Source organism: Burkholderia sp. BE17 (genome assembly GCF_009362305.1).
Classification (GTDB): Bacteria; Pseudomonadota; Gammaproteobacteria; order Burkholderiales; family Burkholderiaceae; genus Burkholderia; species Burkholderia pyrrocinia_C.
The window spans coordinates 57672-115342 of record NZ_WHNU01000011.1; the positions used below are offsets into that span (position 1 = coordinate 57672).

Genomic DNA, 57671 nt, shown 5'->3' on the forward strand with positions numbered 1-57671 from the left:
GGCCTTTACCAGCAGACGCAGATGCTCGAGGCCGCTTAACGCAAGCGCAACGCGCCGACACCACGCGGAATGCACTCATTCCGCTTTTATTCGGCCATTTATATCATATTGTGATATATTTATCGTTTCCGAAACCGCCTGCCCGACCGACCGACCTCGATGAACGATACCAGACGCGCGCTGAACAAAAGCGATTTCCAGCAACTGTCCGAGTTCCGCTACCAGATGCGCCGCTTCGAGCGCTTCTCCGAGCGCGCCGCGCAAAGCGAAGGCGTGACGCCGCTGCAATACCTGCTGCTGCTGCACATCAAGGGTTATCCGCATCGCGAATGGGCAACCATCGGCGAGCTCGCGGAACGCCTGCAGGCGCAGCATCACGGCGTCGTTGCGCTGGTGACGCGCTGCGAAGCCCTCGGGCTCGTGAAGCGCAAGACGAGCGAAGCGGACCGCCGGCAGGTCGAGGTCCACCTCGAGCAAGCCGGCGAGAAGCTGCTCACCCGCCTCGCGGCGATGCATCGTGCCGAGCTGAAGTCGCTCAAGGGCACGTTCCAGGTTCCCCAGATCGATTACTGACCCTTGCTTTCGCCACTCCGATGAACGCACCGCACAAACGCGATTTCTCGACCAACGAACGCCTGCCCAGGATTGCGTTGCTTGCCGCCGGGATCGGCCTGCTCAGCACGCTTGCGGCATTCGTGCTGTTGAGCCTGATCCACCTGTTCACGAACCTGTTCTTCTTCCAGCAGTTCTCGTTCGCCGACCGCTCTCCGGCGAACAACACGCTCGGCGCATGGGTGATCGTCGTGCCGGTGATCGGCGGGTTGATCGTCGGGATGATGGCGCGCTTCGGTTCGGAAAAGATTCGCGGCCACGGCATTCCGGAAGCGATCGAGGCGATCCTATTCGGCAAGAGCCGCATGTCGCCGAAGGTCGCGATCCTCAAGCCGCTGTCGTCCGGCGTCGTGATCGGCAGCGGCGGCCCGTTCGGCGCCGAAGGCCCGATCATCATGACGGGCGGCGCGCTCGGCTCGCTGATCGCGCAGTGCGTGCACGTGACCGCCGCCGAGCGCAAGACGCTGCTCGTCGCCGGCGCGGCCGCCGGCATGACGGCCGTGTTCGGCACGCCGGTCGCCGCCGTGCTGCTCGCGGTCGAGCTACTGCTGTTCGAATGGCGTCCGCGCAGTTTCCTGCCGGTCGCGCTCGCGTGCGCGGTGGCCGGTTTCGCCCGCGCGCTGTTCTTCGGCGTCGATCCGCTGTTTCCGCTCGCCACGGCCGCGCCGACGCCGGTCGCGCTGCTGTCGTGCATCGTCGCGGGCCTGCTGTCGGGCATGCTCGCCTGCGGCCTGTCGGCCGCGCTGTACCGTGTCGAGGACAGCTTCGCGAAGCTGCCCGTGCACTGGATGTGGTGGCCCGCGCTCGGCGCGATCGTGATCGGCATCGGCGGCTGGCTCGAACCGCGCGCGCTCGGCGTCGGCTACGACGTGATCGGCGATCTCCTCCACCAGCACATCGCGCTGAAGATCGCGCTCGCGCTGCTGATCGTGAAGGCCGTGATGTGGGTGATCGCGCTCGGTTCGGGTACGTCGGGCGGTGTGCTCGCCCCGCTGCTGATGCTCGGCGCCGGCCTCGGCACCGTGCTGTCGCCGGTGCTGCCCGGCGGCGATCCGGCACTGTGGCCGCTCGTGTGCATGGCCGCGACGCTCGGCGCAACGCTCGGCGCCCCGCTGACCGCGATCGTGTTCGCGTTCGGCCTCACGCACGACGCCAACGCGCTGCTGCCACTGCTCGCGGCGACGCTCGTCGCGCACGGCTTCGCGACCGTCGTGATGAAGCGCTCGATCATGACGGAAAAGATCGCACGCCGCGGCTATCACATCTACCGCGAATACGGCGTCGATCCGCTCGAGCGGCATGACATCGGCGAAGTGATGACGTCCGCCGACCGGCTCGTCGCGATCGACAGCGCGGCGACGCTCGATGCCGTCGAAACGCAGTACTTCGGCGCGAAGCAGACGCACCGCGCGTACCCGGTCGTGCAGAACGGCCGCCTGCTCGGTCTCGTCGATCGCGCAACACTCGACGCGCAGCGCGCGCACGCCGCCGCCGACACGCCGATCTCGGGCGCGTTCGCCCACCGCGCGCCCGCCGTCGCGCTTGCGCACGAAACGTGCCGCGTCGTCGCATCGCGCCTCGCGATGCTCGGCCTCGAACGCCTGCCGGTTGTAGACGACGAGCAATCGCTGCGCATCACCGGCATCGTGTCGCGCAGCGACCTGATCAAGCCCGCGCTCCAGCACTTCGATGACGAACAGAAGCGCGAGCGCTTCCGTCCGATCGTCCCGGTCAACCTGCGCGACATCGGCACGCGCAAGGCCGGCTGACACATCCCGCATGCGCGGGCGTGCAACGCGCCCTCGCCTCACCTCGCTGCACGATGCGGCGCGCGCGCCTCGCGCACCGCATCGTTTTCCGCTGCTTCCCGCGTTTAAAGTTGGTTAACAATCCGACCGACGAAAGTTTGTCATCATGGTCCTCATGCGACGGGGCCACCCAATCAAGCCATTCCATTTCGCGATCAGATAAAGAGTCGCGGCACGGCATGCGGACACATGCCGCTCGCCGCGACCGTCACCTCACCACACGACCGGGCAGCGCGCCGACCAGGCAACGCATGACGTCGTTGCCGCGCCCCCGTCCACCGACGGGCCGCACGCGACGCATGCCGCGCCGCAGCAGAGTGCACAGCATCGCAGCAGCCGTTTGGCAAGCGCGTTAACAACTTGTTTCGGAATAGCCGGAACCGTGCTTGTCCGGTGCGATCTCATTAGCACGCAGTACTGCTGCGCATCCCACTCAATCAATCACGACTCGAGGGAGATAACGTGAACGTGAAATACTTACCGCTCATCGCATTGACCGTGGCATTTTCTGCTCATGCAGCCGATTCTGCCCTGCAGAACGTGGGACAAAGTCAGAAACCCGCAGACCAGGTGGCGCAGTGCATCGCGAAGACCTGGGCCGACAAGTCGCAGCAACAGGTAACGTCGCAGTATGAACTGGCGAACGGCCTCGCGATGGCAGTTTATGCACCGGGCCAGCAGCCGCCGAACGGCGCCGCTGCCGTGGTGCGCCCGGCCAACGCCGCAAACGCGAAGACCTGGGTCGGTTTCCGCGGCGGCGATGCGTCGTCGGCCGGCGACATCAACGCCTGCCTGTAACGACAACAGGCGCTCCGGATGGCCTTGCGCCATCCGCTTGCGACAAGCCCCGCTTCGGCGGGGCTTTTCTTTTGCTGCCGCCCGCGCTTACAGGTAGCTGCAGACGTAGTCGAGCGTCTCGAGCACTTCGATGTCGAAGCGGCTCTTGCCCGGCACGGAGAACGATTCACCGGCGCCGTAGGTCTGCCATTCGCTGCTGCCGTCGAGCTTCACCCGGCACTTGCCGGCCTGCACTTCCATCAATTCGGGCGCGTCCGTGCCGAAGTTGAGCGCGCACGGCAGGATCACGCCGAGCGTCTTGCGCGTGCCGTCCGGGAAGAGCACGGTATGCGACACGCACTTGCCGTCGAAATAGACGTTCGCGCGCTTGACGACCGATACGTTGTCGAATTGGGTTGCACTGGTCATGTGATGCCTCTGCTTGCTGGATGCCGGATGGCGATGTTGTTGGAGGCCGGCCGGAGCGGCGGGCCGGCCGCTATGATACCGGCTCGCGACGCATGCGCCGGAATGGCGTGCCCGCCGAGCGAGTGTCGTGTGCGTCGAATGACGGCAGCGCCGCACGCCAAATCGTCAGGATCACTATGCGATGACGGTCGCTGCCCGCAGGTAGCGATTCACCGCAACCCCTTGCGCCGTGCGGAATCGCGCAGGCAATCGAGCAACATCGCCGCGGCCGGCGTCAGCGGGCTGTCGCGGCGCGTGACGACCTGCACCGACACCGCCGGCAAACGCTCGCGAATCGGCAGCACCGTCAACTGATCGCGTGCCCACTCGCCCTGAAGCAGTTGCTCGGGCATCGACGCGATCAGGTCGCACCCCGTCATCAGGCTGTGTGCAAGCCCGAAGCTCGGGCATTCGACGACGCGCGCCGGCACCGGCAGCCCGTGCGCGACGAACGAGTTGAACAACACCTGCGTCGAGCTTTCCGGCGACGGATTCATCAACCAGTCGGCCTCGACGAGATCGGCGAGCGACGTGGCCGACGCGAGCGGATGCTCCTTGCGCGCGACGATCAGCGAACGGCTCGCATAGAGCTCGGCATGATCGAACTCGGCCGCCAGCAGTTCGGGCACGACGACGATCACCGCGAAATCGAGCGAGCCGTCGTGCAAGCGAGGCAGCGCGACGCCCGGAAACCCTTCGATCAGGTTGACGCGCGCCACCGGAAAGCGGCGCCGGAACGCGCGAAACGCATCGGGCAGGATCGTCACCGCGGCGGCCGGCGTGATCGCCGCCGCGACGGAGCCCGTCATCGCGCCCTGCGCCTGCTCGATGTCGTCGCGTGCGCGCTGCATCTCGGCGACGATCAGACGCGCGCGCACCTGCAGTTGCTGCCCGAACGCTGTGAGCTGCACACCGCGCGCGGTGCGCACGACGAGCGACACGCCGAGCGCGATCTCCAGTTCCTTGACCGCCTTCGTCAACGCAGCCGGCGACACGTTCAGGCGGCGCGCGGCCGCGCGAATGCTCCCCTCTTCCGCGACGGTGACGAACGCTTTCAGCTGATGGTATTTCATGGCGGCGATGCGTGATCCGTGGAAACCCGGTACCCGGCCGGGCGTGCCGGTTCAGGGTATTCCCGAGCGGCAACCGGTGGTGTGCACCAAAGCAATTTATCAGCTTCTGGTAAGCAAAAGATATTTATATGCTTCCACGTCATATGCGCGTCAAACGCCCCATCGGCCCCACAGGAGACACCATGCTGCAAGCCGTGAACCCCGTCATCCCAGGCATCGCCGCGATCGCCCCCGAGCTGGTCGCGGTGCGCCGCCGCATCCATGCGCATCCCGAACTCGCGTTCGAAGAGACGCTCACGAGCGATCTCGTCGCCGAGCTGCTCGCCGGCTGGGGTTACGAAGTGCATCGCCGCATCGGCAAGACGGGCGTCGTCGGCATGTTGCGCGAAGGGCAAGGCACGCGCACGGTCGGGCTGCGCGCCGACATGGACGCGCTGCCGCTCGCGGAAGCCACCGGCCTGCCGTACGCGAGCCGCCACGCGAACAAGATGCACGCATGCGGCCACGACGGCCACACCGCGATGCTGCTGTGCGCGGCGCGCCACCTCGCGGCGACGCGCCAGTTCTCCGGCACGCTGAACCTGATCTTCCAGCCGGCCGAGGAAAACTTCGGCGGCGCGAAGGCGATGATGGACGACGGCCTGTTCAACCGCTTCCCGTGCGACGCGATCTTCGCGATCCACAACATGCCGGGCCGCGCGGCCGGCGACATGGCGTTCCGCACCGGTGCCGCGATGGCGTCGGCCGACCGCGTGACGATCACGCTGCGCGGCGTCGGCGGCCACGGCGCGATGCCGCATTTCGCGCGCGATCCGATGTCGGCCGCGGGCAGCATCATGGTCGCGCTGCAGACGATCGTCGCGCGCGAGGTCGACGCGCAGCATGCGGCCGTGATCACGGTCGGCAGCGTGCAGGCCGGCGAGACGTTCAACATCATTCCCGAAACCGTCGTGATGAAGCTGTCGGTGCGCGCGCTGAACGCCGACGTGCGCGCGCTGCTCGCGCGCCGCATCGAAGCGCTCGTGAAAGGCCAGGCGGAAAGCTTCGGCGTCACCGCGGAAGTCGACTACGACTACGGCTACCCGGTGCTCGTCAATCACGCGGAGCCGACCGCGTTCGCGGCCGACATCGCGCGCCGGATGCTCGGCGACGAGCGGGTCGAGACCGAAGCCGCGCCGCTGATGGGCAGCGAGGATTTCGCGTTCATGCTCGAAGCACGCCCCGGCTGCTACGCGTTCATCGGCAACGGGATCGGCAGCAAGGGCGGCTGCATGGTGCACAACCCCGGCTACGACTTCAACGACGACATTCTCGCGATCGGCGCGAGCTACTGGGTTCGCGTCGCCGAAGCCTGGCTCGCGGCCTGACGGCCCTTCATCACGCAGTTTCGCGCTTACCGGGGGAACCCCATGGAAACGTCTGCCCTTTCGTTCGCCGGCACGCCGGCCGATGCACGCGCCGCCGCGAAGAAACGCCGGCTGATCGCGGCCGCCGCCGTCGGCAACGCGCTCGAGTTCTACGACTTCACGGTCTACAGCTTCTTCGCGATCCTGATCGGCAAGCTGTTCTTCCCGGTGCATTCGCCGTTCGGGCAGTTGATGCTCGCGGTCGCGAGCTTCGGCGTCGGCTTCGTCACGCGGCCGCTCGGCGGGCTCGTGATCGGCATGTATGCCGACCGCGCCGGCCGCAAGAAGGCGATGATCCTCACGCTGCTGCTGATGGCGCTCGGCACCGCGACGATCGCGGTCGCACCGACCTTCGCGCAGATCGGCCTCGCGGCGCCGCTGCTGCTCGTGCTCGCGCGCCTGCTGCAGGGGTTCGCGTCGGGTGGCGAAGTCGGTGCGTCGACGACGCTGCTGCTCGAACAGGCGCCGCAGCATCGGCGCGGCTTCTACGCATCGTTCCAGTTCTCGAGCCAGGGGCTCGCCGCGCTCGCGGGCGCGCTCACCGGCGTCGCGCTGACGTCGACACTGAGCGCCGCGCAGCTCGAAAGCTGGGGCTGGCGCGTGCCGTTCATCATCGGCACGCTGTTCGTGCCGCTCGGCTACTGGCTGCGCCGCACCGTCGAGGAAGTACCAGCTGCCATTCCTGCCGCCGCGCACGACGAACCGGTCGCGTCGCTGCCGCTCGCCGACGTGCTGCGCCATCACGGCAAGGCCGTGTTCGCGGGCCTCGGCGTGACGATCGGCGGCACGTCGATCCACTACATCATCGTGTTCTACATGGCGATCTACGGCGTGCAGGTTCTGCACCTGCCGACCTGGCTGTCGATGACGGCCGGCTGCGTCGCCGGCGCGATCCTGATGCTCGTGACGCCGATCGGCGGCCACCTGTCCGACGTCTACGGGCGCAACCGGATCGTCTGGTGGACGCGCATCGTGCTGATGGCCGCGATCTACCCGGCGTTCATCGCGCTGAACCGCTGGCCGGGCGCCGCGTCGCTGCTGTCGATCATCGCGGCGCTGTCAATCGTGCATGCGATCAACATCGGCGCGACCGGTGCGATGCTCGGCGAACTGTTCCCGCGTGCGGTGCGTGCAACGGGTGGCGCGCTCGTGTACAGCGTCGGCGTCGCGATCTTCGGCGGCTTCGCGCAGTTCTTCGTTACCTGGCTGATCGCGGCGACCGGCAATCCGAACGCACCCGCGTGGTATGCGATCGGCTGTGGCGTGTTCACGCTGCTCGCGATACGCTGCATGGACGAAAAGGCCGGGAAGTCGCTCGACTGAGCGGCGGGCGGTGCGCAGCACGCGATTGACGCAGTGCGCGCGCATCGGGCATGATCGCTCCATGCGCCACACCACGACCACTTCTTTGACCACGACGCGCACGACCGCCTTCGGCGGGCTCGTGCGGCGAGTGCGCGCAAGGTCGTAGCGCCACCGATTTCCCACAGGCCCCGCCGGTTCCGGACGGGGTCTTGTCGCTTCTCCGTCCGTGCCCGTCACTCAGGAGAATGCGATGTCCGAAGCCCCTTCCCCCAAACGAGCGCTGCTCGTCGTCGACATGCAGGTCGGGCTGTTTCATGGCCCCGATCGTCCGCACGACGGCGACCGTGTGCTCGCGAACATCAACCGGTTGATTGGCCGCGCGCACGACACCGGCACGCCCGTGTTCGCGGTGCGCCATACCGGTCCCGCCGGCACGCCGATTGCGCCCGACTCGCCACTCACAGCGCTGCTGCCGGAACTCGCGATTGATCCCGCGCACGACACCGTGTTCGACAAGACCCGGCCAAGCTGCTTCGCGGGCACGCGGCTCGCCGAATGGCTGCGCGCGGCCAACATCGGCGAACTCGTCGTCACCGGGATGAAGACGCAGTACTGCATCGATACGACTTGTCGCGCCGCCGCCGACCTCGGCTTTCGCGCGGTGCTCGTGACCGACGCGCACACCTGCATGGACACGCCGGCACTGCCGGCCGCGCGAATCGTCGCGCATCACAATGCGACGCTTGATGGCCCGTTTGCGACGCTGACGACGACCGAGACGTGTGTGTTCTGACCGGCACCAACTGCACGCCGTAAACGCAACAACGCACGGACGACTACCGCCCGTGCGTTGCTTGGTCGCTGCCCCGCTCAGAACGTATGCATCATCCCCACATACGCCCCCGTCTGCGACTCGCCCGTCAGCGGGCTCGTGCCCGACGTCGCGTCGCGCGGCGACGCGAGCAGCGAAAAGTTCGAGTTGCCGCCGTTGCGCGCATACGCGACCGTACCGTACAGGAACGTGCGTTTCGACAGGTTGTACGTGGTGCCGAGCACGTACATGATCGCGTGACCCGACGGATCGTGCGACGCATCGCCGCCGCCGTCGCCGACCTTCACGTAGTACCCGCCGCCCGTCACCGCCCACTGCGGCGTCGCGGTGTAGGTCGCGCCGAGCCAGTAGTGATCCGCGCGATCGGCTACGCCGGCCGGGCTGTCCGGTGCCTGGTAGTGCGTATACGCGCCCTGGATCTTGAACTTCGACACCTTCACGTTCGCGCCGACGAAATACTCGCGCGACGCGGTGAAGATGTTGCTGAACTTGCCGTTGTTGTCGCGCAGTTCGTCATAGATGCCGCGCACGTCGAGCACCGGCGAGTGGTACGAGATCATGATCCCGTCCGAGCGGCCGAAATCGTCGGCCGCGCCGTAGTTGAAGCCACGCGACTGATTGCCGAACGCATATTGCGCCTGCACGTCGAAGCCGCCGATCACCGGGCTGTGATATTCGATGTTGTTGCTGGTCTGCTGCCAGTTGCGGCCGCGCACGAGCGATGCCGACGAAAACGCCTGCTGCACGAACGGATCGAATTCCCACACGCCGTCGCTGTCGATGAACAGGTTGCGGCCGGCCTGCAACTGGCCCCACGTGTCGCTCTTCAGCCCGACATACGCGCGCCGCGACCACATGCGGCCGCCGCCCGTCTGGCCGTTCATCACCTGGAACGCGGTTTCGAGGTTGAAGACCGTCGACAGCCCGCCGCCCAGATCCTCGATGCCCTTCAGGCCGAACATGCTGGTGCCCCAGTCGCCGCTTTCCGCGCTCCAGCGCGACTTGCTGCCGTTCGGCGTCGCGATGTGGTTCAGGTATTCGATACCGCCGTCGACACGGCCGTACAACGTCACGCTCGTTTGTGCGAAAGCGGCCGCCGGCGTGGCGGCCGCGATCAGCCATGCGAAATGTTTGAGTCGCAAAATGATGCCCCCTCGGAGTCTCGACCTTCCAGCGCGCGCCCCATGCGCGCGCCACGGGCCCGGTTATCCGCGATCGATCGAAAAACGTCCGGGGCCCGCCGCGCAGAGCGCGAGCAGGCCGCCCGAGATCGCGATGTTCTTGTAGAAATGAATCATGTTGTTGATCTGCTCGCCGCCCGTCATCGTCCAGTAGTGGTGGCCGATGATGCCGGTGCCGATCGTATACAGCGCAAGCAATAGCGCGAGCGGCCGCGTCTGGAAGCCGACCAGGATCGCGATGCCGGCGAACAGCTCCATCACGACGGAGATCGCGGCGGACACGATCGGCGCGGGCGCGCCTTCCGAACCCATGAACGCGATGGTGCCCGGGAAGTCGACGATCTTCTTCCAGCCGAACATCACGAACAGGATCACGAGCAGGATCCGGGAAAGCAGCAGCAGCACATCGCGCTGGGACGCGAGAAACGGTTGATTCGGTGTCATGGTATCGATCAACGAAAACGATGCGCGGCACGCGCACCGGATTGCCAATGAACCGGGACGGGCGGCCGCCTGCGCCGCCCGCCCCGCTCTGCAACAACCGGCATCGGGGTCCGCCCGATGTGCTGTGCTCCTCCTCTGGTTCGATGCCGCTCCTCTTCGGTGTTGCGGCTACTGCTTCGTCGCGCGCCGCGTCAACGCAGCTTCGCGACGTCCTGCTCGGTCACCTTCGCGGCCGGATTGCCGAACTGCCCGGTCAGGTAGTTCGTCAGCGCGGCGATCTGCGCATCCGACAGCTCGTGGCGGAACGCCGGCATGCCGACATCCTCGCTGCCGGCCTTGCGCTGCACGCCGTTCAGGATCACCTGCACGAGGTTGGTCGGATTCGGTGCGCCGACCGTCGAGTTGTGGAACAGCGGCGGGTAATAACCGTCCGGCGTGCCCTTGCCCTGCATCTGGTGGCAAGTCGCGCAGTTGCCGAGATACAGCCGCGCCGGGTCGATGCCCGACGACGCGAGCGCGACGCCGCGCAGCTTCAGGCCGTCCTCGGCCGGCTTGCCCCACGACGAGCGCGACTGCTTCGCGTCGCCGCTGGCGACGGCCGGCACCGTGCGGATGTACGTCGAGATCGCGCCGATGTCGGATTCCGTCATCTTCGAGAAGCTGTGCTCGATCGCCTCGGCCATCGGGCCGGCCGCCTGCGCGACGCCCGGCACGCTGCCGGTGCGCAGGTATTGCACGAGCTGCTGCTGCGTCCAGCCGCCGATCCCCGCGTTCGGGTCGGACGTGATGTTGTAGCCGTCCCAACCCGCGAGCACCGAGCCCGACAGGAAGCTGCCGCCCGCCTCGTCGAGCGACTTCTCCTGCATCGCGATGCCGCGCGGCGTGTGGCACGTGCTGCAGTGCGCGAGGCCCTGCACGAGATACGCGCCACGGTTCCACTCGGCGCTCTGCGCCGGCTTCGGCTCGTACGCGCCATCCTTCAGGAACAGCCAGTTCCAGATCTTCAGCGGCCAGCGCATGCTCAGCAGCCCGGGGATCTCGTTCTTCGGCGGCGTCTGCTTGACCGGTTCGACGCCGTGCATGAAGTACGCATACAGCGCCTGCACGTCGTCGTCGTTGATCTTCGCGTACGACACGTACGGCATCGCCGGGTACAGGTTGTCGCCGTTCTTCGCGACGCCGTGGCGCACCGCGCGCTCGAAATCGTCGAACGTCCAGTTGCCGATGCCCGTGTCGGGATCCGGCGTGATGTTGCTCGTGTAGATCTTGCCGAGCAGCGGCACCGGCATCCCGAGGCCGCCCGCGAACGGCTTGCCGCCCTTCGCGGTGTGGCACGCCATGCAGTCGCCCGCGATCGCGAGGTATTGGCCGCGCTTGACCTGCGCCGGATCGGCCGCGTCGGACGCGCGCGCGAGCCCCGGCAGCGCGATGCAGCCGGCGACGAGGAAGGTGAGAGTAGATTTCCGCACGGTCAGACTTCCTTCTTCAGCGTGTCCGACATCCGCAGCGCGAGCGCCGCGATCGTCAGCGTCACGTTCACCGTACCGACGGTCGGCATCGTCGAACTGCTCGAGATGAACAGGTTCGGATGGTCGAACGTGCGGCAGTCCTTGTCGACGACCGAGTCGCGTGCGTCCGCGCCCATGATCGTCGCGCCCGTGATGTGGTTGTTCGGCGCGAACTCGTCGTTGAAGACGACTTCGGTGCCGCCCAGCACCTTCGCGGCCGTCGCATAGACCTCGCGCGTGTGCACGGCGCCGCGCTTCACGTAGTCGTCGATCGCATACGTGATCTCGGGGCGCGGGATGCCGATCGCGTCGGTGGCCGTCTTGCTCGGCACGATGCGGTTCTCGGGTTGCGGCAGGATTTCGTGGAAGCAGTCGAACTGCACGTAGCGCGCGGAACGGTCGCGGATCTGCGCATCGAGCTCCTCGGGCTTCATCAGCTTGCCGCCCTTGAAGATCTTCTGCGTTTCCTGGTTGATGCGCGACATGTTCGACAGGTGGATCTTCTTCGCGGCTTCGGTCGCGCGGAACGGGCCGTCGCGGAAACCGATCAGCGATGTCATCTCCTGCGGGCCGCGGCCCGGCCACAGCTTCTCGTTCGCATAGAACGACACGCCGGTGCCCGGGTGGTCCATCAGGTTGCGGCCGACCATGTCGGAGCTGTTCGCGACGCCGTTCGGGAAATCGCGGTTCGCGGACATCAGCAGGATCTTCGGCGTCTCGATGCCGTTCGCGGCCACCACGAAGTACTTGCCTTCGACGCGATGGTCGGCGCCCGACTTGTCCTTGTAGACCGCCGCGACGATGCGCTTGTTCGGGCCGGTTTCCAGCTTGTAGACGACCGCGTTCTCGATCAGCTTCGCGCCGGCCTGCTCGGCCTTCTCGACGTGCACGATCCCGTTGTACATTGCGCCAATCGGGCAGATCGGCATGCAATTGTTGTTCCCGCAACAGGTTGGCCGGCCGTCGTACGGGCGACTGTTGCGCGCGACCGGCTCGGTCACCACGTGGAACTTCGGGTCATGACCGTTGAGCGCGCTCTTGATCGTCTGCTCGTTGAACGACAACGGCAGCGGCGGCATCGGGTACGGCTGCTTGCGCGGCGAGTACAGGTCTTCCTCGGGGCCCGGGCCCCATACGCCGAGTTCTTCCTCCGCGCGCTGGTAGTAATGCTCGAGGTCGTCGTACTGGATCGGCCAGTCGCGGCCGACGCCGTACACCGTCTTCATCTTGAAGTCGTTCGGGATGAAGCGCCACGCGGACGCGGCCCAGTGCCACGTCGTGCCGCCCACCGCGCGGATGTACTGCGAGTTGAACTTGTGCTCGCCCTTCAGGACCAGGTAGTCGTTCGGCGGGCCGTATTCCGGATGCGGCGCCCACGAACTCGACGGGTACGGCGCCATGAAATCGGTCTTGTCGGTCTGATTCCGAAAGCGCTCGACGATTTCCCAGCGCGGCATGCGCGGGCCGGCTTCCAGCAGGATCACCGACTTGCCCGCCATCGCGAGCTGGTGTGCAACGATCGCGCCTGCGACACCCGAACCGACGACGACGACGTCGGCCTTTTGCGTATCGGTATCGGCCATCAGGCTTGCCTCTCGATCGGTTTTTCGGCCCAGAAGCCGGGTTTGTTGGGGCAATACGAAGGGATCACGAGCGTATCGGATACGACGCTGAACATTAATGCTTCTTCGTAGGTAATCACGACGTTGTCGACGATGCCGAGATACCACGCTTCAAGAATCTTCAGCGCGAGCGCTTCCTGATCGGGATTCAGCGAGCCGGACGCGAGTGCGCCGGCGAGTTGCGGCAGGCTGTCGGCCGTCTTGAACGAGCCCTGCTGCAATGCCAGCAGGAAGCGCTGGCCGAGCACGCGGCTCAGCCCCTTCTTGCCGGTCAATGCTTCGGAGAGCGTCATGAACGTATCGAGCGGCGCGGTGCCGGGTGCATCGGCCAGGGCCCGCAACGCCAGCGAGCCCGTGAGGCCCGCCGCCGTCAGCGCCAGCGCGCCCTGCAGCCATTGACGCCGCGTGATGCCGGTTGCGGCTGCGTCGCCGTCGCGACGCGAATGGGGAGTGTTGTCGTTGTGCATATTTCCTTCTCTCGAACGCCGGATTCGGGAAAACCACGCTTGATATTTCTCAAACTTCGGCGCGGACCTGAAATGTACGCGCACAAATCGGATCGAACAATCTTTTTATAGTCCATTAAATGTTCCGCAATCCGAGACAATCGATATTTCGCTGCATTTTTGTGTCGTCGACGCGACAAATCTGCGACGGACGCGCCGGTGTCGCATGCCGGCGACACACTGCGGCTGCGCGCGACGATGCGTGTGCATGGCGGTCGGTTAGAATCGCGTGCAATCAAACAGAAAGCTTCCCTCCGAGGGCAATCGAGCGATGAAGCAGCACGACAAACAGAACAACACGATTCGAACCAACCACACCACACGGCTGCTCTGGCGCATCGGCGCCGTCGCGGCGCTCGGCGGTGCCGCGGCCCTGTCGCTGCATGCGCTCGCGGCGCGCACGGTGAGCGTGTCGCCGCAAGGCACCGTCACCGAAGTCCGGCAGACCGTCGTCAAGTTCGACGAACCGATGGTCGCGTTCGGCTCGGCATCCGCGCCGAATCCCGCGCGCGTGACCTGCAACGATTCGACCGCCGCGCGCGGCCAGGGCCACTGGCTCGACGACAAGACCTGGGTTTACGACTTCGAAAACGACCTGCCGCCCGGCGTGCGCTGCTCGGTCGCGCTCAACGATACGCTGCGTTCGGTCGCCGGCAATGCGGCCAGCGGCCCGCGCCGCTTCACGTTCCAGACGGGCGGCCCGTTCCCGGTGAACGTGCGCCCCGGCTCGCGCGAGATCGAGGAACGGCAGGTCTTCGTGATGAAGCTGAACGGCCCGGCCGAACCGCGCTCGGCGCTCGCGAACATCTGGTGCGAAGCGGCCGGCATCGGCAACCGCATTCCCGTCACGGCCGCCGACGACGATACGCGCAACGCGCTGCTCGACCATTTCGGGCTGAAGAAGGACGCCGCGCGCGTGCTGACGCTGTCGTGCGCGCAGGCGCTGCCGGCAAGCGCGAAGATGCAGCTCGTATACGGCAAGGGCGTCGCGAGCCCGAGCGGCATCGCGAACGAAACCGAACGACGCTTCGATTTCACCGTGCGCGCGCCGTTTGCCGCGAGCTTCTCGTGCGAACGCGAAAACGCGAAGGCGCCCTGCACGCCGCTGCGCCCGCTCACGCTGTCGTTCAACGCGCCGATCTCGCGCAAGAACGCCGAGGCGATCAAGCTGCGCGGCTCCGACGGTTCGCTGTCGCCGACCTTCGCGGCCGACGACCGCAGCGAGGAAGTGACGACCGTCACGTTCAACCCGCCCTTGCCCGCGCAGGCCGCACTGACGGTCGAACTGCCGTCGGGCCTGCGCGACGTGACCGACCGCTCGCTGTCCAACGCCGACCTGTTCCCGCTGGCGACGCGCACCGCGCCGATGCCGCCGCTCGCGAAATTCTCGTCGGGCACCTTCGGGATCGTCGAGCGCTTCGCCGAACCCGATACGCCCGCGCTCGTGCCCGTCACGCTGCGCAACGTCGAGGCCGACCTGCATATCGCCGGCCTCAACGCGGGCGGCGCGCAATTCGCGAACCTGAAGGTCGAGAACGACACCGCGATCCGCCAGTGGATGCGCACCGTCGACCGCTTCGACAACTGGTCGATGACGGCAGGCTCGATCGACAGCCAGATTCCGGGCCTGCTCCAACGCAAGGGCCAGCACCCCGTCTACGTGCCGCTCCAGGCCGGCGAAAAGCAGCCCGCGCCGAAGGACCGCCGCATCGACGTGCGCTCGCTGTCGCTGCTCAAGGGCGAGCCCGGCGCGCAGGCGCTGACGCTGCCGCAGGCCGACCCGAAGACGCTGCGCCCGTTCGAGATCGTCGGTGTGCCGATCGACAAGCCCGGCTTCTACGTGCTCGAACTCGCGTCGCCCGCGCTCGGCCGCTCGCTGCTCGCGAAGCCGTCGAGCATGTACGTGCGCACCACCGTGCTCGTCACGAACCTCGGCGTGCACCTGAAACAGGGCCGCGAGAACAACCTCGTGTGGGTCACGACGCTCGACAAGGGCAAGCCCGTGCCGAACGCGCAGATCCGCGTGTCGGACTGCAACGGCGATGAAATCGCCGCCGGCAAGACCGATGCGCAGGGCCTGCTGAAGATCGACGGGCAGTTCGAGCCGAAGCACGAATGCCGCTCGTCCGAGCGTTTCGACGACTACTTCGTGTCGGCGCGCGTCGACGATCCGAAGACGGGCCCCGACATGGCGTTCGTCAGCTCGGGCTGGAACCGCGGGATCGAATCCTGGCGCTTCAACGTGCCGACCGACACCGACAGCGCGCCGACCGTGCGCGCGCATACGGTGTTCGACCGCACGCTGCTGCGCGCGGGCGAAACCGTGTCGATGAAGCATTTCATCCGTACCGAGACGCTGCAGAGCCTCGCGTTCCCGTCGCAATACCCGACGCGCGTGACGATCCGCCATCTCGGCACGGGTCAGACGTACAAGCTGCCGCTCACGTGGGCCGCCGATCACAGCGCGGACACGCAGTTCACGCTGCCGCCGGCCGCGAAGCTCGGCGAATACGGCGTCGAGCTCGCAGCCGGCCCGGAAGACGCGCCGACCGCCACCTATTACAGCGGCAGCTTCCGCGTCGAGGCATTCCGCCTGCCGGTGCTGAAAGGATCGATCGGCGCGCGCGATGCGCAGAAGAGCCCGCTCGTCGCGGTGAAGGAAGCGCCGCTCGCGGTGCAGATCGACTACGTATCGGGCGGCGGCGCATCGAACCTGCCGGTGCAGGTGTCGGCGCTGATGAAGTGGGCGTCGCCGCCGTTCGCGGATCGCTTCGAGGACTTCAGCTTCACGCCGTATCGCCCCGACAAGAGCGACGGCAACGCCGACGACGATTCGCAGGACGGCGACAACGCGTCGTCGTCGAACAACGATCCCGATGCGACGAAGCTGATCGCCGACAAGCTGCCGCTGACGCTCGACCGCAACGGCGCGGGCTCGGTCACGCTCAAGAGCCTGCCCGACGTCGACGCGCCGAAGCGCATCGCGCTCGAAGCGACGTTCGCCGACCCGAACGGCGAAGTGCAGACGATTCGCGGCGACACGATCCTGTGGCCGGCCGCGGTGGTGGCCGGCATCAAGGCCGGCCGCTGGGTGTCGGTCGGCCAGCGCGTGCCGGTGCAGGCGCTCGCAGTCGACCTGCAGGGCAAGCCGCGCGCATCGGTGCCGATCGAGATCAAGGGCGTCGCGCACATCACGACGTCGTCGCGCAAGCGGATGGTCGGCGGCTTCTATGCGTACGACAACAAGAGCGACACGCGCGACCTCGGCGTGCTGTGTTCGGGCAAGACCGACGACAAGGGCCGCATGGCCTGCGACGCGACGCTCGAACAGGCCGGCAACGTGCAGTTGATCGCGGTCGCGAAGGACGGCGACGGCCGCACGTCGAACGCATCGACGTCGGTCTGGGTCACGCGCGAGGACGAACTCTGGTTCGGCGGCGACAACACCGACCGGATCGACGTGATCCCGGAGAAAACCTCGTACGAACCGGGCGAAACGGCCCGCTTCCAGGTTCGCATGCCGTTCCGCTACGCGACCGCGCTCGTCGCGGTCGAGCGCGGCGGCGTGATGGAAACGCACATCGTCGAGCTGAACGGCAAGAACCCGACCGTCGACCTGAAGGTCGGCGAATCGTGGGGGCCGAACGTCTACGTGTCGGTGCTCGCGCTGCGCGGCCGGATTCGCGAAGTGCCGTGGTACTCGTTCTTCACGTGGGGCTGGAAAGCGCCGGTCGAATGGGCGCGCGCGTTCTGGCGCGAAGGCCGCCACTATGAAGCGCCGACCGCGTTCGTCGACCTGTCGAAGCCCGCGTTCCGCTACGGCCTCGGCGAGATCAAGGTCGGCACGGGCGTCCACCGTCTCGGCGTGACCGTCACGACCGACGCGACGCGCTACACGGTGCGAAGCAAGGCGCAGGCGCACGTGAAGGTCACGCTGCCGAACGGCCAGCCCGCGCCGGCCGGCACGCAGATCGCGGTCGCGGCCGTCGACGAGGCGCTGCTCGAACTGATGCCGAACAACAGCTGGGACCTGCTCGACGCGATGCTGCGGCGACGCGCCTACGGCGTCGAGACGGCCACCGCGCAGATGGAAATCGTCGGCCGCCGCCACTTCGGCCGCAAGGCCGTGCCGGCCGGCGGCGGCGGCGGCGGCGCACCGACGCGCGAGCTGTTCGACACGCTGCTGCTGTGGAATCCGCGCGTGACGCTCGACGCGAACGGCAGCGCGACCGTCGACGTGCCGCTGAACGACGCGCTCACGCGCTTCCGGATCGTCGCGATCGCGGCGGTCGGCCCCGACCGTTTCGGCACCGGCAGCACGTCGATCCGCAGCACGCAGGATCTGCAGCTGATCTCCGGCCTGGCGCCGCTCGTGCGCGAAGGCGACGCGTTCCGCGCGCAGGTCACGCTGCGCAACACGACCGACCGCGCGATGCAGGTCGTCGTGACGCCGCGCGTGACGGGCCTCGACGTCGCGCCGCAAACCGTGTCGCTCGCGGCCAATACGGCGACCGAGGTCGCGTGGACGATCACCGTGCCCGAGCAGGCGCTCGACGCGGCCGGCGCGCTGAACTGGCGCATCGAAGCGGCCGAGCAAGGCGGCAAGCGCGCGTCCGACGCGCTGGCGGTCGCGCAAAAGGTCGTGCCCGCACTGCCGGTAACCGTGCAGCAAGCGACGCTCGCGCAGGTCGACGGCACGCTGACGGTGCCCGTGTCGGCACCGGCCGGCGCCGTGAGCAACGCACAGGGCGCGCCGCGCGGCGGCATCGCCGTGTCGCTGCAGTCGAAGCTGGCCGACGGCCTGCCCGGCGTGCGCCGCTGGTTCGAGCGCTATCCGTACCGCTGCCTCGAACAGCAGGCGTCGCGCGCGATCGGCCTGCGCGACCCCGCGCAATGGCAGGCGCTGGTCGCACGCATGCCTGTCTATCTCGACAGCGACGGGCTCGCGAGCTACTTCCCGCCGTCGTCCGACGATTCGCACCACGGCAGCCCGACGCTGTCGTCGTACCTGCTCGTGCTGTCCGACGAGGCGAGCCGAGCCGACCCGCGCTTCGCGCTGCCGGAAGACCTGCGCACGCAGCTCGAAGCCGGGCTCGCGCGCTTCGTCGACGGCCGCCTCGAGCGCAACGCGTGGGCGCCGCGCCAGGATCGCGACCTGCGCAAGCTCGCCGCGATCGAGGCGCTGTCGCGCTACGGCGCCGCACAAGGTCGCATGCTCGGCTCGATCGAGATCGCGCCGAACCAGTGGCCGACGTCGGCGGTGATCGACTATCACGCGATCCTGGTGCGCGTGAAGGACATCCCCCAGCGCGACGAGAAACGCGCGCAGGTCGAACAGATCCTGCGCGCGCGCCTCACGTACCAGGGCACGCAGCTCGTGTTCTCGACCGCGCGCGACGACGACCTGTGGTGGCTGATGACGAGCAACGAGACCAACGCCGCGCGTCTCGCGATGGAATTCGCGGGCGATCCGGCGTGGAAGGACGAGATGCCGCGTGTCACGGCCGGCCTGCTCGCGCTGCAACGCCAGGGCGCGTGGCAGACGACGACGTCGAACGCGCTCGGCCTGCTCGCGGTCGAGCGCTTCTCGCGCACCTACGAGAGCACGCCCGTCGCCGGCGCGACGAAGGTCGCGCTCGGCGGCAACGAGCGCGCGATCTCGTGGTCGCAGGCGCCGGCTCCCGTCGACACGCCTGCGTCGGCCACCGCCGCGACCCGCGCCGCCGCCGCGCGCAGCGTGCTGATGCCGTGGCCACGCGCGTCGCAGGCGCCGGCCACGCTGTCCGTCACGCAGGAAGGCACGGGCCGCCCGTGGGCGACGGTCGAGAGCCTCGCGGCCGTGCCGCTGCGCTCGCCGTTCGCGGCCGGCTACCGGATCACGAAGACCGTTACGCCGGTGTCGCCCGCCGTCAAGGGCGTGCTGACGCGCGGCGACGTCGTGCGCGTGCATCTCGACATCGATGCGCAGAGCGACATGACGTGGGTCGTCGTCAACGATCCGATCCCGTCCGGCGCGACGATCCTCGGTTCGGGCCTCGGCCGCGATTCCGAAGCGGCGACGCAGGGCGAGAAAACGCCCGACGGCGCGTGGCCGTCGTTCATCGAACGCGATTTCGACGGCTACCGCGCGTACTACGACTATCTGCCGAAGGGCAAATTCTCGGTCGAGTACACGGTGCGGCTGAACAACGTCGGCACGTTCGGATTGCCGCCGACGCGCGTCGAGGCGCTGTACGCGCCGTCCGTATACGGCCTGTGGCCGAACCCGCCGATGACCGTCAAGCCGGCCGACGCGGGCAAGCAGTGAGCGCGTGATGATCGATCGGGTCTTGCCGCGGCCGGCGCGTTTCGCCGGCCGCGTATTCGTCGCCGTCGTGCTGGCCGCACCGCTCGTCGCGCATGCGCTGCCGGGCTACGACGACGTGCGCCGCAACTGGCGCAGTTCCGACTGGGTGCTGCTCGCGCGCGACGGCGCGCCGCTGCAGCGCACGCGCGTCGACCTCGCCGAACGGCGCGGCGACTGGGTGTCGCTCGCGGACGTATCGCCCGCGTTCCGCGAGGCGATCGTCGTCTCCGAGGACAAGCGCTTCTACGAACACAGCGGCGTCGACTGGCGCGGGATCGCCGGCGCCGCATGGGGCAACCTGTGGAACGAGCGCACGCGCGGCGCGTCGACCGTGACGATGCAGCTCGCCGGGCTGCTCAGCGATTCGCCGCGCCGCTCGGGCCAGCGCTCGCTGCCGCAGAAGGCCACGCAGGCGATGAACGCGCTGCTGCTCGAACGCGGCTGGCGCAAGGACCAGATCCTCGAGGCGTACCTGAATCTCGTGCCGTTCCGCGGCGAGACGGTCGGGCTCGGCGCACTGTCGCAGGTGCTGTTCGGCAAGGCGCCGTCGGGCCTCGACGCGCGCGAGGCCGCGATCGCGGCCGCACTCGTGCGCGCACCCAACGCGACGCCCGCGAAGGTCGCCGAGCGCGCATGCCGGATCCTGCGCGACATGCATGCCGAGCAGGCGTGCGCGTCGCTCGACGGCTACGTGCAGTTCGTCACCGCTCGCCCGGCCAATGCCATACGCGACGACGGTGCCGCCCTCGCCCCGCACTTCGCGCGGCGCATCGCCGCCGAGGTCAGGCCGGCGGCCGGCGCGCAGGTCCGCACGACGCTCGATGCCTCGTTGCAGCGCTTTGCACGCGACACGCTGATGCGCGCGCTGACCGAACTCAACGCGCCCGCGCACCGGCGCAACGTGCAGGACGGCGCCGTCGTCGTGATCGACAACGCAACCGGTGAAATTCGCGCGTGGGTCGGTTCGTCGGGCGCGTTGTCGAGCGCGCGCGACGTCGATGCCGTGCTCGCGCCGCGCCAGGCCGGCTCGACGCTCAAGCCGTTCCTCTACGCGCAGGCAATCGACGAAAAGCGGCTGACCGCCGCTTCACTGCTCGACGATGCGCCGATCAACCTCGCCGCCGGCGGCGGCCTGTACATTCCGCAGAACTACGACAAGGATTTCAAGGGCTGGGTGAGCGTGCGCAGCGCGCTCGGCGGCTCGCTGAACGTGCCGGCCGTGCGCACGCTCGTGCTCGTCACGCCGCACCGCTTCGCGCGCACGCTGACCGCGCTCGGCCTGCCGCTCGCGCAGGAAGGCGACTACTACGGCTTCAGCCTCGCGCTCGGGAGTGCCGACGTCACGCTGCTGTCGCTGACCAACGCGTATCGCGCGCTCGCGAACGGCGGCGTCGCGCGCAAGGTCGTCGACCTGCCTGCGCCTGCGCCTGCGCCAGGCGCGTCGGCGCCCGCGCATGCGGACGGCGGCACGCGCGTGTTCAGCGAAGCGGCCAGCTTCGTCGTTACCGACATCCTCTCCGACAACAATGCGCGCGTACGCACGTTCGGCTTCGACAACCCGCTTGCGACGCGCTTTTTCTCGGCGGTCAAGACCGGCACGAGCAAGGACATGCGCGACAACTGGACCGTCGGCTTCACGTCGCGCTATACGGTCGGCGTGTGGGTCGGCAATGCGGATGGCTCGCCGATGTGGGACGTGTCGGGTGTCACGGGCGCGTCGCCCGTGTGGTCGGCCGTTGTCGGCTACCTGCACCGCGACCTGCCGAGCCGCGCGCCGCGTGCGCCGGCCGGCGTCGAGACGCGCCGCATCACGTTCGAGCGCGACATCGAACCGGCGCGCAGCGAGTGGTTCATCGCGGGAACGGCGGTCGACACGATCCGGCTCGCCGCGCCCGTCACGCCGGGCAAGGACGGTGCGCGCGCGCCGCTGACGATAGGCGCGCCGACCGACGGCACGATCTTCGCGATCGACCCGGACATTCCGCCGAAGAACCAGCGAATCTGGTTCGAGCGCTCGGCCGGACGCGCCGCGCGGTTCGCGTGGCGGCTCGACGACAAGGTGATCGGGCATGCCGACCGCGTCGCATGGATGCCGTGGCCGGGCCGGCACCGGCTCGAACTCGTCGACGCGCGCGGCAACGTCGCGGATGCGATCAGCTTCGAGGTGCGCGGCGCGTTTGCTAAAACGGCCGCGCGCAAGCCTTGAGCGCGTGAGCCGGCTGCTTACTGGCCGGCCGTGTTGCGGCAAGACTCGCGCCGCTGAAAGGCACGCCCGCCCCGTCGGGAACGGCGCGTTCTCTCGTCGTTTTCTGTCGTCGCCCGATATGGCCCATTACGAAGGAAACTGAAAGGTTTCCGGCTGGACGGGCAAACGGCCAAGCAGCCCGCGGATCGGGAACCTAGAATATGAGCAGCGCTGCTTCTCCGGGCGCACCGGTTGCTCCCTTCTCCCGGACACCCGCGACCATGAACATTCGCCATACGCGCTTCACCCGCCCCGCGCTCGGCGCGCTCTGCGTCGCAACGCTCGCGACGCTCCAGGCCTGCAACGGCGACGCCTGCTTCGGCGTGGATGTCTGCTTCAACGACAACACGCAAACCGTCTCGCTGTCGGGCACGGCCGCCACCGGCGGCGCGCTCGCGAGCGCGCCGGTGGCGGTCAGTTGCGCGGCGGGCTCGGCGACGACGCTGACGGACGGCGGCGGCAACTATCAGGTGACGGTCAACGCCACGCTGCCGTGCGTCATCACCGTGACGTCGGGCGGCACGAGCCTGCATTCGCTCGCATACGCGGGCGGCACCTTCAACACGACGCCCGAGACCGAACTGATGCTGGTCTATCTCGCGGCGCAACTCGGCACGAATACGGCCGGGCTGATCGGCAATTTCCAGGGCAATCTGCACTTCCAGCAGGTGATGGGCAGCCCGAACGCCGTGCAGGCCGCGCAATCGGCCGTCGTGACGAACCTGCAGCAGCGCTATGCGGTCACGCTCACGACGCCGGCGTTCCTGACCACGTCGTTCGTGGTCGGGCAACCGGGCGTCGACAGCGATCTCGGTACGCTGGCGAAAGCAGGAGCGATCGATTCGAATGGATTGCCGGATCCGGTTGCCGTTTCGCTTTTGACGCAGGCGGGTGCCGCGCGTCCGTTGTAAGCAGCCTGCGGCGCGGAAGGAATCGAACGTCAGGCGCCCGCTTCGCAGCCGCTCGCGATCCATCAACGAAACGCCTACGCCGCTTCCCCGCTCCCGCACACGACAGTCGCGGCCTGCTGCTGCGTCAGATACCGCAGCAGCTTCGTCACCATCCATACGACGATGAACGACAGCGCGACGAAGAACAGCGCGAGCGGCGTCAGCACGTGGATCGACACGAACCCGGCCAGCCCCATCATCGCGGACGACACGAGCAGCAGCGCGCACCCGAGGATCGCGCTCGTCAGCCCCGCGATATGCGGAAACAGCGAATTGCCCTTGGCCATCAGCGTCGGATACATCGCGCCCGCGCAGAAACCCATCACGAGCACCGGCGTCGCGAGCGTCCACACCCGCAGGCCGACGGTCAGCGCCAGCACCAGCATCGCGACCGACGCACCCGCCATCACACGCGCGCCGATGCGCAGCCGTTGCTCGGCGCTCGGCAGCCCGCGCCCGTGAATCCGGTTCGACAGCCCGCCGAGGAAATACATCAGGCCGATGCCGAGCGCGAGATAGCCGAAGAAGGTCGGCGGCTTGTGCAGCGTGGTCTGCACCATGAACGGCCCGACGATGTTGAATACCAGCAGGATGCTGTAGCACAGCCCCTGCGCGAGGAAGCAGCTCTGGAACACCGGGCTCGCCAGCACCTTGCCCGCGTTCGCGATCAGCGTGCGCGGCTCGAGATGCACCGGTTTCGGCAAGGTTTCCCGATAGCGCCACAGCAGCGCCCACATCACCAGCGAGTAGACGAGCAGGAACACGAGGCAGGCGCGCCAGCCGAACCATTCCTGAAGGTGCGCACCGATCACCGGCGCGACGATCGGCGCGAGCCCCCACGCGATCGACATGTAGGTGAACGCATGCATCAGCGCCTGGCCGGAGAACGAATCGGTGATGATCGCCTTCGCGAGCAGGTTGGTGGTCGCGATCCCGAAACCCTGCAGGCAGCGGGCCAGCACGAACGTCTCCAGGTTCTGCGCGCCGAGCGACAGCAGGCAGCCGATCGTGTAGATCACGAGCCCGAACGCGAGCACGCGCTTGCGCCCGTACGCGTCGGCGATCGGGCCGAAGATGAGCTGGCCGAGCGCGTAGGCCGCCATGTAGCCGGACACGCTCGACTGGATCGCCTGCGGCGTCGTCGCGAACGAACGCGCCATGTCGGGCAGCGCGGGCACGTAGATGTCGATCGCAAGCTGGCCCGCGGACGCGAACAGGCAGATCAGGAACAGCAGGAAACGCGGCGAATTCGACTCGCGCGCGGGAGTGAGCGTGGCGTTCATGAAGACTGGGAAGGATTCGGGCAGCGACGACGCGGCCGCGCATGTTCGAATTGCGACCATACGTACGATCGTAGCGAATTGCGTATTGTGCCCGTTGTTGCGTCGGGTGACCGGATTCCCCTGGCGCGGACGAGGTTGAAAGCCGATTGAAGCACGCGGGGAAATGCGCTAGCCGGGCCCGCCTCCCGTCATTGGGGCGGCCCCGGCCGCGGGCATGTTCCGCTACCGCGGCGACGCACCGCCGCACGCGGGGCGTCAATCAACGCCGCACGTATGTCGCGCCCCGCTCGCCCCTGCCGTCAACTCCGCCGGCGGGTTTTCATTGCGGCACCGCATTCGGATCAATACTGCGCCTGGTCGGTCGGATTCCTGAACAACTGCTTCATCTCCGCCGACAGCGGATAGTTGAGGCTCACGCCCTTCGGCGGAATCGGCTGCGTGAACCACTGGTTGTAGAGCTTCTCGGCCGCGCCCGACGTCTGCATCTTCGCGATCACACCGTCGACGACATGCTTGAACGGCGGATCGTCCCTGCGCATCATGCACGCGTAGTTTTCGTGGACGAGCGGCGTGCCCGTCACCGCGTACGCGCCCGGGTTGCGGTCCTTCGCGATCTCGCCGTACAGCAGCGGCTCGTCCATCACGAACGCCACCGCGCGCCCGGTCGTGACGTTCATGAACGCTTCGGCGTGATCCTTCGCGCTGATGATCGTCATGTTCATCCCTTTCTCTTCATTGAGCTTGCGCAGCAGGCGCTCGTCCGACGTGCCGGCCGTCGTCGCGACCGTCTTGCCGGCCAGGTCCGCAAAATCCTTCACACCCGAATCCTTGCGCGTGCTGAAACGGATGCCATAGAGAAAGATGCTGTTCGAGAATGCAGCCTGCTTCTGCCGCTCGAGCGTGTTCGTCGTCGATCCGCATTCGAAATCGATGGTCCCGTTCTGCAGCAGCGGAATCCGGTTCTGCGACGTGATCGGAATCTCCTTCACCGTGAGGTTCGGCAGGTTCAGGTCCGTCTTCAACTGGTCGATGATGCGCGCCGCGATGTCCCGCGAGTAGCCGATGTTCTTCTGCTGGTTGTCCGAATACGAGAACGGCACCGACGATTCGCGAATGCCCAGCGACACGATGCCCGTGTCCTTGATCTTCTTCAGCGTACCGGTGAGGGCCTGCGCGTGCGCGGCGCCCGCCAGTGCACAGGACAGCGCGACAGCCAGCAAACGGAAGCGGCGATCCATGCTTTTCTCCTGACGAAACGTTGATCGAATCGCGATCGTACGCCCGACAAAATTCGCGTCGCATCAGGGAAAGCGTAATCAACCTTCCACCGCGGCCGGGCTGCGCAACCCGTTTTCCGTGCCGCGCAAACCGGCCCGCGACACGCGTTTCGCCCGACCGGCCGCTTGCGGGCTCGACCGCATCTTCCGTGCCACGCGTTCCAGACCTGCATTCATGCCGCAACGCAGCAACGTAATCGTTTGCGCCAGCCGTTGTTTTTCTCGCGCAACGTCCTCAAGAAGCCGCCGTGCTGGCCGTTACCCAGTGCATGGCGCGTCGCAGCAACCCTGCCGCGACCGCCTGACAAAAACGACAAGGTCTGGTTTTACCGGACCGGCGCCACCGCCGGCACGACGGTTATCTACGAGGATCGAGCTTCAACATGAGAGCCAAACGTTTCAATTTCGCGCTGGCCCGTTCCGCCCATGCGCGCATGCTCGCCGGCATGCTGTCTGCCGCCGCCCTCCTGCCCCTCGCCGGCTGCGGCGGCGGAGGCGGCGACGGCAGCAACCCGTCTTCGTCCAACGCAGCACCGGCTCCCACACCGGCTCCCGCTCCCACGACCCCGCCCGCCACGTCCGGCAGCAACGCCTGCGCGACCCAGCAGGCCGCCGTGCAGATGGCCGCGCAGACCACGCCCGACGAACCGCCGGTCGATCACCTGATCGTCAAGCTGAAGACGCCGACGGCCGCGCGTGCGATGGCCGCCATCGACAACGGGACGCGGCTCGACGCGGTGATCCAGCGCTCGATGACGCGCTGGACCGCGCCGGTGACCGGCAGCGCACGCGCCTATGCGAGCACGGTCGCGCAAACGCCGCTGAACGTGCAGGTCGAGCGGACGATCTCGAACGGCGCGGCCGTGCTGTCGCTCGGCCAGCGCATCGCGGCCGCCGACGCGACCGCACTCGCGCAGGCGTTCGCGGCCGACACCGACGTCGACTACGCGGAACCGGATCACTCGATGCAGATCCGCGACACGCCGAGCGACCCGCTCTACAGCCAGCAGTGGTACCTGTCCGACGCCACCGCCGGCATCGACCTGCCGCCCGCATGGAACACGACCAAGGGATCGCCGACCGTCGTCACGGCGGTGCTCGACACCGGCTCTCGGCCGCACGCCGACCTCGTCGGCAACCTGTTGCCCGGCTACAGCTTCATCACCAACGTCAACACCAGCAACAACGGCCTGTCGCGCGGCCCCGACGCATCCGATCCGGGCGACTGGGTCACGCAGCAGGAACTCGACAACACGAGCGGCCCGTACTATCACTGCGCGAGCGAACCGAGCGCCAGCAGCTGGCACGGCACGCGCGTGATGGGCGTGATCGGCGCGACCGCCAACAACAGCGCCGGCATCGCCGGCGTGTCGTGGCTCGGCCGGATCCTGCCGGTGCGCGTGCTCGGCAAGTGCGGCGGCGTGACGAGCGACATCGCCGACGCGATGCGCTGGGCCGCCGGCATTCCCGTCACCGGCGTACCGACGAACCCGACACCCGCGAAGGTCATCAACCTGAGCCTTGGCGGCGTCGGCGCGTGCAGCACGACGTTCCAGCAGGCGATCGACGACGTGAACGCGAAGGGCGTGACCGTCGTCGTCGCTGCCGGCAACGACGGCCTGTCGACCGGGCTCGACCAGCCCGCGAACTGCCGCGGCGTGATCAGCGTCGGCGCGACCGACGCGACCGGCCGCCGCGCATCGTTCAGCAATTTCGGCGCCAACATCACGCTGAGCGCGCCGGGCGTCAACATCCTGTCGACGTCGAACACCGGCACGACGACGCCGGGCTCGGACACCTACGGCCTCGCGAACGGCACCAGCCTCGCGACGCCGCAAGTGACGGGCGTCGCCGCGCTGATGCTCGCGGTGAACGGCAATCTCACGCCCGCGCAACTCCAGCAAAAGCTGCAAGGCGGCACGCGCGCGGCGAAGCTGGCGGCCGGCACGCCGTGCACCGCGATGCCGGCGGGCTCGGGCATTCTCGATGCAGGGGCCGCCGTCGCGGCAGCCAACCTGTAACCGGCACCCTGCCTCGCCGCAGCCGCGCGCATGCCGACAAGGCGTGCACGCGGCTTGTTTTTTTGGGCGGCCGGCGATCCGGAGATCCGGCGATCGCTCATCGACCCGATTCCGTTTCTCAAAATAACGCCTGACAAAAGGGTTGACGCTTCGCACGACGAGCCTTTACCATCGCCCCCGTCTAATTACATGGAGTGTTCTGTGAACACCGATGCGAGTTGTAGTTGGTGCTCGACCAACTTGACTGCTGCCTGAGGAAAACGCGCAGAGCCTCGTCTTCTGCCGCATCCCGGGAAGCAGGATGCGGCGTCCTTCCGGCCTGACCGGCCAGATTCCCCGCCGAATTTTTCGATGTTGTCGAATGCACGCGACGCGCCGTCGCGCGCGTGCGTTCGTGTTGCGCGCGGCGCCAGCCGCGTGCGTTTTCCGTTCGCGTGCCATCCGGCCGCGCGCCTTCATGCGTGCGCGGCCGCCGATCGCTCGTGCCGATCACTCGCAACCGAAAGGAGTGCAGATGAACTCAGACGACAGTAGTCGATTACCGCTCGCCGGTGCGACGCTGCGCATCGACACCCCGACCGCACTCCACGCGCCGGCGAGCGTTCCAGCCTTTACCGATCCACAGCCGATCGCGTTTGACGCGACGCGGCGGGGAGCGCTCGTGCGTCGATAACGTCACGGCCGCTCCCCGCCCGCCGCCTCGCGCACCAGGAGCGACTCATGACACAACGCAACACATCGCAAAAGAAACAGCGCGGCTTCATCAAGACCGGCCCCGGTCAGCAGAACGAACCGCACATCATGCGCGCCGCGCAGGAAGCGGCCCGCCCGCTCGAGGACACGCTGAAGTCGCTGCGCACAAGCACGCGCGGCCTCACCTACGACCAGGCCGCCGACCGCCTGCAGCACTACGGCCCGAACGAAATCGCGCACGACAAGCCGCCGCACTGGACGCGCCAGTTGCTGCTCTCGTTCCACAACCCGTTCGTCTACGTGCTGCTGGTGCTGGCCGCCATCAGCTTCGGCACCGACGTCTGGTTCGCGGCGCCCGGCGATCGCGACTATGTCGGCACGACGATCCTGCTGACGATGGTCACGATCAGCGCGCTGCTGCGCTTCGTGCAGGAGTTCCGTTCGCTGCGCGCGGCCGAGAAGCTCAAGGCGATGGTCCGCACGACGGCCACCGTGCAGCGCGCGGTGACCGACACGTCCGAGCCCGCGCGCCGCGAGGTGCCGATGCGCGAAGTCGTGGCCGGCGACATCGTGCACCTGTCGGCCGGCGACATGATCCCGGCGGACGTGCGCCTGCTCGCGTCGCGCGACCTGTTCATCAGCCAGGCCGTGCTGACCGGCGAGGCGCTGCCCGTCGAGAAATACGACACGCTCGGCTCGGTGGCCGGCAAATCCGCGAACACGCACGCGGCGGGCGCGACGACCGACGCGTCGGCATCGCTGCTCGATCTCGAGAACGTCTGCTTCATGGGCACCAACGTCGTCAGCGGCACCGCGACCGCCGTCGTCGTCGCGACCGGCGAAGATACGTACTTCGGTTCGCTCGCACGCAACGTCGTGAGCCACAAGCGCATCGAGACGAGCTTCGACCGCGGCGTCTCGAGCGTGAGCTGGCTGCTGATCAAGTTCATGTTCGTGATGGTGCCGATCGTGTTCATGATCAACGGCCTGACCAAGGGCGACTGGCTGAGCGCACTCACGTTCGCGCTCGCGGTGGCCGTGGGTCTCACGCCCGAGATGCTGCCGATGATCGTCAGCGCGAACCTCGCGCGCGGCGCGATCGCGATGGCGCGCCGCAAGGTCGTCGTCAAGCGTCTGAACTCGGTGCAGAACTTCGGTGCGATGGACGTGCTGTGCACCGACAAGACCGGCACGCTCACGCAGGACAAGATCATCCTCGAACACCACCTCGACCTGTCCGGTTACAAGAACGAGGAAATCCTGCGGCTCGGCTGGCTGAACAGCTTCCACCAGAGCGGCCAGAAGAACCTGATCGACATCGCGGTCGTCGCGCGTGCGGACGAAATCGGCGACCGCGTGAAACCGCAGGGCTACAAGAAGATCGACGAGCTGCCGTTCGACTTCGTGCGCCGCCGCCTGTCGGTCGTCGTCGAGGATACGCGCGGCACGCACCTGCTGGTCTGCAAGGGCGCGGTCGAGGAAATGCTGGCCGTCTCAACGCATGTGCAGGATGAGGACGGCGTGCGCCCGCTCGACTTCGTCGCGCGCAAGCGGCTGCTCGAACAGGCCAACGCGTACAACGAGGACGGCTTCCGCGTGCTCGTGGTCGCGACGCGCACGATCCCGCGCGGCGACGAACGCGAGCAGTACCGCACCGCCGACGAACGCGACCTCGTCGTGCGCGGCTTCCTGACCTTCCTCGATCCGCCGAAGGAGTCGGCCGCGCCGGCACTCGCCGCGCTGCGCGAGAACGGCGTCGCGGTGAAGGTGCTGACGGGCGACAACCCGACCGTCACGATGAAGGTGTGCCGCCAGGTCGGCCTCGAACCCGGCAAGCCGATCCTCGGCGCGGAAATCGAAGCGCTCGACGACGCAACACTCGCGCAGGTGGTCGAACGCACGACCGTGTTCGCGAAGCTCACGCCGCTGCAGAAGGCGCGCATCGTCAAGGCGCTGCAGGCGAACGGCCACACGGTCGGCTTCCTCGGCGACGGCATCAACGATGCGCCCGCGCTGCGCGATGCCGACGTCGGCATCTCGGTCGACAGCGGCGCCGACATCGCGAAGGAAACCGCCGACATCATCCTGCTCGAAAAGAGCCTGATGGTGCTCGAGGAAGGCGTGATCAAGGGCCGCGAGACGTTCGGCAACATCCTGAAGTACCTGAACATGACCGCGAGCTCGAACTTCGGCAACGTGTTCTCGGTGCTCGTCGCCAGCGCGTTCCTGCCGTGGGAGCCGATGCTCGCGACGCAGTTGCTCGTGTTGAACCTGATCTACGACACGTCGCAGATGCTGCTGCCGTGGGACAAGATGGACCCCGAGTTCCTGAAGAAGCCGCGCAAGTGGGAAGCGGGCAACATCAGCCGCTTCATGCTGTGGGTCGGGCCCACGTCGTCGGTGTTCGACATCACGACGTACGTGCTGATGTGGACCGTGTTCGGTGCGGGCGCGATGTATCACCTGAACGGCGGCACGGGCGGCCAGATCGTGATGAACTCGGGCTGGTTCATCGAGAGCCTCGTATCGCAGACGCTCGTCGTGCACCTGCTGCGCACGCAGAAGATCCCGTTCCTGCAAAGCACGGCCGCGCTGCCGGTGCTGCTGTCGACGTTCACCGCGATCGCGATCGGCTGCTGGCTGCCGTTCTCGCCGTTCGCGGACGCACTCGGCTTCATGCACCTGCCGGGCACCTTCTGGCTGTGGCTCGCCGCGACGATGGTCGGCTACATCCTGCTCGCGCAGATCGTCAAGACGATCTATGTGCGCCGCTACAAGCAGTGGTTCTGATTCGGTTCGGATAACGATGTGCCGGCCCGCGCAACGCGCGCGGGCCGGCCGCTCACGATGCAATACGGGTGAAGCAATGAAAAGAATCCTTCCGCTCGCAGCCGCGAGCGCACTCCTCGCACCGCTCGACGCCTATCCGGCCCACCCGCTCGTCAGCGACGATACGGGCACGCAGGGCAATGCGAACTGGCAGTTCGAGTTCAACGCAGAGGAAACCTCGAAACAGGAAGACAGCGGCCGCCACCAGCTATGGAACGCAACGCTCACGCGCGGGTTCGGCGAACATGTCGACCTCTACGTCAACGCGCCTTATACGCATCTGCAAACGCGCTCCGACGAAAACGGCGCGGGCATCGGCGATGTCGAGATCGGCATGAAATGGCGCTTCGTCGAACGCGGGCCGCTGTCGCTCGCGCTGAAACCGAAGGTGACAACGCCGACCGGCAACGACGGTCGCGGGCTCGGCACGGGCCGCGTCAGCACCGGCGCGGCGCTGCTCGCGCAGGCCGACGTCGCGCGCTTCTCGCTGCTCGCGAACGCGGGCCTCGCGTACCAGCCGAATCGCCAGGGCGACCTGACGTCGATCTGGGCCGTGTCGGGCGCGGCGCTCTACAAGGCGACCGACCGGCTGCAGCTCGTGGTCGACGTCGGCATGTCGCGCAACCCGGAAAGCACCGCCGGCGCGAATCCGGCGTTCGTGCTCGCGGGCGCGATCTATTCGCCGACGCGCTGGCTCGATCTCGACGTCGGCTACCGGCGCGGGCTGAACGACCAGACCTATCGTCATTCGGTGATGGGCGGTGTGACGGCACGGTGGTGATACACGGCACGGCGCGGTGCACGCGTCGAGCCGCAACACGACGGGCCGCGGCTCACAGCAGCGGCCCGTCCTTCATTCATCGGGCGTCGTTCGCGCCGAATAGTTCCGCGCACACGTTGCACCCTTCGTCGGTCAGCACGGCGCTGCCGGTGCCGTCCTCGTTCAGCGTCGTCGCGCTCAGGCCCGCGGCATCGAGCTGCGTCAGCACGCGGCGCAGCGTGCTCATCGGCAGTTGCGCGCGCTTCGCGATCTTCGGCAGCGACCACGTCTTGCCCGCCGGATCGCTCGCGGCCTCGTTCAGCGTCGCGAGCGTCGCCACGAGTGCGGGATCGAGCGGGGATTCGTCGGATTCTGAAGTCATCGGTTCGGATTCGTGAGCCGGTGCCGGGCCGGCATTCATTCAGGATGAAGATGCAATCGCGGACACTATACGCCGCGTCACGCACCCTTGATCGCGGCCCGCATGAACGACACGAAATGCGTCGTGACGGGATCGTCGCGCCCCGACAGCCACGCCAGCCCCACGCGCCACTTCGCGTCCCGGCCGTCGAGCGGCAGCACCGTCGCGTCGCGCAGCAGGTACTGCGCGCGCGACGGGATGAACGCGACGCCGACGCCGGCCGCGACCGACGTCAGTACCGACTGCACATCTTCCGCCTGCTGCGTCACGTGCGGCACGAAGCGGCGCTCGACGCACCATCGATCGATCTGCGCGGCGAGCCCCGGGCCGCGCGCACGCTGCAGCGCGATGAAGCCGATCTCGTTGAGCACGTCGAGGTCGGCCGGCACGCGCTTGAAGCCGAGGTGCGGCGGCACCGCGAGCGCGAGCCCTTCGTCGATCACCTTGAACGACGACAGCCCGTCGTCGGACGGCAGGCGCAGGAAGCCGGCGTCGAGCTTGCCCGCGCGCAACCGGCGCGTCTGCTCGGACGACGACAGGTCGCTCAGCGTGACGGCGATGCCCGGATTGCGGCGGCGAAATTCCGCGACCAGCTTCGGCACGAGCGTCAGCACGGACAGGCAGATGCCGAGCCGCAGATGCCCGCGCTGCCCGCTGGTCGCCTCCCGCGCACGCGCAAGGATCTCGTCGGCATCGCGCACGAGCGCCTGCGCGTCGGGCAGGAAGCGTTCGCCGAACGGCGTCAGCTCCGCGCCGTGCCGCCCGCGTTCGAACAGCTTGCCGCCGAGGCTCGCCTCGAGCGCGCCGATCTGCTTGCTCAGTGCCGGCTGGCTCATGTGCAGCGCATCGGCCGCACGACTGAAATGGCACAGCTCGGTGACCGTCAGGAACGTTCGCAGCAGTTTCAGTTCCATTCTTCAAGGGAATCGTAACGATCGAAATATTCATTTTACTGATCGAATGCGATGACGTTCAATACGGGCATGCCCTTCCCGGAATTCACTGTCATGTCACTAGATCCCGTGTCCGAATGCGTGGCGGCCCCATCTTGCGATGGCGCGGCTGCAAACGAACGCACCGCCGCCGTCGATACGCGCGCACCGAAGCGTCGTGCCGAACGCAGCGACGGACGCAGCCGCCGTTCTCGCTTCGGCGATGCGATCGAAGACGCACCGCCACGCGCCGTGACGGGTTCGATCGCGATCAGTTTTGCGGTCGTGTCGCGGCGAAACTGGCCGCGCTGAACTGCGCCGCATCCTGCGGTGTGCCGGCCCGGAACGGCACGCCTTGATGGTTTTCAGCGCCCGCGCACCGCTAACCGGCAGCGCGAAAACGACCGGAATCTGCCTGCATCACACGCCATTGCGCGCGATCCAATCGTCATCGCCACGCGATCGACCGTATAATTTCCCGCACCCGCTGACCGACCACGCATTCCGCGCAGCCGCATCGCGCGTGAAAAGGAGACTTTCGCTTGACCGGCCTCATCGCGCGCCTGCCTCGCGCCCGGACCACCCTGATCCTCGCCCTCTCGTTCCTGCTGCTCGCATTCGCCGCGAACGCGTCCGCGCAGCGCGCGCAGCCGCATCGCACCGCGCATGTCCATGCGCATGCGAAAGCCGTCAAGAAGAAGCCTGCCCACCGCAAGATCAAAGCCGTCAAGCATCGCCGCCCGCACGCGAAGCATCGTGCGGTCAAGCGTCATGCGGCGCCGGCTCCGCAGCATCGCCGCGCGAAGCGCACGACCGCCGTACGCCCGCGCCCGGCGGCCGCCAAACCGCGCCTGATGGCAAGCTGCGGCTATAGCCCGCGCGCGGTCAGGTCGTTGCATTCACGCGCGGCTTATGTGCTCGACGTCGACTCCGGCACGCCGCTGCTGGCCCGCAACGCGCGCACCGTGCGGCCGATCGCGTCGATCTCGAAGCTGATGACGGCCGTCGTCGCACGCGACGCGGATCGTCCGCTGAACGGCGTGCTGCGCGTCACCGCGCACGATCGCGACACGATCAAGTTCACCGGTTCGCGATTGCAGGTAGGTTCGGAGCTGTCGCGTCGCGACATGTTCCATATCGCGCTGATGTCGTCGGAAAACCGCGCGGCGGCCGCGCTGAGCCGCGACTATCCGGGCGGGCGCGCCGCGTTCGTGAAAGCGATGAACCGCGAAGCGCGCCGGCTCGGCATGCGCCACACGCACTTCAGGGAGCCGACCGGCCTGTCGCCGCACAACGTGTCGACGGCCGAGGATCTCGCGAAGCTCGTCGGCGCGGCGGCGCAGGATCCGCTGATCCGCTATTTCTCGACGGATACGTCGACCACCGTGCGCCCCGGCGACGGCGAGCTGCTGTACGTGAACTCCGACCCGCTCGTCCGCTACCGCCGCCTGCCGATCCGGCTGCAGAAGACGGGCTTCATCAACGAATCGGGGCACGGCGTCGTGATGCGCATGCGCGTGAAGGGCCGCCGCGAAACGGTCGTGCTGCTCGGCGCGCCGACGCGCGCCGGCGTATCGAGCGACGCACTCAAAATCCATCGCTGGCTGACCTGCTCGATCCAGTAGGCGCGCGCAGGCGGCCGGCGCGTTCACCCTACGGGAGCGATGCCATGCAGGACGAATACCGCTTCAGCGCATTCGGACGGCTGCTCGCCGTCGTGCGGACCAACGGCCGCTGGGCCGTGTTCGATCTCGGCGCCGAAGGCAAGCGGCGCCCGGCCGACCTGCAGATTCCGTCCGCGCTCGCCGCGGACGAACTCGCGCAATATCTCGGCGACCTGCTGCACGAGGACGCCACGCCGAAATACAGCGAAGTCGTGCCGGTTCCGTCGACCGGTCGCGTCTAGCGGAACACACCTTCGCAGGGCGCACGGCCGAGCGTCGCGCCGCCCGTGTCTCGCCTTCCCCTTTATCAGCCGGTATCGTCACGCCACGACGTGCGCAATACACCGATCGTCGAGCGAACCGATCGGGTTCACATCCCTTTTGAAATTAGACAGTTTAACTTGCAAGTTAAACTGTCTTAACCTATGCTCCCACCCATGACTGATTCGCGTCCATCCGGCCTTTCTGCCGACACCGTCGCCGCCAACCTGACCCTGGCGGTCGGTCAATTGATCCGCCGGCTCCGTTCCGAAGTCCCGGCCGACGGCCTCGGGATGTCCCAGACGAGCGCGCTCGCGCGGCTCGAACAGAACGGGCCGATGACGACCGCCGATCTCGCCCGCGCCGAGGCAATGAAGCCGCAATCGATGAAGACGATCCTCGCGAGCCTCGAAGAGGAAGGCCTCGTCGAGCGCGAGCCGCACCCGACCGACGGCCGCCAGATCCTGTTCCGGCTGACCGCGGTCGGCCTCGCGGCGCGGCGCAAGCGCAACATCGCGAAGCACCAGTGGCTCGGTGCCGCGATCGAGAAACTCGATCCCGAAGAAATCCGCACGCTCGCCGCCGCGATCCCGCTGATCAGGCGGATCGGCGACAAGTGAATCCGGCCTGCGCGCCACGCGGCATTCGCGCGCCCGCCTTCCTTCGTCCATTCCACGGAGCCCCATCATGAGCGCAACCCGTCTCGACACGAACACGGCACTCGTCGTCATCGACCTGCAGAAAGGCATCGTCGCCCTCCCCACCGCACACCCGGTCGCGCCGGTGGTCGCGCATGCCCGCGAACTGCTCGACGCATTCCGCAGCCGCGGCCTGCCGGTCGTGCTCGTCAACGTCGCCGGCGTCGCACCGGGCCGCACGCAGCAGCAGGTGCGCCTGGACGCGCTGCCCGCCGACTGGACCGACCTCGTGCCCGAACTGAACCGCCAGCCGGGCGACCACGTCGTGACGAAAAAAACCTGGGGCGCGTTTACCGGCACCGATCTCGACGCGCACCTGAAGGCGGCCGGCGTCACGCAGATCGTGCTGACCGGCGTCGCGACGAGCATCGGCGTCGAATCGACCGCGCGGCAGGCCCACGAACTCGGCTACAACGTGACGCTAGCCGTCGACGCGATGACCGACCTCAACGCGGACGCGCACGCGAACAGTATCGAACGTCTGTTCCCGCGCCTCGGCGAAACGGGCTCGACGCAGGACATCGTCGCACTGCTCTACCGGCGCGGCGCGTGAGCGACCGACGCGCGCAGCCGGCGGCGGCCCACGCGGCCGGCCGGCTCGATCCGTCGATCTGGAAGGTCAGCGCGGTCGCGACGCTCGGCTCGCTGCTGTCGCAGCTCGACGCGACGATCGTCAACGTATCGCTGTCGAGCCTCGCGACCGACCTGCATGCGAGCCTGTCGACGATCCAGTGGGTGACGAGCGGCTACCTGCTCGCACTGACGCTGGTGCTGCCGCTGAACGGCTGGCTCGTCGACCGCATCGGCGCAAAGGCGCTGTACCTGTGGTGCTTCTCCGCGTTCACGTTCACGTCGGCGCTGTGCGGGCTCGCGTGGTCCGCGCCGTCGTTGATCGCGTTCCGCGTGCTGCAAGGCGTCAGCGGCGGGCTGCTCGCACCGATGGCGCAGATGATGATCGCGCGCGTCGCCGGTCGGCAGATGGCGCGCGTGATCGGCTACGCGGCGGTGCCCGTGCTGCTCGCGCCGATCCTCGGCCCCGTGGTCGCCGGCGCGATCCTGCAGCATGCGTCGTGGCGCTGGCTGTTCCTCGTGAACCTGCCTGTCGGCGTGCTGGCGCTCGAGCTGGCCGTGCGGTTCCTGCCCGGTGACCGTGACGAAGCACAACGACGCGAACTCGACTGGATCGGTCTCGCGCTGTTGTCGCCGGGCCTCGTGCTGTTCCTGTATGGCGCCGAACGGATAAGCACGACGCTCGGCATCGCCGCGATCGCATGCTCGGCGCTGCTGCTCGCCGCGTTCCTGCGCTTCGAGCAACGCAAGGGCGAACACGCACTGATCGATCTCGCGCTGTTTCGCTCCCGCGTATTCGGCGCGGCGGCCGGCACGCAGTTCCTGTCGAACGGCGCGATGTACGCGGGCCAGATGCTGATCCCCGTGTTCCTGATCCAGGCGTGCGGGCGCTCGCCGGGCGAGATGGGCTGGCTGCTCGCGCCGCTCGGGCTCGGCATGCTCGTCACCTATCCGTCGATGGGCGCGTTGACGAGCCGGTTCGGCGTACGCCGGCTGGCCGCCGCCGGCGCGTTGCTCGCTCTCGTCGCGACGCTGCCGTTCGTGTTCGTCGCGCTGACCGGCTACGATCCGTACGTGCTCGTGCCGGCGCTGTTCCTGCGCGGCATGGGCCAGAGCGCGATCGGCGCGCCGTCGATCTCCGCCGCGTATGCGTCGGTCGAGCGCCGTAACCTGCCGATGGCGACGACGTCGCTCAATATCGTGCAGCGCCTCGGCGGCCCGACGTTCACGACGATATGCACGCTGTTCCTCGCGTGGCGGCTACAGGCCGAATCGTCGGCGGGCGGCGGCACGCAAGCCGCCGCGTACGCATGGGCGTTCGGCCTGCTTTGCGTGCTGCATGCGGCGAGCTTCGTCACGACGCTGCGGCTGCCGTTGTGGTCGGCCGGTGCGGGCGGGCGATCGGCCGGCGCCGCGCGCTTCGGTGCGCGCTGAGCGCGAGGGGCGCCGCACGACGCGCGCGGCTTCCCGGCTACGGCAGCCACATCGGCACGATCGACACCACGAGCAGCACGCCCAGCCCCGCATTCAGGCAGCGCCACTGCCGCTCCGTGCGCAACACGCGCGCGAACAACAGCCCGGCGAAACACCACAGCGACAGCGACGCCATCGCGGCCAAGCCGAACGCCAGCCCGAGCAATACGCCGAGCCGCGCCGGCCCGGACGCGAGCGCGGCGAACGACGCGGCCGCGCCGAGCGTCATCGCCCAGCCTTTCGGGTTGTGCCAGAGCATCCAGACGCCGCTGACGAACCCTTGCGGCCGGTGCACGGCGGCATCGAGCCGCGGCTTGCCGCCGCGCCCGATGCGCACGGCCAGCCACACGAGATACAACGAGCCGGCCGCCTTCATCGCGAGCTGCAACGCGGGCAGCGCAAGCAACACGCTGCCGAGCCCGGCCGCGGCGGCGGCCGCCATCGACGCCAGGCCGGCCGCGATGCCGGCCATCAGCGGCAGCGACCGCCGATAGCCGAAATGGGCGCCCGATGCGGTTGCGAGCGTCGTCGCGCCGCCCGGCGTCACGGTGGACACGATCACGAACAGCATCAGCGGCAGGTAGTCGCGAAGCAGCACGGAGGCTCCCGGTTGTCGTCGTCGAAGCCCCCGTTTTACCCGCGATCTTCCCATTACGACAGCGAAAGCTTTTTATGCCTGTCATTAGTATTCATAATCCGACGCATGACACGCAATCTCGACATCGCACTGCTGCGCGCCTTCGTCACGGTCGCCGATCATCGCAGCATGACGGCGGCCAGCCGCGCGCTGCACCTGACGCAAGGCGCGGTCAGCCAGCAGGTCGCGCGGCTCGAAACGCTGTCCGGCCCGCTGTTCGTCCGCGAGCATCGCAACCTGCTGCTCACCGCGGCTGGCGAGCGGCTGCTCGAACAGGCGCGCCGGCTGCTCGCCGTGCACGATGCGCTGCTGACCGACCTGACGGCCGGCGCGGTCGAAGGCACCGTTCGTGTCGGCGCACCGCAGGATCTCGTCGGCACCTGTCTCGCGCCGATCCTGAAAGGCTATGCGCACGCGCATCCGCAGGTCGCGCTCTCGCTCGTGTGCGCGGCATCGCCGGAACTGCGCCGGGGGCTCACGCAGGGCGATCTCGACATTGCGTTGATCGAGGCACCGGTCGGGCCGTCGCGCGGCGAATGCATCGCGGTCGACCGGCTGGTCTGGGTCGGCGCGAAAGGCGGCACCGCGCACCGGAACACGCCGCTGCCGGTGTCGATGGTCGCGCCGACCTGCGCGTTCCGCCCGACCGTGCTCGACGCGCTGCGCGGCAGCGATCGCGCGTGGCGCACCATGTTCGAGAACGGCAGCTTCGACGCGACGGCCGCGACCGTGCGCGCGGATCTCGCGGTGACCGTGTGGCTCGCGTCCACCGTGCCGGCCGACCTCGACATCCTGCCGGCCGGCAGCGGCCTGCCGGCGCTGCCGAACTTCGCGATCAACCTTCATCTGCCGCGCGGCCAGCGCACGCCGGCCGCGACGGAACTGGCCCGCCACCTGCGCAACGGCTTCGCGCGCTTGCGCGCGGCCGCCTAGCGCAGGTTCACGCTACACGGTGCCCGGCTCCTGCGGCGACGGCGTCGTGCCCGCCGCATCCAGCGCCTGATGCAGCGTCGCGAAAATGCACGACGCGCCGACGATTTCGGTGATCCGGTGACGATCCATGTCCGCGCGCAAGTAGCGGTTGACGCGCCCGAACAGCACGCCGATCCCGCGCGCGTGCAGCGTCTCGACCAGATCGGTTACGGTGCGCGCGGCCGAATAGTCGAGATCGGTGATCGCGCCCGCGTCGACGACGAACCAGCGCGGCGGCACCGGCGCCGCATCGACGAGTTCGGTCACCTCGGCAGCGAACAGATGGTCGTTCGCGAAGAACAGGCCGGAGCCGAACCGGTAGACGATCAGCCCCGGCGCCGTCATCACGCCGGGCCGCGTCGGCACCGGCTGCCACCGTCCGTTGCCTTCGACCGGTTCGAGCACCATCGTGTGCGGCTGGTAGCTGTGGCGCACGTGCCGCATCAGCGACAACGCGATAGCCAGCAGGATGCCGTGCTCGACGCCGACCGTCACGAGCGCAAGCGTGAATTCGCCGGGGCTTTCGTTGCGGATCGCCGCGAGGCTGCGCACGTTGATCAGCCCGAGCGCGATCGTAAACACGATGCCGGCCAGCACCGCATGCGGCAGATACTGCAGGGGCGTGCCGAGGAACAGCAGCACGACGACCACGACGGCGGCGAACGCAAGATGCCCGATCTGGCTGCGCACGCCCACGCCATCGGCCATCGCCGTCTGCGTCGGGCTGCCGTTGACGACGAACGCGCCGCCGACCGCCGCGGCCGCATTCGCGGCCGCGAGGCCGAGGATGTCGGCGTTGGTGTCGACGTCCTCGCCTTACTGCTGCGCGAACACGCGCGCGGCGGCCGCGCTCTGCGCGATGATCATCACGAAGCACGACGTGGCGACCGGCACAAGATCGAGAAACTGCTGCCACGTGACGGACGGCCAGCGCAGCGGCGGCAGCCCGCCCGCGACGGGCCCGAGCACCGCGATGCCGTGCGCGGCGAAACCGAACGCATGGCTCGCGGCGATGCTGCCCGCGACCGCGATCATCGGCATCGGCACGCGCGGCAGGAACCGCTTGCACGCGAGAATCGCGACGACCACGAGTGCCGCGAGCGCGAAGGTCGGCCGGTTCGCGTGGACGAGATGCGTGACGACATAGGCGAGTTGCGCGAGGCTGCGCGATGCAGGGTACGGCACGGCCAGGCCGAGCATGTCGCCGAGCATCGCGATCGACACCTGCACGCCGACGCCGGCGAGAAAGCCGACCAGCACCGTGCGCGACAGGAAATCGGCGAGAAAACCGAGCTTGAAGATGCGCGCGAGCAGCAGCATCGCGGCGGTCAGCAGCGCGACCATGCCGGCCAGCGCCGCATAGTCGGCGCTGCCGGCCGGCGCCATCGACGCAAGCCGGCTCGCGAAGATCGTCGCGGTCGCGGAATCGGCGGCGACCACGAGATGGCGCGACGCACCGAAGCACGCGAACGCGATGAGCGGCAGGAACACCGTGTAAAGGCCAGTGACGGCCGGCATGCCGGCGATGCGCGCGTAACCGAGCACCTGCGGGATGTCCATCGACGCAAGCGAAATGCCCGCGAATACGTCGCGGATGGCCCCCGCGCGGCGGATCGGCAGGATGCCTTTCAGCAGACGCACGCCTGACGGAGGATTTTCGCTGGAATCTTGCATGCGTGAAATGCGTGATGACGAAGTGACGCGGTTCGCGAAGTCGTTCGCACATCGTGCCTCGGGCAGGCATCGCATGGCAAGTGCGCGAAACTGCCGCGTATCGCTCACCGTCGGCGGATCGGCCGCACGCGACGGCGAGCGACGCACCGGCAACGCATGCAGCGCCCGCATGATTGCATGGATCGCCGGTCCGGCGCTGTCACCCGCAAGGGCCCGCCGCAAAGGCTTCGAGTCGACTGCGGGGATACGCGCGACGCATCCGACAACCAGTGCGCACACCGGCTTGCGGTGATGCGGATTCGTCCTTCACCGTCACCCGATTACAGAGGATACCTGCGCAATGGTGAGGATGTTCGGGAGCCGCGCGACGCGCGTCAGACGCATGCACCCGGAACCCGATGGCACAATCTCGGTCCCTTTCATGTGCCCTTCACCGGGCGCGCGCCGCATCGCGGCGCCGATTCAACGCACGAGAAGGCCCCTGTCTGCCCCTATGACCCTGAACGAATCCTGGTTTGTGCCGCTCGTCGGCATCCTCGTCCTGCTCGCCGCCGCCGGTGCGATCACCGCAGCCGTCCATTTCCTGCTGTTTCGCGTGGTCGCGCGGCTCGCGCGGCTGTCGGCCACACGCGTCGACGACGCGCTGTTCGAGTTCGGTGCGTTCAGGTGGCTGAACCGCATCGTCCCGTTCGTCGTGATCAAGCTCGGCCTCGGCGCGGTGCCCGGCATTCCGGACACGGCCGCGCAAGTCGCCGACAAGGTGCTGTTCGCGCTGCTCGTGTTCCTCGTGACGATGACGATCAGCGCGACGCTGTCCGCGCTCGAACACACGCATCGCACGCACCATCGCGACCAGCCGCGCCTGTCGCTGAAAGGCGCGATGCAGCTTCTCAAGCTCGTGATGTTCATCACGGCCGCGCTCGTCGTGATCGGCGATGCGACCGGCAAGCAGATCGGCCTGCTGCTGTCCGGCATCGGCGCGATGTCCGCGGTGCTGATGCTGATCTTCAAGGACACGCTGCTCGGCCTCGTCGCGGGCGTGCAACTGTCGTCGAACGACATGCTGCGGATCGGCGACTGGATCACGATGCCGTCGGCCGGCGCGGACGGCACGGTCATCGACATCACGCTGAACACCGTGAAGGTCGCGAACTTCGATCACACGATCATCACGGTGCCGACCTGGAAGCTGATTACCGAGAGCTACCAGAACTGGCGCGGGATGACCGAGGCGGGCGGCCGCCGCATCAAGCGCGCGCTGTTCGTCGACGCGACCAGCGTGCGCTTTCTCGCGAACGACGAGATCGAGCGGCTCGAACGCCTGACGCTGCTGAAGGACTATCTCGAGGACAAGGTCGACGCGATCGAGCAATGGAACGGCACGCTCGGCGCGGCCGGCGACTGCCCGGCAAACCGCCGCCAGCTGACGAATCTCGGCACGTTCCGCGCGTATGTCGCGAACTACCTGAAGGGCCATCCGCGGATCCGCCGCGACATGACGTGCATGGCGCGGCAGTTGCCGCTCACGGCCGAAGGCATTCCGCTCGAACTGTACTGCTTCACCGATACGACGTCGTGGGTCGACTACGAGACCATCCAGTCCGACCTGTTCGATCACCTGATCGCGGTGCTGCCGGAGTTCGGGCTGCGCGTGTACCAGCACCCGTCGGGCTTCGACATGCGGCAGATGGCCGGCGCCGCGCAAGCCGGGCTGCCGGCACCGCGCGCGGGTTGATATGCGACACGGCGGCCGGTCATCGGCCGCCGCCTGCCTCCGGGCACAGCGGCACTCACCGCGCCGCGCACTCCGACGCGAGCCGCCCCAGCACCTTCAGCGCTTCCTCGATCTGCCGCGACCACGGATAGCTGTAGTTGAGCCGGATGAAATGCCGGTAATCGGTGCCCGCAGAAAACATGTGCCCGGGCCCAACGGTGATCCGCTGAGCGAGCGCGAGCGTGTAAAGCTTCATCGCATCGACCTGCGGCGGCAGCTCGACCCACAGCACATACCCGCCCTGCGGCTGCGACAGCCGCGTGCCCTCCGGAAAGAACCGCCGCACCATCGCGCTCATCAGGCTCGCCTGCTGCGCGTACTGCTTGCGCATGCGCCGCAAGTGGAAATCGTAGCCGTCGTGTTTCAGGTACTCGGCGATCGCCAGTTGCTCGATCGCGGGCGTCGCGAGCGTGTTCAGGAATTTCAGCTTCTCGACCTGGTCGCGGTAGCGGCCCGGCATCGCCCAGCCGATCCGGTAACGCGGCGACAGGCTTTTCGTGAACGACGCGCAATGCAGCACGAGCCCTTCGCGGTCGAACGATTTCAGCGCGCTCGGCGTCGTGTCGCCGAAGTGCAGCTCGTGATAGACGTCGTTCTCGATCGCCGGCACGCCGTGCTTCGCCAGCAGCTCGACGAGCGCGCGCTTGCGCGCGTCGGGCATCTGGAAGCCGAGCGGGTTCTGGAAATTCGGCATCACCATGCACGCGGCGATGCGCTCGCGCGCGAGGATCCGTTCGAGCGCGTCGAGATCGATGCCGTCGCCCGGGTGCGTCGCGACTTCGAGCGCGCGCATGCCCATCCGCTCGATCGCGTGCAGCATCGCGTAGAACGTCGGCGACTCGACGGCGATCGTGTCGCCCGGCTTCGCGACGGCCTGCAGGCACAGGTTGATCGCCTCGGTCGCGCCGATCGTCACCACGATCTCACCCGGCTCGACCGCGATTCCGCGCTCCGCATAACGCCGCGCGATCTGGCGGATCAGCTCCTGGTTGCCCGGCGGCAGATCGTCGATCACGCCCCAGCGCGTACGGCGGTGCCCGATCGCCTGTGCATGGCGCGCGAGGCGCTGCACCGGGAACTGCGATGCATCGGGATACGGCGAGCCGAGCGGCACCGCGTCGTCGCGCGCGATCGAGCGCAGCGTCGACAGCACGAGCCGGCTCACGTCCACCGCCGACGGCTCGGCGGCCGGCGCCGACATGTGCAGTTCGGCCTCGGCCGGCGCCGCCGCGCGCGCGCGCACGAAATAGCCCGACTGCGGCCGGCTTTCGATCAGGCCGCGGCTTTCCAGCACGAGGTACGCACGCAGTACCGTCGTGACGCTGAGCTGCTGCTGCCGGCTCGCCTGCCGCACCGACGGAATCCGTTCGCCGGGCCGGTACACGCCGCGCTCGATCTGCGCCTGGAGATCGTCGGCCAGTTGTTCGTAACGCTTCACGGGACTTCCTTTCAACTTCCCTTCGCCAACACAGTTGCGATCCGCACTGCCTGAATGGCCGAAACTGTACTCTTTTTTGAAGTGAACAGGTGTACACACAGTCGCACGGGCGCCGCGCGTACTCTGCACGCATCGACCCCGACACCTGTTGCACCATGAAAAAGAAATCCGCCACCGCGCGCATCGAACCGTACACCCACCCGGCCGCCGGCTGGGGCGCGCTGAAAGCCGTCACGATCAACCTGATCAAGGAAAAGGTCGCCGGCGGCAACTACCGCACGCTGCTGCGCCAGAACCAGCCGGACGGCTTCGACTGCCCCGGCTGCGCATGGCCCGACCGCCAGCACGCATCGACGTTCGAGTTCTGCGAGAACGGCGTGAAGGCGGTGGCCGCCGAAGCGACGAGCAAGCGCGTGACGCCCGAATTCTTCGCCGCGCATACCGTCACCGAGCTGCTCGAACAGTCGGATTTCGAACTCGAACAGCACGGCCGGCTCACCGACCCGATGGTGTACGACGCGCAGACCGACCGCTACGTGCCGATCGCATGGGACGACGCGTTCGAGTTGATCGCGCGCCACCTGCGCGCACTGCCCGACCCGAACCAGGCCGCGTTCTACACATCCGGCCGCGCGAGCAACGAAGCGGCGTTCCTGTACCAGTTGTTCGTGCGGCTATACGGCACGAACAACTTCCCCGATTGCTCGAACATGTGCCACGAGGCGACGAGCCGCGGGCTGCCCGCGTCGGTCGGCGTTGGCAAGGGCACCGTCACGCTCGACGACTTCGAGCACGCCGACACGCTGCTGATCTTCGGCCAGAATCCCGCGACCAACCACCCGCGGATGATGGGCGAACTGCGCGAATGCGCGAAGCGCGGCGCGACGATCGTGTCGATCAACCCGCTGAAGGAGCGCGGCCTCGAGCGCTTCGCCGATCCGCAAAGCCCGCTCGAGATGCTGACGATGTCGGGCACCGCGATTGCATCGACGTTCATCCAGCCGACGATCGGCGGCGATTTCGCGCTGATCAAGGGGATGGCGAAACGCGTGCTCGAACTCGACGACGCCGCGCGCGCCGCCGGTGCGCCGCGCGTGCTCGACACCGCGTTCATCGGCGAGCACACGGCCGGCTTCGACGCGTTCGCCGACGACCTGCGCAACGAAAGCTGGTCCGCGCTGACGGCGGAAAGCGGCGTGCCGTACGAGCAGATCGACGGCCTCGCGCAGCGCTATGCGCGCAGCGAGCGCGTGATCGCGACGTGGGGCATGGGCATCACGCAGCACAAGCATTCGGTCGCGACCGTGCAGATGCTGACGAACCTGATGCTGATGCGCGGCAACATCGGCCGCCCCGGCGCGGGCCTGTGCCCGGTGCGCGGCCACTCGAACGTGCAGGGCAACCGCACGGTCGGCATCGAGGAAAAGCCGTCACAGGCGTTCCTCGACCGGCTCGGCCGCGTGTTCGATTTCGAACCGCCGCGCCACCACGGCTACGACGTCGTCGAGACGATCGAGGGGATGCGCGAAGGCCACGTGAAGGTGCTGATCGGCCTCGGCGGCAACTTCGCGATGGCGACGCCCGACACGCCGCGCACGTGGGAAGGCATGCGCCGCTGCGACCTGTCGGTGCACATCACGACGAAGCTGAACCGCAGCCACCTGATCCACGGCCGCGACGCGCTGATCCTGCCGACGCTCGGCCGCACCGAGATCGACCTGCAGGACAACGTCGCGCAAGGCGTGACGGTCGAGGATTCGATGAGCATGGTCCACGTGTCGTACGGGATGAACAAGCCGGCGTCGCCGAACCTGATGTCGGAGCCCGCGATCGTCGCGCACATGGGCCACGCGCTGTTCGGCGGCGGCAAGATCGACTGGCTCGCGTACAAGGACGATTACGCGAAGATCCGCGACGCGATCGAGGCGACGCTCGACGACTTCTACGACTACAACACGCGCATCGCGCGGCCGGGCGGCTTCCACCTGCGCGTCGCATCGCGCGACCGCGAATGGCTCACGCCGACGGGCAAGGCGAACTTCATCGCGCACGCGCTGCCGACCGACACGCCGATCCAGCGCGCCCGCGCGCTGCACGGCGAACGCCTGATGACGCTGATGACGACGCGCTCGCACGACCAGTACAACACGACCGTCTATGGGCTCGACGACCGCTATCGCGGCGTGTTCGGCCAGCGCCGCGTGGTGTTCGCCAACCGCGACGATCTCGCGATGCTCGGCCTGAAGGCCGGCGAATGGGTCGACATGGAAACCGTGTGGCACGACGGCATCGAGCGGCGCGCGGACGGCTTCCTGCTCGTCGAGTACGACATCCCGCGCGGCTGCATCGGCGCGTACTACCCGGAAACCAACCCGCTCGTGCCGCTCGACAGCGTCGGCGACGTGTGCAATACGCCGACGTCGAAGTCGGTGCCCGTGCTGCTGCATCGCGCGGCCGCACCGGCATCGATCGCCGCATGACGGAGCCCGACGATGATCGTTCGCCCGCGCGAGCACTGGCTGAGGATGCTGCTCGTCTGGAACGGCTCGGTACTGCCGACCATCCTGCCGCAGCTCGTGCTGACGCTCGCGATCAGCCTCGTCGCGGTATGGGGCGGCGGCCGCGTGCTCGGCGAGAAGGTGCCGCTGAACCCGACGCCGTTCACGCTGATCGGCCTGACGCTCGCCATTTTCGCGGGGTTTCGCAACAACGCGAGCTACGACCGCTATCGCGAGGCGCGGCAATTGTGGGGCGGCGTGCTGACCGCCACGCGCACGCTGGTGTCGCAGGCGCTCTGCTACGGCGCGGTCGATAAGGACGACGATGCACGGCGCGCGTTCGTGCGGACGGTCGTCGCGTTCGTCTATGCGCTCAAGCATCAACTGCGCGGCACCGATCCGGCCGCTGACCTGCGCGCGCTGCTCGACAGCGGCACCTACGCGCGCGTCGCCGCCTCGCGGTTCCGCCCGGTCGCGATCGTGCACGGACTGCGCGAAGCGTTCGCCGCGCGCGCCGATGCGGGCCGCCTCGCCGACACGCGCCTGTGGATGCTCGACGCGCGCCTCGACGATCTCGTCTCGATGGTGAGCGGCTGCGAGCGAATCGCATCGACGCCGATCCCGTTCTCGTACGACGTGCTGCTGCACCGGACCATCTATGCGTACTGCGTGCTGCTGCCGTTCGGCCTCGTCGACTCGATCGGCGCGGCGACGCCGTTCGTCACCGTGTTCGTCGCATATACGCTGATCGCGCTCGACGCGATCGCGCACGCGATCGCCGAGCCGTTCGGCGACGGGCCGAACCACCTCGCACTCGATGCGATCACGCGGCAGATCGAACGCACGCTGCTCGAACTGAACCGCGAGCCGCTACCGGCTGAAGTGACGCCCTGCCGGTCGTATCGGCTCAGCTGACACGCTGCAAACGGCAGACGTAACGAACGCTTGCAATCGATACAGGTTGGAACGTCAACAGCCGGCGCCGGCCGCGCGTTTTTTCATCAAGCGCCCACGATTCGGGCGTACAACGACAGGAAAAAACACCATGCGAGCCCTTACCCGCCATCTCGCGATCGCCGCCACCCTGATGTCGGTACTGACCGGCACCGCGTTCGCCGACACGCCGTGGCAGCAGGCGCATCCGCGCCGCGAAGAGGTCAACCAGCGTCTCGCAAACCAGAATCGCCGCATCCATCACGAAGTGAAGGAAGGCGAGATGTCGCACGCACAGGCCGCGCGCCTGCACCGTGACGACCGCAAGATCCGCCAGGAAGAGCGGGACATGGCCGCGCAGGATCACGGCCACATCACCAAGAGCGAACAGCGCGTGCTGAACCAGCAGGAAAATGCGGTCAGCAACAAGATCGGCCAGTAAGCGACCACAACAAGCGCCCAATCGCCATCGCCTGAAACGCCCGCTGCCGCCATGCGGCAGCGGGTGCTTGTTGTTGTATCGAATCGTTTCAACGCGCGATCTGCGTCAAATGCCGCGGGTATACTCCGTCGTCAGCCGCTCGCCGTATTCGACCGTCAAGGACGGCCCGATTCCGGGCGGTTTCGTCGCGAAGCTTCGCGTTTCGCCTCCCCCGCGCCCCAGCCTCGATACGAGACACTCGACGATCCGACCATGAAACGATTCCTGCTGCTCCTCCCCGCCGCCCTGCTCGCCGCCTGCGGTTCCGCCCCTTCGTCCAACCCGGCCGCATCCGGCGCAGCGCCGATGATCTACGTGTCGTCGCAACGTCCGGCCCACGCGATCGCCAACTGTCTCGACAGCCGCCTGTCGGGCACCGAGCAGTCGCAGCACAACGGCGTGACCGACATCGCCGTCGGCTCGAACGCGTACTTCGTCACGCTGACGCCGTCGGGCAACGGTTCGGTCGTCAAGGTCGTGCGCGGCTCGGGCAGCGAGCCGCCCGAGGAAGCGATGCGCTTCGCGATCGCGCGCTGCGTGATCTGATCGACACCTGCCGGCGCCGGGCGCCCACCCGGCCCGCTCCCGCGCGCCACCGCGCGCGCATCGAATATTTTCATCCGGATAGCCGTCGATGAGAGAATCGCACCCACGATTCCCTTTCGATGGAGCCCGCATGAAGCACCTGCTGTCCCGGCTGTTCGTCAGCACCGCGCTCGTCGCGCTTGTTCCGGCGTTGCCGGTGCAGGCTGCCACGCCGCCCGGCATCTTCGTCGTCGCCACGCAGCTCGGCGAATTCACGACCCTCGACCCGAGCGGGATCTACGAACTGGTGCCGTCCGAGTACGTCGCGAACACCTACGAACGCCTGGTGCGCGTCGACCTGAAGGATCCGACGCGCTTCGACGGGCAGATCGCGCAATCGTGGACGGTCGGCGCCGACGGCGTGACCTACACGTTCAAGCTGCGCCCCGGCCTCACGTTCCATTCCGGCAACCCGGTGACCGCCGACGACGTCGCGTGGTCGCTGCAGCGCACCATCCTGCTCGACAAGGGGCCGGCCGGCGTGCTCGCCGATCTCGGCCTCACGAAGGCGAACGTGATGCAGAAGGTGCGCATGCTCGACCCGCAAACCGTCGTTCTCGAGACCGACCGCAAGTACGCGCCGAGCTTCGTGCTCAACGTGCTGAGCGCGTGCCCGGCATCGGTGTTCGACAAGAAGCTGCTGCTGTCGCACCAGCAGGGCAACGATTTCGGCAGCGGCTGGCTCAGGACCAACGACGCGGGCTCGGGTCCGTACCAGCTCGTCAAGTGGACGCCGAACGAAAGCATCGTGCTGCAGCGTTTCGACAAATACCGCACGCCGTATCCGATGAAGCGCGTCGTGCTGCGCCACGTGCCCGAAGCGTCCGCGCAGCGGCTGCTGCTGGAGAACGGCGACGCCGACGCCGCACGTAACCTGAGCCCCGACAGCCTCGCCGCGCTGACGAAGGCCGGCAAGATCAAGGTCGCGTCGTGGCCGGTGTCCGCGCTGCTGTACCTGAGCCTGAACACGAAGAACCCGAACCTCGCGAAGCCCGACGTGCAGCAGGCGATGAAATGGCTCGTCGACTATGACGGCATCCAGCGCAACATCGTCAGTACCACCTACAAGGTGCATGAAAGCTTCCTGCCCGAAGGCTTCCTCGGCACGCTGAACGCGCGGCCGTACAAGCAGGACGTCGCGAAGGCGAAGGCGCTGCTCGCGAAGGCCGGCTTGCCGAACGGCTTCGACGTGACGATGGACATGCCGAACGACTATCCGTACCTCGAGATCGCGCAGGCGCTGCAGGCGAACTTCGCGCAGGGCGGCATCCGCGTGAAACTGATCCCCGGCGATGCGAAACAGGCGATCGGCAAGTACCGCGCGCGCCAGCACGACATCTTCATCGGCGAATGGTCGCCCGACTACATGGACCCGAACAGCAACGCGCGCGGCTTCGCGTGGAACCCGGACAACTCGGACCAGTCGCCGACCAAGATGCTCGCGTGGCGCAACAGCTGGGACATTCCGCAACTGACGAAGGACACCGAGGCCGCGCTCGTCGAACCGTCGCCCGCGAAACGCGCGCAGCGCTACGAAGCGCTGCAGAAGGCCGTGCTCGCAAACTCGCCGTTCATCATCATGTTCGAGAAAGTCGTGCAGGTCGCGACGCGCCCCGGCGCGACCGGGCCGGAAATCGGGCCGATCAACGACCTCGTGTCATACCGGACGCTCGCGAAGTAATCGCGGCCGCGGTGCGAAGTGCTGGTCGACGGGCACGCGCAGCGCAACGGCACCGAACCGATGGTGCATTTCTGGTATCGGGTCGCGGCCGGCGCCGTCATCACGCTGCGCTGGACGAGCCTCGGCGGCCAGCAGTGCAATGCGATCTGGCGGCTGCGCGCAGCACCGGACATGCAGCACAGCAGGCGGCGGCCCGGCGGTCGCCGCGCACCGCCGCCGGTCAATTGAATGCCGCCCACACCAGATACGCATTCAGCCCGACGATCACGATCGTCGCCGCGCCGGCGACGATCCGCAGCGGCATCCGCATCGCGTAAGCACCCATCACGTCCTCCCGCGCCGACAGCATCAGCAGCGCGATCATCGGCATCGGCAGCACGAAACTCAGCACGACCTGGCTCGCCACCATTGCGCGCGTGACGTCGCAGCCGAGCGCGACCACCGCGAACGCGGGTGCGATCGTCACCGCGCGCCGCACCCATACCGACATGCGGCGGCGGATGAAACCCTGCATCACGACCTGCCCGGCCATCGTGCCGACCACCGAACTCGACACGCCCGACGTCACCAGCGCGACGAGAAACAGCGCACCGGCCGCCGGCCCGAGCACCGGGATCAGCGTGTGATACGCGTCGCCGATGTCGGTCATGCCCGGCGCGCTCAGGTGGAACGCCGACGACGCCATCATCACCATCGCGAGATTCACGAACCCGGCCAGCCCGAGCGCGACGACGACCTCGCGGTTCGAGAAACGCACGAGCCGCCGCCGTTCCGTGTCGTCGCGCGGCACGGCGCGATCCTGCGTCAGGCCCGAATGCAGATACAGCGTGTGCGGCATGATCGTCGCGCCGATGATCCCGACCGCGATCGTCAGCGCCGCATGATCCGGAATCTGCGGGACAACCAGGTGGAACGCGGCCGCGTGCCAGTCCTGCGGCGCGATCAGCAGTTCGCCGAGATAACACCCGCCGATCACGCCGACCAGCGCTGCGATCGCGGCTTCCAGCGGCCGGAAGCCGCGCTTTTCGAGCGCGAGGATCGCGCAGGTCGCGCATGCCGTCGCGATCATCCCCGCGAATAGCGACAGGTGGCACAACAGCCCGAATGCGAGCGCGCCGCCGAGGAATTCGGCGAGATCGGTCGCCATCGCGGCGATCTCGGACGCGGCCCACATGCCCCACACGACCGGCGCGGGGAAACGGTCGCGGCACAGCTCCGCGAGATTCCGGCCGGTCACGATGCCGAGCTTGGCCGACATCGCCTGGAACAGCATCGCGATCGCGTTCGCGACCAGCACGACCCACAGCAGCCGGTAGCCGTACGCGGCGCCGGCCTGGATGTTGGTCGCGAAGTTGCCGGGATCCATATAGCCGATCGACGCGATCACGGCCGGGCCGACGAACGGCAGCAGCGCGGCGACACCGGTGCGGCGACCTTCCAGCGCGGCGCGCGCGGCGCCGTCGGTGCGCTCGGGAGACAGAGCCGGCAGCGCGAAGCCGCCAGCGGGTTTGCTCGTGACGGGAATCATGGTGTGGTTCCGTTCGGATAAGGAAGGCTTGCAAGGAAGCAGGCGCCGCGGCCGGCCTGCCGCCTGCCGGCCACGGCAGGACGACGGTAGCGTTACAGCGGCACGACGTCGGGACGGTTGCGCGGAAACTGCGCGATCACGTCCGGCGCGAGGTTCAGGTGCGCCTCGACGAGCTTCGGCGGCGTGTGCGCGAGCCAGTCGGACAGCGACACCTCGGCGTAGCGGTCGGTCTTGAAGATCTCGAGGAACACCAGGTCGGTCTTGCCGGTGTTCTGCACGTAGTGTCCGAGGCTCTTCTTCACGTAGCCGACGTCGCCCGCGCGGAAGTCGGCGGTCTGCGCCTTCGGCCCCGTGTCGAACACGGTCATCCGCGCCTCGCCCTGCAGGTAGTACTGCCATTCGTCCGCGTTCGGATGCCAGTGCAGCTCGCGCATACCTCCCGGATGCACGGTGACGAGCGCCGCCGCGACCGTCGTCGACACGTTGAAGTTGGTGCTGTCCGCGATCCGAACTTCGCCGCCGCGCGTCTTCCTGACCGGCTTCATGTCGCCGAGCGAGAAGACGAACGGATGCGGCGGCGCACCGGCCGACGAAGCCGACGCGCGCTGCGCTTGCGCGAGCGGGCCGGGCTCGTCGCCCTGGAAGATCCACAGGTTGTCGAGCGGAACGTTCCTGAACGCATCGGCCGGCACGCCGAAGTTCAGCGCGAGCACGTCGGGCGGCGTATGCGCGATCCAGTCGGTCAGCAGCAGCGTATTGAATTCCGACGCACGGCCGTTATCGAACGCGAGCAGGAATTCGGCGCCGTCGGTGCCGAGGCCCTGCAGCGAATGCGGCAGGCCGGGCGGGAAATACCAGAGATCGCCGGTTTTCACGTCCTGCACCGACGGCCGCCCCAACTCGTCGAGCACCGTGATCCGGCAGCGGCCGTCGAGCATGATCGCCCACTCGGCCTGCTGGTGCCAGTGCATCTCGCGAATGCCGCCGCGCGTCAGGCGCATGTTGACGCCGGAAATGGTTTCCGAAATCGCAAAATCGTCCTGCGTGACTTCGCGCGCCCATCCTCCATTTTGAATTCGTTTATGGGCATTATTGAACGACGCCCAGAATAATGGCATCCCGTTGATATCGGTGGCCGGCGGATCCTGAAAAGACGGAAACTGGTTGGCGATTGCCGGATTTTTCGGACCCGGGTCGGTCAGGCTCTGGCGGTTGCGCGCATTCACCTCACCTTCCGGCGGACTGTCCGGATTGCCGAACGAGGCAGCCTTGGCCGATACCGCGATGCCCGCCGCGGCAATGGCGCCGGCCGTACCCGCCAACATCTTGCGTCGAGAAAGATTCGTCATGATTTCCTCTTCATTCTTGCGATTGAGCGAATTTCCATTACGGAATACTTGCCGTTTTTCGGATTATCGAAAATCAAACATCCCGTGACGCAAGTTAAATCCAAATCGCCGCGAAACTTAAATGAATTATTAACCTGAATTAATGATTTAATCTGATCGACTTTAATTTTGTAATTATTGCGGTGCGGAGGGATGCCGGGCGGCGACGGATGTCGGCGAATCGGTCAGGTGCGGTGAATGCGGAAATACGACCGCGGCAGGTCGTGATGTCACGAATGGCGACGAGAGACGATTGATGCGCACAACGCGCGATCACCGATGCGATACGATGCAGTCGATTCGGATAACTGATCGTGAAAAACGGAAAACAGGCGAATGCCGATACGTCGAACATCGGCTAACCGGGCCGCGCCGGCCACGGTTTACTCCCGCGGCATGTCGGCGAGCCGCTGCGCGGCGAACCGCAGTCCACCCAGAATGCGTTCCGCAACCCTCGCCGGAAAACCGGGAGGCAGTGCAGCGCCGACCGACTCGATCACGTGCGGCGTCATCGCAATGAGCCGTTCGACGATCGGCGTCGCGATATCGCCGAGCAGGCAATATTCGGCCATCGCGGTGAAGTGCCGTCGCGTGATATCGCGCATCGCATAGTGCTTGCGCTTGCCGTGCACGGCCATCGCGAGCTTCGCCTTGTGCCACGACCACTGGTTCGCGCCATCGCCCTCAACCGGCCAGATCGACATCACGTCGTAGAGCGGCGTGAGGCGGAAACGGCCGCCCGGCAGCAGGCGCAGGCTGAAGTTCTTCGCATGCCCGTCCGGTGCAGCGAGCATCCAGAACACGATCAGGGCCGCGAACAGTGTGTCGATATCCTCGCGCGCCGTTTCCGAACGGCGCAGAAGGCCCGCCAGGTCGGGCACGCCGGGGCCGCCCTGCGACTCGTACTTCAGGTGAGGCGGCACGCCGAGCGCCTGGCAGAAATCTTCCTGCGGCAAGCGCAACAGCCACCCGCCGTCACGATGCAACACACGATCGAACCGTTCGACCGACAGTACCTTGTGCGCGCCGAAACGCACGATTTCCGCACCCGCCGCGGGCAGGCCGAATGCTCGCAGGATCGCGAGACACAGCCACTCGTTCTCGACGGAGGCCGTGAGATCGGCCCGCTTGTTGCCGACCAGCCCGAGCGGCAACTTGAGAATATGCGTCGTCGGCGTGGCGCCATGCGGGCGCATCCAGCGCCCGTCGTGAAACAGCAATGCGGTCTTTTCCTGCGCACCGGCCAGCGACAGCCGGAAATCGTCGTCGTCTTCGGCCCCCGTCGCCACGCCGCTCGCCTGATCGAGCACGCGTACGACGTCCTCGTCCGACAGCGGCGTACCGTCGATACGATCCAGGCCGGTTGGCGCATCGTCTTCGCCGAGCAATTGCACCGCCCCGACGCAGTCACGACCGAGCGCGGCAAGCAGATCGAACGGCTCGGTCGTCGCCGTGCCGAACCTGGCGGCCAATCGGCGCCGAATGGCGTCACTGTCCGGAAGCAGGTTGTCGAAGTAATGATTGACGCGTTCACCGCGCAACGGGGCATCGCCGACACCAAACGGCAGCGACAACGACAACGGGCGGCCGACGGCCGACTGCTTCCAGCCGGCGTCGTACAGCAGTTCCATGTCGCCGCGCGCGGGAATCCGCCAAGTCCCCACCCTCTGGCCATTCGTCCAGATCGACAGCGCGCGAGTGTGCGATTTGCGTCCCATCGCTTACCACTCGACGTCGGCTGCGTCGCGCCCGTCCTTCGTGCGGATGCTGAGTTCGAGACCGTACAGCGCTGTCAGCTCGAGCAACTGGCTGAGCGACAGGCTTTCGGTACGCGTGGTTTCGAGCAGCGACAGACGCGACTGGCCCACGCCGATTCGCACTGCCGCTTCGGCTTGCGTCAGACCCTTGGTTTGACGCGCGGAAGACAGGATTTCGCCCAGTTGCGCGGGCGTATTGACGATGAAATTCACGGCGCGTATTCCTGTAGGCAATAAACGCAGTATATTCCTGACAGGCATAAACGCAAATTATTCCTCACATGCATAAACGAAAAATATTCCTGACAGACATAAAACGTTCTTGCATACCACCCCCCGCCGCCGAACGCGCTTTCGACCCTATCACTCATCCTCACACCATAGTTTTTATCCGCTGGCGTGAATGATTTTGGCTTTGTTAGATAGATGACATTCGATCCTCAGACGACAACGATCTAACATCCGATGACCTGCGCGTTCGCCCGTACCGTCGAATCCCGCTATGCGGAGCTGACGCCGACCGCCAAGCGCATCGCGAGCTACATGCTCGCGAACCTCGACCGGCTCGGGCTCGAGACGGCCGACCAGATCGCGCAGCAGGCCGGCACGAGCGGCATCTCGGTCGGGCGCTTCCTGCGCAGCGTCGGCTACCGCAATCTCGACGACCTGAAGCGCGAACTGCGCGGCGGCGGCGATCGCCCGTGGATGATCACCGACCGGCTCGACGAATACCGCCGCGTCGCCGGCGCGCAACCGGCCGAAGGCAGCGGCAGCGACGGCACGCTCGCGTCGTCGCTCGAACGCGAGCTCGACGCGATCCGCCACGTGTACCGGCTCGCCGAAGGCCCCGTGTTCGCGCAGGTCGCCGACCGCATCGCGCATGCCGACGCCGTGTTCATCCTCGGCATCCAGTCGACGCGCGGGATCAGCAACGCGTTCAGCAGCTACCTCGAATACCTGCGCCCGCGCGTGTTCTATTCCGACGGCCAGTCGGGCTCGTACGTCGATTCGCTGAACTCCGAATTCGATCGGCCGTACTGCATCGTCACCGACACGCGCGCGTATTCGCGCAGCGCACGCCGCTATTGCCAGGCGGCCGCCGAGCGCGGGCAGCCGTTCGCGCTGGTCACCGATCTCTCGTGCCCGTGGGCGCGCGAATGGCCGGCCGACCTGCTGCAGGTGAAGACCGACGTGGGCCAGTTCTGGGATTCGCTCGCGCCGCTCACCTGCCTGTTCAACCTGCTGATCACGGCTGTCGTCGACCGCCTCGGCCCCGCGATCGACCGGCGCGTCGCACGCAACCGCGAACTGCAGCACACGTTCGACCAATTCGAATCCTGAGCGAGCCTGAACGAACCCGAACCGCCGATGAACGACCACCGCCTCGTCGAAATCACGCCAGCCACGCATCGCGTCGACATCGATCTCGTCTACGCGACCGACCGCAACCTGACCGGCAAGCCGATCTACCGCCGCGCGCACTGCCTGCTGCTGGAGCCGGCCGAAGCCGCATTGCGCCGCGCGGTCGACGTCGCCGCGCAGGCCGGCTTCACGCTGCGCATCTACGACGCGTACCGGCCGCCGCAAGCGCAGCAGGTGCTGTGGGATTTCCTGCCCGATCCGAACTTCATCGCCGATCTCGGCCGCGGCTCGAATCACAGCCGCGGCACCGCGCTCGACCTGACGCTGGTCGGCGCGAACGGCGAGCCGCTCGACATGGGCACGGGCTTCGACGAGATGGTCGCCGCGTCCGGCCACTTCCACGCGGGGCTGCCCGAAGCCGTGCAACGCAACCGCCTGCTGCTGCTCGGCGTGATGCACGCGGCCGGCTTCGCGCATATCGACAGCGAATGGTGGCACTACGAACTGCCCGGTTCGCACGCGTTGCCGCAGATCGACAACGCGGCGAGCGGCCCGTGGCGCCTGATGTGATGCACGTCCCTTTGCCGTTTTACGTTCACCCATTGCACGTTCACCTCACGATGGAGCGCACATGAAACCCCTGACATCCCGGCTCGTCGCGGCGCTGGCCGCCGCGTCCGTTCTCGCCGCCGTTCCGCTTTCCGCTGCGTACGCGGAAACGCCGAAGGACCTGTTCGTGATGGCCACGCTGCTCGACGAATTCACGACGCTCGACCCGGGCGAGATCTACGAGCTGGTGCCGGAGGAATACGTCGCGAACACGTACGACCGGCTCGTGCGCGTCGACCTGCGCGATCCGTCGAAATTCAACGGCGATGTCGCGCAATCGTGGACGGTGAGCACCGACGGGCTGACCTATACGTTCACGCTGCGCCCCGGCCTCAAGTTCCATTCGGGCAACCCGCTGACGGCCGACGACGTCGCGTGGTCGATCCAGC

The 57671-nt window shown here is 67.4% G+C and carries 48 protein-coding genes and 1 pseudogene (2 of these 49 cut by a window edge); 31 read left to right on the forward strand and 18 right to left on the reverse strand.

Annotated features, from left to right (window positions below):
- The 4 genes from GD429_RS11795 to GD429_RS11810 all read left to right on the forward strand — a co-directional run.
- Positions 1–39 carry the 3' end of an HPP family protein gene (locus GD429_RS11795; protein ID WP_152857088.1) on the forward strand. Its footprint begins 1134 nt before the window's first position, so only the last 39 of its 1173 coding nucleotides appear in the window; its start codon lies beyond the left edge, outside the window; the stop codon is at positions 37–39.
- Positions 40–159: 120 nt separating this feature from the next.
- A complete protein-coding gene (locus tag GD429_RS11800) occupies positions 160–573 on the forward strand; it encodes a MarR family winged helix-turn-helix transcriptional regulator (RefSeq protein ID WP_152857089.1) in 414 nt (137 codons plus the stop codon).
- Positions 574–593: 20 nt separating this feature from the next.
- The gene (locus tag GD429_RS11805; RefSeq protein WP_152857090.1) at positions 594–2381 is read left to right on the forward strand and encodes a chloride channel protein; all 1788 of its coding nucleotides are present in this window, start codon (positions 594–596) and stop codon (positions 2379–2381) included.
- 501 nt (positions 2382–2882) lie between these two features.
- Positions 2883–3218 (forward strand): hypothetical protein, encoded by a 336-nt coding sequence (locus tag GD429_RS11810; RefSeq protein ID WP_174418674.1) that lies wholly within the window; start codon positions 2883–2885, stop codon positions 3216–3218.
- Positions 3219–3305: 87 nt separating this feature from the next.
- Here the strand turns inward: GD429_RS11810 and GD429_RS11815 are convergent, their stop codons facing one another.
- Both GD429_RS11815 and GD429_RS11820 read right to left on the reverse strand, forming a co-directional pair.
- The gene (locus tag GD429_RS11815; protein WP_006478890.1) at positions 3306–3626 is read right to left on the reverse strand and encodes a pyrimidine/purine nucleoside phosphorylase; all 321 of its coding nucleotides are present in this window, start codon (positions 3624–3626) and stop codon (positions 3306–3308) included.
- A gap of 209 nt (positions 3627–3835) precedes the next feature.
- Positions 3836–4738 (reverse strand): LysR substrate-binding domain-containing protein, encoded by a 903-nt coding sequence (locus tag GD429_RS11820; protein ID WP_152857092.1) that lies wholly within the window; start codon positions 4736–4738, stop codon positions 3836–3838.
- A 182-nt stretch (positions 4739–4920) separates the two neighbouring features.
- Here GD429_RS11820 and GD429_RS11825 point away from each other — a divergent pair, with 182 nt between their 5' ends.
- The 3 genes from GD429_RS11825 (at position 4921) to GD429_RS11835 (ending at position 8242) form a co-directional block, all read left to right on the forward strand.
- Entirely contained in the window at positions 4921–6105 is a 1185-nt protein-coding gene (locus GD429_RS11825) for a M20 aminoacylase family protein (RefSeq protein WP_152857093.1), read from the forward strand.
- 42 nt (positions 6106–6147) lie between these two features.
- Positions 6148–7467: an MFS transporter gene (locus tag GD429_RS11830; protein WP_152857094.1), complete on the forward strand. Its 1320-nt coding sequence runs from the start codon at positions 6148–6150 to the stop codon at positions 7465–7467.
- A 232-nt stretch (positions 7468–7699) separates the two neighbouring features.
- Complete coding sequence (locus GD429_RS11835) at positions 7700–8242, forward strand: cysteine hydrolase family protein (protein ID WP_152857095.1); 543 nt, start codon at positions 7700–7702, stop codon at positions 8240–8242.
- A 77-nt stretch (positions 8243–8319) separates the two neighbouring features.
- Here the strand turns inward: GD429_RS11835 and GD429_RS11840 are convergent, their stop codons facing one another.
- The 5 genes from GD429_RS11840 to GD429_RS11860 form a co-directional block, all read right to left on the reverse strand.
- Positions 8320–9423 (reverse strand): porin, encoded by a 1104-nt coding sequence (locus GD429_RS11840; RefSeq protein WP_152857096.1) that lies wholly within the window; start codon positions 9421–9423, stop codon positions 8320–8322.
- Positions 9424–9486: 63 nt separating this feature from the next.
- Complete coding sequence (locus tag GD429_RS11845; protein ID WP_152857097.1) at positions 9487–9906, reverse strand: DoxX family protein; 420 nt, start codon at positions 9904–9906, stop codon at positions 9487–9489.
- Between the two features lie 191 nt (positions 9907–10097).
- Positions 10098–11375 carry a cytochrome c gene (locus GD429_RS11850; RefSeq protein ID WP_321574549.1) on the reverse strand — a complete coding sequence of 426 codons (1278 nt, stop codon included), beginning with the start codon at positions 11373–11375 and terminating at the stop codon, positions 10098–10100.
- A 2-nt stretch (positions 11376–11377) separates the two neighbouring features.
- Entirely contained in the window at positions 11378–12997 is a 1620-nt protein-coding gene (locus GD429_RS11855) for a GMC family oxidoreductase (protein WP_152857098.1), read from the reverse strand.
- Positions 12997–13503 carry a sugar dehydrogenase complex small subunit gene (locus GD429_RS11860; protein WP_152857099.1) on the reverse strand — a complete coding sequence of 169 codons (507 nt, stop codon included), beginning with the start codon at positions 13501–13503 and terminating at the stop codon, positions 12997–12999. The genes GD429_RS11855 and GD429_RS11860 overlap by 1 nt, the downstream gene beginning before the upstream one ends.
- 310 nt (positions 13504–13813) lie before the next feature.
- On the opposite strand from GD429_RS11860, the gene GD429_RS11870 reads away from it, so the two are divergent.
- From GD429_RS11870 to GD429_RS11880, 3 genes are all read left to right on the forward strand, one after another.
- On the forward strand, positions 13814–19849 hold the full coding sequence (locus GD429_RS11870) for an alpha-2-macroglobulin family protein (protein ID WP_152857100.1): 6036 nt from the start codon (positions 13814–13816) through the stop codon (positions 19847–19849).
- 7 nt (positions 19850–19856) lie between these two features.
- Positions 19857–22094: a penicillin-binding protein 1C gene (gene pbpC, locus GD429_RS11875; RefSeq protein WP_152857101.1), complete on the forward strand. Its 2238-nt coding sequence runs from the start codon at positions 19857–19859 to the stop codon at positions 22092–22094.
- A gap of 260 nt (positions 22095–22354) precedes the next feature.
- Positions 22355–23044: a hypothetical protein gene (locus GD429_RS11880; protein WP_152857102.1), complete on the forward strand. Its 690-nt coding sequence runs from the start codon at positions 22355–22357 to the stop codon at positions 23042–23044.
- A gap of 74 nt (positions 23045–23118) precedes the next feature.
- On the opposite strand, the gene GD429_RS11885 is transcribed toward GD429_RS11880, so the two are convergent.
- A complete protein-coding gene (locus GD429_RS11885; RefSeq protein WP_152857103.1) occupies positions 23119–24366 on the reverse strand; it encodes a multidrug effflux MFS transporter in 1248 nt (415 codons plus the stop codon).
- Positions 24367–24707: 341 nt separating this feature from the next.
- Positions 24708–25604, reverse strand: coding sequence for a glutamate/aspartate ABC transporter substrate-binding protein (locus GD429_RS11890; protein ID WP_152857104.1), 897 nt, complete (start codon positions 25602–25604; stop codon positions 24708–24710).
- A gap of 422 nt (positions 25605–26026) precedes the next feature.
- On the opposite strand from GD429_RS11890, the gene GD429_RS11895 reads away from it, so the two are divergent.
- The 4 genes from GD429_RS11895 (at position 26027) to GD429_RS11915 (ending at position 31967) form a co-directional block, all read left to right on the forward strand.
- Positions 26027–27664 (forward strand): S8 family peptidase, encoded by a 1638-nt coding sequence (locus GD429_RS11895; protein WP_152857105.1) that lies wholly within the window; start codon positions 26027–26029, stop codon positions 27662–27664.
- A 514-nt stretch (positions 27665–28178) separates the two neighbouring features.
- Entirely contained in the window at positions 28179–28337 is a 159-nt protein-coding gene (locus tag GD429_RS40430; RefSeq protein WP_175747622.1) for a hypothetical protein, read from the forward strand.
- Between the two features lie 47 nt (positions 28338–28384).
- Positions 28385–31147, forward strand: a complete 2763-nt coding sequence (mgtA, locus tag GD429_RS11910) for a magnesium-translocating P-type ATPase (RefSeq protein WP_152857107.1) — start codon at positions 28385–28387, stop codon at positions 31145–31147.
- 76 nt (positions 31148–31223) lie between these two features.
- Positions 31224–31967, forward strand: a complete 744-nt coding sequence (locus GD429_RS11915; RefSeq protein ID WP_152857108.1) for a transporter — start codon at positions 31224–31226, stop codon at positions 31965–31967.
- Between the two features lie 76 nt (positions 31968–32043).
- Here GD429_RS11915 and GD429_RS11920 read toward each other — a convergent pair whose 3' ends face one another.
- Together GD429_RS11920 and GD429_RS11925 are read right to left on the reverse strand one after the other, a co-directional pair.
- The gene (locus tag GD429_RS11920) at positions 32044–32328 is read right to left on the reverse strand and encodes a transcriptional regulator (RefSeq protein ID WP_152857109.1); all 285 of its coding nucleotides are present in this window, start codon (positions 32326–32328) and stop codon (positions 32044–32046) included.
- Between the two features lie 77 nt (positions 32329–32405).
- Entirely contained in the window at positions 32406–33281 is an 876-nt protein-coding gene (locus GD429_RS11925; RefSeq protein WP_034180258.1) for a LysR family transcriptional regulator, read from the reverse strand.
- A gap of 560 nt (positions 33282–33841) precedes the next feature.
- On the opposite strand from GD429_RS11925, the gene GD429_RS11935 reads away from it, so the two are divergent.
- The 5 genes from GD429_RS11935 to GD429_RS11955 all read left to right on the forward strand — a co-directional run bounded on the left by GD429_RS11935 (position 33842) and on the right by GD429_RS11955 (position 37926).
- Positions 33842–34924: a serine hydrolase gene (locus GD429_RS11935; RefSeq protein ID WP_152857111.1), complete on the forward strand. Its 1083-nt coding sequence runs from the start codon at positions 33842–33844 to the stop codon at positions 34922–34924.
- Between the two features lie 44 nt (positions 34925–34968).
- Positions 34969–35205 (forward strand): hypothetical protein, encoded by a 237-nt coding sequence (locus tag GD429_RS11940; RefSeq protein ID WP_152857112.1) that lies wholly within the window; start codon positions 34969–34971, stop codon positions 35203–35205.
- A 183-nt stretch (positions 35206–35388) separates the two neighbouring features.
- Positions 35389–35844: a MarR family winged helix-turn-helix transcriptional regulator gene (locus GD429_RS11945; RefSeq protein WP_415748934.1), complete on the forward strand. Its 456-nt coding sequence runs from the start codon at positions 35389–35391 to the stop codon at positions 35842–35844.
- Positions 35845–35911: 67 nt separating this feature from the next.
- Positions 35912–36475, forward strand: coding sequence for an isochorismatase family protein (locus GD429_RS11950; protein WP_152857114.1), 564 nt, complete (start codon positions 35912–35914; stop codon positions 36473–36475).
- Entirely contained in the window at positions 36472–37926 is a 1455-nt protein-coding gene (locus tag GD429_RS11955; RefSeq protein WP_321574551.1) for a DHA2 family efflux MFS transporter permease subunit, read from the forward strand. The genes GD429_RS11950 and GD429_RS11955 overlap by 4 nt, the downstream gene beginning before the upstream one ends.
- Positions 37927–37963: 37 nt before the next feature.
- Here the strand turns inward: GD429_RS11955 and GD429_RS11960 are convergent, their stop codons facing one another.
- On the reverse strand, positions 37964–38617 hold the full coding sequence (locus tag GD429_RS11960; RefSeq protein ID WP_152857115.1) for a LysE family translocator: 654 nt from the start codon (positions 38615–38617) through the stop codon (positions 37964–37966).
- A gap of 51 nt (positions 38618–38668) precedes the next feature.
- On the opposite strand from GD429_RS11960, the gene GD429_RS11965 reads away from it, so the two are divergent.
- On the forward strand, positions 38669–39535 hold the full coding sequence (locus tag GD429_RS11965; RefSeq protein ID WP_152857116.1) for a LysR substrate-binding domain-containing protein: 867 nt from the start codon (positions 38669–38671) through the stop codon (positions 39533–39535).
- Between the two features lie 12 nt (positions 39536–39547).
- Here GD429_RS11965 and GD429_RS11970 read toward each other — a convergent pair.
- Positions 39548–41248 (reverse strand): annotated as a pseudogene (locus tag GD429_RS11970) (SulP family inorganic anion transporter).
- Between GD429_RS11970 and GD429_RS11975 the strand changes: the two are divergent.
- Together GD429_RS11975 and GD429_RS11980 are read left to right on the forward strand one after the other, a co-directional pair.
- Complete coding sequence (locus GD429_RS11975; RefSeq protein WP_152857117.1) at positions 41247–41540, forward strand: hypothetical protein; 294 nt, start codon at positions 41247–41249, stop codon at positions 41538–41540. The pseudogene GD429_RS11970 and the gene GD429_RS11975 sit on opposite strands and share 2 nt — an antisense overlap.
- Positions 41541–41741: 201 nt before the next feature.
- On the forward strand, positions 41742–42983 hold the full coding sequence (locus GD429_RS11980) for a mechanosensitive ion channel family protein (RefSeq protein ID WP_152857118.1): 1242 nt from the start codon (positions 41742–41744) through the stop codon (positions 42981–42983).
- Positions 42984–43038: 55 nt separating this feature from the next.
- Here the strand turns inward: GD429_RS11980 and GD429_RS11985 are convergent, their stop codons facing one another.
- On the reverse strand, positions 43039–44460 hold the full coding sequence (locus tag GD429_RS11985; RefSeq protein ID WP_321574553.1) for a PLP-dependent aminotransferase family protein: 1422 nt from the start codon (positions 44458–44460) through the stop codon (positions 43039–43041).
- A gap of 155 nt (positions 44461–44615) precedes the next feature.
- Here GD429_RS11985 and GD429_RS11995 point away from each other — a divergent pair, with 155 nt between their 5' ends.
- The 6 genes from GD429_RS11995 to GD429_RS12025 all read left to right on the forward strand — a co-directional run bounded on the left by GD429_RS11995 (position 44616) and on the right by GD429_RS12025 (position 50866).
- Positions 44616–46940: an FdhF/YdeP family oxidoreductase gene (locus GD429_RS11995; RefSeq protein WP_152857120.1), complete on the forward strand. Its 2325-nt coding sequence runs from the start codon at positions 44616–44618 to the stop codon at positions 46938–46940.
- A 12-nt stretch (positions 46941–46952) separates the two neighbouring features.
- Positions 46953–47873 carry a bestrophin family protein gene (locus GD429_RS12000; protein ID WP_152857121.1) on the forward strand — a complete coding sequence of 307 codons (921 nt, stop codon included), beginning with the start codon at positions 46953–46955 and terminating at the stop codon, positions 47871–47873.
- 130 nt (positions 47874–48003) lie between these two features.
- Positions 48004–48333, forward strand: a complete 330-nt coding sequence (locus tag GD429_RS12005; RefSeq protein ID WP_152857122.1) for a hypothetical protein — start codon at positions 48004–48006, stop codon at positions 48331–48333.
- A 252-nt stretch (positions 48334–48585) separates the two neighbouring features.
- Entirely contained in the window at positions 48586–48918 is a 333-nt protein-coding gene (locus GD429_RS12015; protein ID WP_152857123.1) for a sugar ABC transporter ATPase, read from the forward strand.
- A 130-nt stretch (positions 48919–49048) separates the two neighbouring features.
- Complete coding sequence (locus tag GD429_RS12020; RefSeq protein ID WP_152857124.1) at positions 49049–50638, forward strand: ABC transporter substrate-binding protein; 1590 nt, start codon at positions 49049–49051, stop codon at positions 50636–50638.
- An 18-nt stretch (positions 50639–50656) separates the two neighbouring features.
- Positions 50657–50866: a hypothetical protein gene (locus GD429_RS12025; RefSeq protein WP_227791619.1), complete on the forward strand. Its 210-nt coding sequence runs from the start codon at positions 50657–50659 to the stop codon at positions 50864–50866.
- Here the strand turns inward: GD429_RS12025 and GD429_RS12030 are convergent.
- The 4 genes from GD429_RS12030 to GD429_RS12045 all read right to left on the reverse strand — a co-directional run bounded on the left by GD429_RS12030 (position 50859) and on the right by GD429_RS12045 (position 55524).
- Positions 50859–52166 (reverse strand): Nramp family divalent metal transporter, encoded by a 1308-nt coding sequence (locus GD429_RS12030; RefSeq protein WP_152857125.1) that lies wholly within the window; start codon positions 52164–52166, stop codon positions 50859–50861. The two genes, GD429_RS12025 and GD429_RS12030, sit on opposite strands and share 8 nt — an antisense overlap.
- Before the next feature lie 92 nt (positions 52167–52258).
- Complete coding sequence (locus GD429_RS12035) at positions 52259–53515, reverse strand: oxalate decarboxylase family bicupin (protein WP_152857126.1); 1257 nt, start codon at positions 53513–53515, stop codon at positions 52259–52261.
- A gap of 422 nt (positions 53516–53937) precedes the next feature.
- Positions 53938–55272: a type II toxin-antitoxin system HipA family toxin gene (locus GD429_RS12040; RefSeq protein WP_152857127.1), complete on the reverse strand. Its 1335-nt coding sequence runs from the start codon at positions 55270–55272 to the stop codon at positions 53938–53940.
- 3 nt (positions 55273–55275) lie between these two features.
- Entirely contained in the window at positions 55276–55524 is a 249-nt protein-coding gene (locus GD429_RS12045; RefSeq protein ID WP_321574554.1) for a helix-turn-helix transcriptional regulator, read from the reverse strand.
- Positions 55525–55776: 252 nt separating this feature from the next.
- On the opposite strand from GD429_RS12045, the gene sapR reads away from it, so the two are divergent.
- From sapR to GD429_RS12060, 3 genes are all read left to right on the forward strand, one after another.
- The gene (gene sapR / locus GD429_RS12050) at positions 55777–56652 is read left to right on the forward strand and encodes a sap1 transcriptional regulator SapR (RefSeq protein WP_152857129.1); all 876 of its coding nucleotides are present in this window, start codon (positions 55777–55779) and stop codon (positions 56650–56652) included.
- A 27-nt stretch (positions 56653–56679) separates the two neighbouring features.
- Positions 56680–57243, forward strand: coding sequence for a D-alanyl-D-alanine dipeptidase (ddpX, locus tag GD429_RS12055; RefSeq protein WP_034180278.1), 564 nt, complete (start codon positions 56680–56682; stop codon positions 57241–57243).
- A 61-nt stretch (positions 57244–57304) separates the two neighbouring features.
- Positions 57305–57671, forward strand: partial view of an ABC transporter substrate-binding protein gene (locus GD429_RS12060; protein ID WP_152857130.1) — the 5' end (the start) only. It continues 1235 nt past the right edge of the window; only the first 367 of its 1602 coding nucleotides appear in the window; it begins with the start codon at positions 57305–57307; its stop codon lies beyond the right edge, outside the window.

Excerpts from the sequence above, each read along its gene's own strand:
- GD429_RS11800 (WP_152857089.1), top strand. The coding sequence starts at position 160 with ATGAACGATACCAGACGCGCGCTGAACAAAAGCGATTTCCAGCAACTG.
- GD429_RS11805 (WP_152857090.1), top strand. The coding sequence starts at position 594 with ATGAACGCACCGCACAAACGCGATTTCTCGACCAACGAACGCCTGCCC.
- GD429_RS11815 (WP_006478890.1), bottom strand. The coding sequence starts at position 3,626 with ATGACCAGTGCAACCCAATTCGACAACGTATCGGTCGTCAAGCGCGCG.
- GD429_RS11820 (WP_152857092.1), bottom strand. The coding sequence starts at position 4,738 with ATGAAATACCATCAGCTGAAAGCGTTCGTCACCGTCGCGGAAGAGGGG.
- GD429_RS11825 (WP_152857093.1), top strand. The coding sequence starts at position 4,921 with ATGCTGCAAGCCGTGAACCCCGTCATCCCAGGCATCGCCGCGATCGCC.
- GD429_RS11830 (WP_152857094.1), top strand. The coding sequence starts at position 6,148 with ATGGAAACGTCTGCCCTTTCGTTCGCCGGCACGCCGGCCGATGCACGC.
- GD429_RS11835 (WP_152857095.1), top strand. The coding sequence starts at position 7,700 with ATGTCCGAAGCCCCTTCCCCCAAACGAGCGCTGCTCGTCGTCGACATG.
- GD429_RS11845 (WP_152857097.1), bottom strand. The coding sequence starts at position 9,906 with ATGACACCGAATCAACCGTTTCTCGCGTCCCAGCGCGATGTGCTGCTG.
- GD429_RS11855 (WP_152857098.1), bottom strand. The coding sequence starts at position 12,997 with ATGGCCGATACCGATACGCAAAAGGCCGACGTCGTCGTCGTCGGTTCG.
- GD429_RS11860 (WP_152857099.1), bottom strand. The coding sequence starts at position 13,503 with ATGCACAACGACAACACTCCCCATTCGCGTCGCGACGGCGACGCAGCC.
- GD429_RS11870 (WP_152857100.1), top strand. The coding sequence starts at position 13,814 with ATGAAGCAGCACGACAAACAGAACAACACGATTCGAACCAACCACACC.
- pbpC (WP_152857101.1), top strand. The coding sequence starts at position 19,857 with ATGATCGATCGGGTCTTGCCGCGGCCGGCGCGTTTCGCCGGCCGCGTA.
- GD429_RS11880 (WP_152857102.1), top strand. The coding sequence starts at position 22,355 with ATGAACATTCGCCATACGCGCTTCACCCGCCCCGCGCTCGGCGCGCTC.
- GD429_RS11885 (WP_152857103.1), bottom strand. The coding sequence starts at position 24,366 with ATGAACGCCACGCTCACTCCCGCGCGCGAGTCGAATTCGCCGCGTTTC.
- GD429_RS11890 (WP_152857104.1), bottom strand. The coding sequence starts at position 25,604 with ATGGATCGCCGCTTCCGTTTGCTGGCTGTCGCGCTGTCCTGTGCACTG.
- GD429_RS11895 (WP_152857105.1), top strand. The coding sequence starts at position 26,027 with ATGAGAGCCAAACGTTTCAATTTCGCGCTGGCCCGTTCCGCCCATGCG.
- GD429_RS40430 (WP_175747622.1), top strand. The coding sequence starts at position 28,179 with ATGAACTCAGACGACAGTAGTCGATTACCGCTCGCCGGTGCGACGCTG.
- mgtA (WP_152857107.1), top strand. The coding sequence starts at position 28,385 with ATGACACAACGCAACACATCGCAAAAGAAACAGCGCGGCTTCATCAAG.
- GD429_RS11915 (WP_152857108.1), top strand. The coding sequence starts at position 31,224 with ATGAAAAGAATCCTTCCGCTCGCAGCCGCGAGCGCACTCCTCGCACCG.
- GD429_RS11920 (WP_152857109.1), bottom strand. The coding sequence starts at position 32,328 with ATGACTTCAGAATCCGACGAATCCCCGCTCGATCCCGCACTCGTGGCG.
- GD429_RS11925 (WP_034180258.1), bottom strand. The coding sequence starts at position 33,281 with ATGGAACTGAAACTGCTGCGAACGTTCCTGACGGTCACCGAGCTGTGC.
- GD429_RS11940 (WP_152857112.1), top strand. The coding sequence starts at position 34,969 with ATGCAGGACGAATACCGCTTCAGCGCATTCGGACGGCTGCTCGCCGTC.
- GD429_RS11945 (WP_415748934.1), top strand. The coding sequence starts at position 35,389 with ATGCTCCCACCCATGACTGATTCGCGTCCATCCGGCCTTTCTGCCGAC.
- GD429_RS11950 (WP_152857114.1), top strand. The coding sequence starts at position 35,912 with ATGAGCGCAACCCGTCTCGACACGAACACGGCACTCGTCGTCATCGAC.
- GD429_RS11960 (WP_152857115.1), bottom strand. The coding sequence starts at position 38,617 with ATGGGAAGATCGCGGGTAAAACGGGGGCTTCGACGACGACAACCGGGA.
- GD429_RS11965 (WP_152857116.1), top strand. The coding sequence starts at position 38,669 with ATGACACGCAATCTCGACATCGCACTGCTGCGCGCCTTCGTCACGGTC.
- GD429_RS11975 (WP_152857117.1), top strand. The coding sequence starts at position 41,247 with ATGCGTGAAATGCGTGATGACGAAGTGACGCGGTTCGCGAAGTCGTTC.
- GD429_RS11980 (WP_152857118.1), top strand. The coding sequence starts at position 41,742 with ATGACCCTGAACGAATCCTGGTTTGTGCCGCTCGTCGGCATCCTCGTC.
- GD429_RS11995 (WP_152857120.1), top strand. The coding sequence starts at position 44,616 with ATGAAAAAGAAATCCGCCACCGCGCGCATCGAACCGTACACCCACCCG.
- GD429_RS12000 (WP_152857121.1), top strand. The coding sequence starts at position 46,953 with ATGATCGTTCGCCCGCGCGAGCACTGGCTGAGGATGCTGCTCGTCTGG.
- GD429_RS12005 (WP_152857122.1), top strand. The coding sequence starts at position 48,004 with ATGCGAGCCCTTACCCGCCATCTCGCGATCGCCGCCACCCTGATGTCG.
- GD429_RS12015 (WP_152857123.1), top strand. The coding sequence starts at position 48,586 with ATGAAACGATTCCTGCTGCTCCTCCCCGCCGCCCTGCTCGCCGCCTGC.
- GD429_RS12020 (WP_152857124.1), top strand. The coding sequence starts at position 49,049 with ATGAAGCACCTGCTGTCCCGGCTGTTCGTCAGCACCGCGCTCGTCGCG.
- GD429_RS12030 (WP_152857125.1), bottom strand. The coding sequence starts at position 52,166 with ATGATTCCCGTCACGAGCAAACCCGCTGGCGGCTTCGCGCTGCCGGCT.
- GD429_RS12035 (WP_152857126.1), bottom strand. The coding sequence starts at position 53,515 with ATGACGAATCTTTCTCGACGCAAGATGTTGGCGGGTACGGCCGGCGCC.
- GD429_RS12040 (WP_152857127.1), bottom strand. The coding sequence starts at position 55,272 with ATGGGACGCAAATCGCACACTCGCGCGCTGTCGATCTGGACGAATGGC.
- sapR (WP_152857129.1), top strand. The coding sequence starts at position 55,777 with ATGACCTGCGCGTTCGCCCGTACCGTCGAATCCCGCTATGCGGAGCTG.
- ddpX (WP_034180278.1), top strand. The coding sequence starts at position 56,680 with ATGAACGACCACCGCCTCGTCGAAATCACGCCAGCCACGCATCGCGTC.